Raw genomic sequence first — 47,570 nt, forward strand, 5'->3', positions numbered from 1 at the left:
CTTCGCGCAGGACGCCAAGCAGCCCGTGCCCTTTGCCGGCGTGATCCTGCACGACAGCGAAGACGTGCTGCACCCGCTGGAACTGAAGTACTACAACTACCTGCTGCCCCGCATCGACTTCATTCAGCTGCCGGTGACGTCGCTGGAGCGCCATTGGTACGAGCTGGTGGCGGGCACCTACATGGACGAGTTCGCCGAGTGGCACACCAAGGATCTGGTGGTGCGCGAGAGCCTGTCGAAGATGGTGCCGTCGGCGGGCGTGGGCACGTGCTTTTCGCGCCGCGCGCTGGTGGAGCTGGCCGCCGAGACGAACAATCAGCCGTTCAACACCGACACGCTGACCGAGGACTACGACATCGGCGCGCGCCTGGCCCAGCGCGGCATGCGCCAGATCTTCGGCAAGTTCCCCGTCGAGTACGTGACGCGGCGCCAATCGTGGTTCGGCCTGGGCAAGGAACAGGTCGCGCACCTGCGCATGCCGCTGGGCGTGCGCGAATACTTTCCCAACACCTTCCGCACCGCCTACCGGCAAAAGGCGCGCTGGACGCTGGGCATCGGCCTGCAGGGCTGGCAGCAGGTGGGCTGGACGGGATCGCTGGCGACCAAGTACCTGCTTTTTCGGGATCGCAAGGGGCTGGTGACGTCCTTCATCGCCATCCTGGCCTACGTGCTGCTGGCCAATTTCTTCGTCTTCTATCTGGCCGACCTGTTTGGCTGGTGGACGGTGTATTACCCGTCCTACTTCCGGCCCGGCGGCTGGCTGGTGACGCTGATGTGGGCCAATGCCGTCGCACTGCTGCTGCGCGTGGTGCAGCGCGCGTACTTCGTCGGCCGGATGTACGGCTGGGAGCACGCGCTGCTGTCGATTCCGCGGATGATCGTCGGCAATTTCATCAACGCCATGGCGGCGGCCCGGGCGTGGCGTCTTTTCATCGGCCACCTGATTTCGGGCAAGCGGCTGGCGTGGGACAAGACCATGCACGACTTCCCGTCCACCGATCAGTTGGCGCAGCAGCGCCAGCGCCTGGGCGAGCTGCTGCTGTCGTGGCAGGCCATTGACCAATCCACGCTGGAGCAGGCGCTGCAGATCCAGGCGCGCGAGAAAAAGCCGCTGGGCCAGATCCTGACGGAACAGGGCTGGCTGGACGAAGGCACGCTGCACGAAGCCATCCAATTCCAACAGGCCGGACAAGGCGAGCCGCCGGCCGCGCCCGACACCAAACCTTCGACCCCATGATGTCCTTTCCTCGCTCGCTCGTTCTGTCCGCGGCTCTGGCCTGCGCCTGGGCTGCGGCGCCCGTTGGCGCTCAGACACAGCCGCGGGCCGAAGCGCCGCTGGAAGGTGCTGCCTGGCAGTTCGCCGACGAGGGTTACAAGAACTACGACGCCGGCAACTATGCGCTGGCGCAGCAGCAGGCGGAGTCGGCCATCGTGCTGCGCCCGGACGTGGAGCGCCTGCGCCTGCTGCTGATCTACTCGCTGCAAAAGCAGGGCAAGCTTCAAGAGGCCGACAAGGCCGCGGCCGATGCCATCGCCAGCGGACTGGATTCGCCGGCCCTGCGCCAGGCGCGCGCCAACCTGCGCCCCGCCCCGGCAGCTCGGCCCGCCGCCTCGCCTGCCGCTCCGCGAGCCAGCAGCGCCTACCAGCGCGGGTTTCCCATCGCCACCCGCGCCTACGCCGACTACAACCGCGCGGACTATCCCGCCGCCGAGCGCGGCGCCGAACGCGCGTTCCGGACCGATCCCAAACAGGGCGCGTGGGCGATGCTGTGGCTCGATGCGCTGGAAGCGCAGGGCAAGTACGCCGAGGCGGAAGCAGCCGCGGCCAAGGCCGTGGCGCTGGGCGCGCCGAACGGCAACGACCTGGCAGCGCGGCAGCAGACGCTTAAACGCCGCATGGCGGTCAAGCCGGCCGAGGAAGGCTATCAGGCGCTGATCGCCAACCGGCCCGGCGACGCCGTGCCACTGGCCCGGCAGGCCGTCGCACTGGCGCCCGAGAGCGCCAGCCACCGCCTGCTGCTCATCACGGCGCTCATGCTGGACAACCAGCTCGCCGCCGCCGAGGAAGCCGCCACGGACGCCATGCGGCAGGACGACGAGAACACCGTTGCGCTGCTGATGCGCGGCTACCTGCGCCAGCGCCAGGGCAGGACGCAGCAGGCGGACGCGGATTTTGACGCAGCGCTCAAACAGGACTGGCTGGACGACGAACAGCGGCGCAACGTGCGCCTGATCGCGGCCGACGCCGCCCTGGCCGCGGGCGAAAACGCGCGCGCGCTGGCGCTGGTCGAACCGCTGGGCGGCAAGGACGAAGCCGCGGCGCAGCGCATCAAGCGCGCGCGTGCCCGCCCGGCCATTCCCGCCACGCTAACGCTGGCGAACTACCCCGCCCCGGTGCAGGACTGCCGCGATACGCCCTACGGCACCTCGTGCGAGCTGCTGCCGTCGGATGCCGCAGGCAGCGGCGGCCCCGCCTCGCTGGCCTACGCCGCTTACGCGCGCGAGGATTATCAGGAAGCCATCAGCCAGGCGCGCAAGGCGGCCGAGCAGGATCCCGCCAACAAGGAATACCAGCGCCTGCTGACCACCACGCTGGCGGCCGGCAACGCCGCGCAACTGGCCGAGGCCAATACGCGCATGAGCGCGGCGCTGGCCGCGCAGCCCGGCGATCCCACGCTGCTGATGCAGCGCGGTTATCTGCACCAGCGCATGCGCCAGCCCAAACTCGCGCTCGAGGACTTCCAGGCCGCGCGCGCCACCGGCAAGGCGCCGCCCACCGTGATCCTGGACGAAGGCTATGCACTGGCCGGCGTGGGGGACAAGCGCGGGGCGGTGGATCGCCTGAAGGAAGCGATCGACGAGAACGACGCGGGCAAGCTGGATCTCACGCCCCAGCAGCGGTTCGACACGCGCAACGCCATCGGCGGGCTGGCGCGCGAATGGGGCGGGTATTTCTCGGCCGGCTACCGCGGCGCGCGGCCCGCGTCCTCAGGGCTGGGCGGCGCGGCCATCACCGTGCCCGGCGACGCCGTGTTCAGCACCGCCGAAATCTTCTGGCGGCCGTCGGACTTCCTCAATTCCTCGACCCGAACCTTCGAACTGTACGGACGCCTGTCGAACACGCTGTACGACAAGGGCGGCCGGACCGCGAGCCAGACCGTGTCCGACCCGTGTGGCGGAACCGTGGACATCGACAGCGCAACCAACCAGGGCATTTCCGGCATCCCCACCACGATCGGTTCGCTGGGCATGCGCTTCACGCCTTCCACCGAAGTGGGCCTGACCTTCGGTCTGGAACGCCAGTTCAACCTGGGCAGCGCCACGCGCCGCGGCACGTTCAGCCCGGACCCGGCCGCGCTGCGCTGCGCCCTGAACCGCGACAACCAGACCGCGCACTACCAGACCGACGCCGGCAGCAGCGGCGGCTGGCTGGCGTATGTGACCTACGGCCTGTACGAAGGCACGACGCTGCGCATCGACCGCCCCGACTGGTTCACGATGGAAGGCTATGTGCAGGCCGGCTATTCCTGGCAGGACATGCCGGCCAAGTTCTGGGTGCGCGACAACGCGACGGGCGTGGACGGCGAAAAGTCGTCGGGCCGGCTCAAGCGCGACCAGGCTTTCGGCGCCGGCGAACTGCGCGTGGGCCGCAGCTATCGCGTGGACGCGATCAGCGAGCGGCTGGTGTTCTTTCCCTATGCGGTCATCGGCGCGGACTGGCTGTGGAACAAGAACCGCGTCACCGGCTTTGACATCGACGGATCGGATTCCTACAGGCTGCTGGGCGACAACGCCTCGTGGTCGATGGGCGCCGGCCCCGGCTTCAACCTGCGCTACTGGTTCCGCGAAGACCACTACACCGCGCCCATGTCCTACCTGGACCTGACGACGCAATACCGTTTCAACATCGGCGGCGGGCAGGCCGACCGGGCCAGGGGCCTGTTCATCAACCTGACCCTGTCGTACTGACGACGCGCCGATCCGCAACACAAGGAGTTCATCCATGCACACCGCAACCCGTCTTCCGAAGCGCGCCCTGCCCGGTTTTGCCCGCCCGCTGGCCCGCGTGCTGGCGTCGGCCGCCCTGGCGGCGGCATGCGCCTCCACGGCGCAGGCGCAGCAGGCCTCGTCCATCGTGATCCAGGGCAAGGACAACTGGCTCTTTCCCGGCTGGGGCAGCCTGACGCAGGTGGACATGCGCGGCATCGACGCGTCCACGCAGCTCGTGCGCGAGACGCGCGACGCGCTGGCGGCCAAAGGCATCCAGCTCGAGGTGCTGGTGCTGCCGGACAAGACGTTCTTCTATCAGGACAAACTGCCGGACGGCAAGGCGCTCAGCGCCGACGTGAAAAAGCGCTATCAGACCATTCAGGACAAGCTCAAGCAGGCGGGCATCGCCACCATCGACGACGAGGCGGTGCTGCAGCGCGTGAAGAACAGCGGCCAGGAGGTCTTCTACCGCACCGACCAGCACTGGACGCAGGCCGCCGCGGACGCGACCGCCGACGCGCTGGCGCAGCGCATCAAGCAGGACGTGAAAACGCTGGCCGGCAAGCCCGGCACCGGCATGCCGCTGGGCAGCGTCGTCAACGAACGCCGCTATGGCGACCTGGCCGAGCTGTTCCTGACGCCGGACCAGCGCAAGCAGGCCGGCCGCGAGACCTTCACGGTGCGGCGACAGTCCGACAGCCAGAGCCTCGTGGACGACACGCCGGCGCCCGTGCACGTCACCGGCCACAGCATGGTGCAGCCCTACTTCGGCTTTCCGCAGAAGCTGTCCAACGCGCTGGACCGTCCGGTTTCGGTCAACTGGAAACCCGGCAACGTGGGCCATTGGGCGATGCTGCTGGAATATCTGGAATCGCCGGCCTTCAAGCAGAACAAGCCGCAGGTGCTGGTCTGGCAGATGTTCGAGCCTACCTACGCGCAAGGGCCCGAGGCCCGCGGGCTGTGGGACAACGCCTCCATCATGAGCGCCGAGACCTGGCGTTCGCGCATGAAAGCGGCCATCGGGAAGTAGGCGCGTGAGTACGCCGGACAAGACGCGCGCTGCTGGGAGCCGGGGCACAGGAAGCTCCGGCGCCGGAGGCTCGGACGCCGGAGGCCCGTATGCCGGACGCCCGGACGCCGGACGCCCGTATGCCAACCACCAGCTGACCGCCTGGGTGGTTGCCGTGCTGCTGGCCGTCGGCCTGGGCTGGGGCGGCTGGCGGTTGGCGCAGGCGCGCGTCGGCGCCGTCGCGATGTCGCCCTCCGCGTGGCTGGACGGCTCGGCGGGCGCCGCGCTGAACAAGGCGCTGGCGTTGCCGCGCCAGGCCGACGTCGACACCTGGAATGCCGCACTGCGCTACCGATTGTTCGGCGACCTGGGCGAACAGGTCGCGATGGGCTGCCCCGGCTGGCTGTTCTACCGCGACGGATTGCGGGCGCCGCCCGGCGTGCACGTCTTCGACGAACGCCTGCGCCTGATGCGGCACTGGGTGCGCGAACTGCGCGCCAAGCAGGTGCAGGTGCTGGTGGTCGCGGTGCCCGACAAGTCGCGTATCGAGTCCGCCCAACTCTGCGGCTTGCCCGTGTCGCAACCGATGCGTCAGACGCTGGACACCTGGCAAGCGGCGCTGCGGGCGGACGGCATGCCCTTCGTGGACCTGCGCGACGCGCTGCTGGCGGCCCCCGCGCCCCGCTTTTTCCGCACGGACGTGCACATGAATGCGCAAGGCGCGCAGGCGGCCGCCGCGCGCGTGGCCGAGGCGGCCTTGCCGCTCCTGAACGGCAAGGGTACGCAGGCCTTCAAGACGGAACCGGCCTCCGCGCCGCAGCCGCGCATGGGCGACCTGATCGTGCTGGCGGGCCTTGAGCAGGCGCCGCCCGGATGGCGGCCGGATCTGGAACAGGTGTCGGAGGCAAAGATCAAACCCGTGCGCAGCGGCGGGCTCCTGGATGAGACGCCGCCGGTTCAGGTGCTGCTGGCCGGCACCTCGAACGGCCGGCGCAGCCAGTTCGGGGAGCGCCTGGGCATGGGCCTGGGCCGCGAGGTCTGGAACATGAGCCTGGACGGCGGACAGTTCTCGGGCGCGCTGACGATGGCGCTGGGACAGCGCGCGCAATGGCCCGCGAGCCTGAAACTCGTGATCTGGGAGTTTTCGGAGAACGCCCTGTCGCTGCCGCTGACCGCGGACGAACAAGCCCTGCTGGCCCGCATCCCGTAGCGAACCAAGATGCTATTCAACTCCTACCTGTTCCTGTTCATCTTCCTGCCCGTGACCCTCGCGGCGTACTACACGCTGGGACGGCTGAACGTGCGGCTGGCGGCGCTGTGGCTGTGCCTGACCTCGCTGGTGTTCTATGGCTGGTGGAATCCGCAGTTCGTCGTGCTGCTGGCCGGCTCCATCGCCTTCAACTACGTGGTCAGCCAGTTGATCCTGCACAACGCCGCACGCCCCCGGCTGCAGGGCCTGATCGTGGGACTGGGCGTGGGCGCCGACCTGGCGCTGCTGTTCCACTACAAGTATTTCGTGACGCTGCTCAACTTCCTGAACGACTTGGGCATGACGGCAACAACAGTTGACGACATCATCCTGCCGCTCGGCATTTCGTTCTTCACGTTCACCCAGATCGGCTACCTGCTGGACTGCAAGGCAGGCGTGGTGAAAGAGCGCAGCCTGCTGAGCTACGTACTCTTCGTGACGTTCTTTCCGCATCTGATCGCCGGCCCGATCCTGCACCACAAGGAAATGATGCCGCAGTTCGCGCAGCCGGAAAATTACCGGTTCAAGGCTGAAAACCTGACGGTGGGCGCGATGCTGTTCGTGATCGGCCTGGCCAAGAAGGTGCTGCTGGCCGATGGCATCGCGCCGTACGCCGACGCGGGGTTCGCGGCGCCGGGTGAGCTGCAGTTCTTCGGATCATGGGGCGCCAGCCTCTGCTATGCGCTGCAGCTCTACTTTGATTTCTCGGGCTATTCGGACATGGCGCTGGGTCTGGCCAAGATGTTCGGCATCCGCTTCCCGCTGAATTTCAACTCGCCCTACAAGGCGGGCAACATCATCGAATTCTGGGCGCGCTGGCACATGACGCTGACGCGCTACATCACCGCGTATCTGTACTACCCGGTGGCGGTGGCGGTGAACAAGTGGCGCACGAACCGCAACCTGCCGGTGGGCTCGGCCGGGCTGAAGACGCTGGGCGGCTTTGCCGGCAGCATCGCGTTGCCGACGCTGTTCACGATGACGCTGGCGGGCGTTTGGCACGGCGCGGGTTTCCAGTTCGTGGTGTTCGGGCTGCTGCACGCGATGTACCTGTCGGTGAACCATGCCTGGCGCATCTTCGTCGTGGGCCGCAAGCCCGCCGCCGCGCGCGACACGCGTGCCGCCACGCGCGCACTGTGCGTGCTGATCACCTTTGTTGCGGTGCTGGTGGCGCAAGCGTTCTTCCGCGCCCACGGCGTGGGCGACGCCCTGCTGCTGGTGCAGGGCATGACGGGCGCGCGCGGCATCGAGCCGCTGGACATGTCCGCGCATGTCGCCGGCCTTGCGTTTGGCGACGCCTGGCGCGTCATCGCCGGCCACCACATGCAGCTCATCTATGCCGTCGTGCTGCTGGGCATCGCGTGGTTCGCGCCCAATTCGCACCAGATCCTGGGCCGCTGGTCGCCGGCCCTGTTCAAGCCGAATGAGGCCCCGCAGCCCTACCTGCGCTGGCGCCCCAACCTGGCGTGGATGGCGGTCATGCTGGTGCTGCTGGCTTTCTGCCTGGTCAACCTGCACAAGGAAGCCCGGTTTCTCTATTTCCAATTCTGATCCCACGGGGTCGCGGAGCAAGACATGGACATCAACGCTATCGAAGCCAAAGTGGCGCAACTCGTCGAAGGCATCATCCTCACACAGGTGGACCCGGACACGCTGCTGATCGAATCGGGACTGGTCGACTCGCTGGCCGCCGTCGACGTGGCGCTGGCGGTCGAGCGCGAGTTCGGCTGCAAGATCCCGCCCACCGAGATCGACGTGCATCTGGAATCGGTGCATACGCTGGCGGCATTCATCGCGGAACGCCGCGGCGCCTAGCGCGCAGCCACGGGAGGGCCGGACCATGCGCTTCGACTTCAACACGTTCGATTTCGCGGACACGCAGACTGGCGCGGACGCCATCGCGGTCGTGGACGCGCGCGGAGCCACATCGTGGCGCGCGCTGCGCGCCGCCACCGAGGTCTGGGAACAGGAAGCGCGGAACGCGGGCGCGCGACCCGATACGCCGCTGGTGATTTCCGGCCACAAGGAAACGGCGTTTCTGATTGCGATACTGGGCTGCCTGCGGCTGGGCGTGCCCTTCGTGCCGGTGGATGTCATCAACCCGCCCGAGCGCATCGCACGCATCGGCGAGCTGGTGCGCGCGGGCCTGCGCTACGACGCGCAGGCGGCGCAATTCGTTGCCACGGGCGGCGAGGCCGCGCCGCTGGAAGAAAAGGGTCTGGCCTACATCATGTTCACGTCGGGCAGCACCGGCGACCCGAAAGGCGTGCAGATCGGCCGTGAAAGCGTGGGCCTCTTTGCCGGATGGATCCGCGACTGCCTCGCGCTGGGCACGGCGCCGGTCTTCATGGACCAGATGCTGTTCAGCTTCGATTTTTCGCTGTTCAACTGGGTGGGCGCGCTGACGCTGGGCGGAACCTGCGTGCTGTGTCCGCGCGAGACCATCGCGCAGCGCGATGCCTTCGTGCAGTATCTGGCTAGCAGCCGCATCAGCGTCTGGGCGTCCACGCCCTCGTTCGTGCGGCAGCAGTTGTTCAACCCCGAGTTCGACCAGGCCCACCTGCCCGACCTGCGCGTCTTCGTGTTCGGCGCGGAATCGCTGACGCCCGCATTGGCCGAGGAACTGTGGCAGCGCTTTCCGCAGGTTCGCATCGTCAATTCCTACGGCCCGACCGAGGCGACGTGCTCGACCACGTGGGTCGAGATCGACCCGGCACTGCGCGCGGCGGCGCCGAATCCATTTCCCATCGGCCGCGCCAAGCCCTATGCCGAAGTCTTTATCGAAAACGGCGAGATCAGCATCGCGGGCGATCACGTCATGCGCGGCTATCTGAACCGTCCCGACCTGAACGCCACGCGCATGTTCACGCGCGACGGCAAGCGCGGCTATCGCAGCGGCGATCTGGGCGAGATCGACGCGCAGGGCCTCGTCACCTTCCGCGGCCGCATCGACGATCAGATCAAGCTGCATGGCTACCGCATTGAACTGGCGGAGATCGACGCGGCCATCGCCGCCCTTCCCGGCGTGCGCGCCGGCGCAACGGTGGCGCTGCGCCGGCCCGACGGCGCCATCGTCAGGCTGATCGGGTTTGTCGAACCTGCCGCAAACGGCCAGGGTTCGCTCTCCACTGCCGCGGGCCTGCAACCGCTGCCCGCGGATCTGACAGACTGGAAGGCCATACTTGGCCGGCGTTTGCCGCCGTACATGATTCCCTCCGAGCTGGTGGCCTGCCCGCACTTTCCCACCACCAGCACGGACAAGGCGGACCGCAGGCAGCTCGAACGCCTGTATCTTGAAACGCGCCTCAGCAAGAAACCGGAGCCGCACGCATGACTCGCACAACCTCACGCCTCGCCCTCGTCCTGACGCTGGCGGCCTGCGCCGCCAGTGCCGCCGCCGAAGGCGTGCTGGCGCAACTGTATGCTGCCCGCCCGCCGGCGGGTTCCTCGTTCGTGCGGGTGGTCAATCCGCACGTGAACCCGTTGCAGGCGCAGGTCGCGCAAGGGCCGGTCCAGGAGATCGGGCCGGACCGGCAGGCCACCACCTACGCCATCGTGAAGGGCAATCAGCCCTTCGACGTGCGCATCGACGGCAAGCTCGCCGGCACGCTGCAAGTGGCGCCCGACACGTTCAGCACGCTGGTGCCGCGGCGCGACGGCGGCAGGCTGTCGTTCAGCGTCATCGACGACAACGCCGGCGCGCAGGACGCGCTGAAGGCGGAGCTGCGCTTCTATAACCTGGCGACGGATTGCCCCGCCGGGCAGCTGTCCGTCAGTCCGTCGGGCCCGGTCCTGTTCAAGGACGTCGAACCCGGCGCGTCCGCCGCGCGCGCGATCAATCCGGTCAGCGCGACGCTGGCCGCCGGCTGCGGTGCCGCCGCGTCACCGGCGCTGCCGCTGCCGGTGTTGCAGCCGGGCGACCACTACAGCCTGTTCCTGACCGGGACACCCGAAGCGCCCGTGCTGCGTGGCCAGACCAGCGGCACGGACGCCTACAAAAAATAGGGAGGCCATCATGCGCCGCGTTTTCCGGGACGACCACGAACTCTTCCGCGATCAGCTCAAACGCTTCATCGAGAGCGAGATCGCGCCCCGCTATGCCGAATGGGAAGACGCCGGCGTGACCCCGCGCGCGCTGTGGCGGCGGGCGGGCGAAGAGGGGCTGCTCAATTGCGCGCTGCCGGACCCGTATGGCGCGGGCGGCGACTTCGGGCATTCCGCCGTCGTGATCGAGGAACTGGCCCGCGCCAATTTCCTGGGCATCGGCTTTTCCATCCACTCCGACATGGTCGCGCCGTATGTGATGAACGTCGGGACCGACGCGCAGAAACAGCGCTGGCTGCCTGCCATGACGCGCGGCGAGACCATCGGCGCCATCGCGCTGACCGAGCCGGACGCGGGCAGCGATCTGAAGGCAGTGCGCACGCGCGCGCGGCGCGATGGCGAACACTTCATCCTCAATGGCCAGAAGACCTTCATCACCAACGGCGTGAACGCGGGCCTGGCCATCGTGCTGGCCAGCACCGATCCCGATCTGGGCGCGCGCGGGCTGTCGCTGTTCTGCGTCGAGGAAAACCTGCCGGGATACACGAAGGGCGCGCCGCTGCACAAGATCGGCCAGCACAGCCAGGACACCTGCGAGCTCTTTTTCAACGATGTGCGCCTGCCCGCCGATTGCCTGCTGGGTCCGCTGAACAATGCGTTCGAGATCATGACGCGCGAGCTGGCGCGAGAACGGCTGGCGATCGCGCTCCGTGCGGCGGCGTCGCAGGAAGGCATGCTGGAGCAGGCGGCGCAGTACACGCGCGACCGCAAGGTGTTCGGGCGTCGCGTCATCGACTACCAGAACACGCGCTTCAAGCTGGCGAATGCGCGCGCGCAGAGCGCGATGCTGCGTGTGTTTCTGGACGATTGCCTGGCGCGCATGATGGAAGGCGAGCTAGACGCGACCACGGCAGCCATCGCCAAGCTCAACGCGACCGAGATGCAGGGCCGCATTCTGGACGACCTGCTGCAGCTCTACGGCGGCTATGGCTACATGGCGGAATACGGCATCGGCCGCGCCTGGGCGGACGCGCGTGCGTTGCGCATTTTCGGCGGAACGAACGAGGTCATGCTGGAGATCATCGGCCGCAGCTTCAACTGACATGATGCGGCGCGTCTGATGCCGCGCATTTCAGAGCCGAGCGTCCATCCAGGCCTGCATCAGCGCGCGCGCCTCGGGCGTGTCGTCGATGACCCACGGGTCCAGCGCAAAGGCCACGATGCGCTTGGCGCCATAGCCGCGCGCCACCTCCCACTGCTCGCGTACCCGATCAAAATCGGCGGACCGCGCCTTGAAGGTCGAGCCGTCGGTGGCGCCCGAGGGCAGTTCCTCGAACAGTTCCAGGATCAGGTCGAATGACGCGTGGCGGGCCAGCAGCATGTCGTGCAACGGTTCCAGCGCACTCAGGTTCTCCAACCCGGCCACGCCGACGCCGTCCTGGATCATGGGATGAATGCCGACGTGGTCCAGGATATGGCTCCACAACTTCATCAACGACCCGTCGCCCGGCAGGCGGCTGTGATACGTGGAAATGCAGGGCACGCTGCTGCTGGTCTCTTGCGCCGCGCGCGACAGAGCGTCCAGCCACGGCACCAGCAGCGCCTGCCGTTCGGCAGACGCCCAGTTGTACTGTTCCAGTTCGTACGGTAGATACCATCCGCGGAAGGCGCGGCGCTGGTTCCAGCCGGACTCCCGCATGTACGCGGCGCCGCGTTCGCGCATCTGGTCCAGGAAGGCGGCCAGCGCGGGCGTGTCGGCGCGGGCCAGCACGTCCCACCAGCGCTGGTCGTATGGCAGGCCCACGTGTATGCCAATGCCCTGGTGCGCGGCCTCGTCGAACAGCGTGCCGAGCAGCGCTTGCGGGGCCATCCAGTCATCCGGCCGCCCGCCTTCCAGACCGGTCCATTGCAGGAAGATCTCGCGGCAGCCCAGCCGCCGGAAGCTGCGCAGTCGCAGGCGCCAGTCTTCAGGCGTCAGGTCCGCGTGGCTGCGCCAGAGCTGCAGGAAAGTGGCGTTAAGGGAAAGCGGCGGCGTACATGCCGCCAGCGGCGCCAGGGCGCTTAACGCCAGCGCCTGAAAGAGGCGCCGGCGCAGGGGGGAGTGGAGCTGCGGAGGTAACAGGAGACTGCCCAGCCTTTATCCGCGGTTGCCGAACAGGCCGGACAACGAGCCCAGCAGGTCGGCGGGGTTGAATTGCTGGCCGGGCTGCACCGCGCCTTCCGGCGTGGCCTTGTCGACCAGTTGCGGCAGCAGGGCCGACAGCGAATCCAGCACGGAGGTGGTGTCCTGCCCCGTCTTGGCCGCCAGTTCGTTCACGACGCCGGGATCCAGCACGGAACCGAGCTGGTCAGGGCTGACCGGCAAATTCTGGCCTGTACCCACCCACGACGCCACCACTTCGCCCAGCCCGCCCTTCTGAAAACTGGCGATCAGACCGGTCAGACCGCCCGGGTATTTGTTCAGTTGCTCGATCAACGCGGGCAGCAGCGAGGCCGACCCGCCTTGCTGACCGCCGCCGGCCATCGAGGCCAAAGTGTCCAATAGGCTCATTGCCGCGCTCCTGAAAAAGTCGGGAAATCAGTATAGGCCTATGAAAAGCGTGGTGCGCGGCAATGCTGTTGCCGCCCGCGACGACTTTGCAAAAGTTGTAAATCGCGGGGACGGGTCATGCTTTTGGATAGCGCTTTTGGCTCAGCCTTTCGGTGCGGCCGTCGACGCCCTCAGCGCCTTCAGCGCCTTCTGGCCCGCGCGCCCGTCCGGCGACAGTCCCAGTTCGCGTTGGGCGGCCTGCAAGGCCTGGCGCGTGCGGGCGCCGATCATGCCGTCAGGCTCGCCCAGATCGTAGCCACGCGCGATCAGAAGCCGTTGCAATTCGCGTCGTTCTGCGCGCGACAGGCCCGGATCGTCCGTGGGCCACGCCTGGATCAGCGGGCCGCCGCCGCGCAGACGGTCGGACAGATGCGCGATCGCCAGCGCATAGCTTTCGGCGGCGTTGTAGGAATACAGGGCATCGAAATTGCGCGTCACCAGAAACGCCGGACCATTGCGGCCCGCCGGCAGCAACAGGCCGGCCGGCGTATCGCCGCCTGGCAGCGCCTGTCCATCGGCGCGCATCACACCCTGCTTTACCCACGACGACATCGGCCGCTTGTTCTTGCGGCCCGCGCCGGACGTGTCCAGTTTCGCGGGCAGTTTCACCTCGTAACCCCACGCCAGCCCCGGATTCCAGCCCGCGCGCTTCAGGAAATTCGCCGTGGACGCCAGCGCGTCCGGCACGCTGTCGACCAGGTCGCGCCGGCCGTCGCCGTCAAAATCCACGGCCAGACGCAGATACGTTGACGGCATGAACTGGGTCTGGCCGAACGCGCCGGCCCAGGACCCCACCAGGCGCTCAGGCGCAATGTGTTCGTCCTGGATGATCTTCAGCGTAGAGAAGAACTCGCCCCGGAAATACGCCTGGCGCCGGCCATAGCACGACAGCGTGGACAGGGACGTCAGCAGCGGCCGCCCGCCCAGCGTGCGCCCGAAGTTGCTTTCCACGCCCCACACCGCGGCAATCGTGGCCGGGTCCACGCCATAGCGCTGCGACGCGCGGTCCAGTTCGGCCTGCCAACGCGCCATGCCGGCCTGCCCGTCCGCCACTCGCTCGTCGTCCACCAGGCCCGCCATGTAGTCCCAAATCGGCGTCTTGAACTCCGGCTGCGCGTCCAGCAGGTCGATCACGGCCATGTCGGGCGCGAGCTGCGCCGTGTGCGTGTCGAACGTCGCGGCCGACACGCTGGCCTTCATGGCGGGCGCGCGCAACTGCGACAGGCAGGCGGCAAAGTCGCCGGCGGCAAGCGCCGCGGGCGCCGGCAGGATCAGCGCGGCGGTCGTCACCGAAACGGCCGTCACCGCGCGGGTGACAGCGGCATTCAACTGCGCGCGGCGCAACAGGGATTTCATGCTTGGGATTCCTTGGGAGGTGCGATCGCGGCATCGCCTTGCAGGCGCCGCGTCCAGTCTTCAACTTCGCCGGCGCGGGCGCGCTTTTCAAAGAGCGTGCGCCAGTTCGGCGACAGCTCGGGCAGCGCCGCCAACGCGTGCAGCACGTCCGGATCCAGCACGCGGCGGTTCAAGATGTCCTGCACACGCGCCAGCGACCATTGCGGGTGCAGCCGCTCCTGCAACGTCAGCGTGTCGCCCGGCGCCAGCCAGCCGGTCCGCAGCACGCGGTAGTACCAGCCCGTCATGCCGCTGGCCTGCACCTGCGCGGCCATGCCCTTGTGCTGGAAGCGGTGATCCAGCTTCCAGCACGGCTGGCGCGCCTGCGACACCTGAATCAACGCGGTGCCCGCGCGGTAGACGTCGCCCACGCACACGTCGCTTTCGGTCATGCCGGTGGTGGAGAGGTTTTCGCCGAAGGCGCCCGGCGTGCGCAGCACGGCGCGTTCGCCCAGTATCTGCAGCCACGCGGGATAGTGGTCGCGCGCGTAATGGTGCAAGGCCTTTTCCGGCCCGCCATGAAAGCGCCGGTCTGCCTGGGCGTCGCCGTCTAGTCCTTCCAGACCGAGCCAGCGCCGCTCGGCGACCGGATGCTTGTCGATGCCGCTGTCGCGCCCCGAATCGCCCAGTGGCCGCACAGCGCCCGTCAGCAGCGCGTCGATTGTGATGTCCATCTTCCCGTCGTCCATTCAGCCGGCCTGCAGCGCGGCAAGCTCGTCGTCGTCGAACCCGGCGGCGCGCCGCGCCTCCAGGTTGAAGGGGCCGCGCAGGCGCGGCGCCTGATAGCGCGCCGCCAGTTCGGCATAGCAGGCCACCGGCTCCTTGCCCGCCAGCGCGCACTGCTGCTTGTACCAATGGTTGCCGATGGCGACGTGGCCGATCTCGTCGCGCAGGATGATGTCGACGATGGCAGCGCTTTCCGCGTCGCCCGCGCCCGCCAGCTTGTTGCGGATCATGGGCGACGCGTCCAGGCCGCGCGCTTCCAGCGTGCGCGGCACGAGCGCCAGACGCGCCAGCAGGTCGTCCTGCGTGCGCTCGGCCATATCCCACAAACCGTTGTGCGCGGGGAAGTCGCCGTAGGCGTAGCCCAGCGTGTCCAGGCGCTGGCGCAGCAGGTCGAAATGCAGCGCTTCTTCGCGCGCCACGCGCAGCCAGTCGCGGTAGAACGCCTCGGGCATGCCGGCAAACCGCCACATGATGTCCAGCGCAAGGTTCACCGCGTTGAATTCGATATGGGCCAGCGCGTGCAAGAGCGCTGCCCTGCCTTCCTGCGTGGCCATGGATCGATGGCGGACCTCGGCCGGCGCGACCAGTTCTGGCCGTGGCGGGCGGCCGGGCAAGCCTGCGATGGGCGCAACGACGCGTTCGCAATCCAGCCGGGCGTCGTCGGCAATGGCGCGCACGCGCGCCAGCTTGTCGGGCCAAGCCGTGGCGGCCAGCGCCGCCAGCGCCTGCGCGCGCATGCACTGCGCGTCATCCTCCTGCCCGCCAGGGGCAGTCTTGCTGCTTTCCATGTTGCCGTCTTTCCCGGGCGCCGCGCGGACGCCTCAAATCCCTGTCATTGCCATGGCTTGCACGCCATGCGCTGTCGAAGACTTTATCATTCGCGGATGGATCCCCTGCGCCTTACCTTGGAAACCGATCTGTCCCGCATCGACGCCCGGCAATGGGACGCGCTGGCCGGAGACCAACCCTTTTTGCGGCACGCCTTTCTGCTTGCCCTGCACGACACCGGCTGCGCGTCGCGCCAGACGGGCTGGGCGCCGCATTTCCTGGCGCTGTGGCGCGACGACGTGCTGGCAGGCGCCGTGCCGCTTTACCTGAAATCGCATTCGCGCGGCGAGTACGTGTTCGACTACGCGTGGGCCGACGCCTTCCAGCGGCACGGCATGCGTTACTACCCCAAGCTGTTGTCAGCCATCCCGTTCACGCCGGTCACCGGCCCGCGGCTGCTGGCCGCCAACGAAGAAGACCGCGCGACGCTGGTGCGCGGGCTGGTGGCGTTTGCCGAAGAGGTCAACGTGTCGTCGTTGCACCTGCTGTTTCCCGCCGATGCCGACATGCGCGCGCTGCGGGAGGCCGGCTTCATGATCCGCGAAAGCGTGCAGTTTCACTGGACCAACGCGGGCTACGCCGACTTCGACACGTTCCTGGCCACCATGAGCCACGACAAGCGCAAGAAAATCCGCCAGGACCGCAAGAAAGTGGCCGCGGCGGGCCTCACGTTCCGCTGGCTGCGCGGCGCCGAGATCGGGGCGGAGGAACTGGAATTCTTCTACGGCTGCTATTGCCGTACCTACTTCGACCATGGCAACCCGCCTTATCTGAGCCGCGAGTTCTTCGAGCGCGCTTATCGCGACCAGCCCGACGCCTTCGTGCTGATCCTGGCCGAACGCGACGGCGTGCCGGTCGCGTCGGCGCTCAACCTGGCGGGCGGCGACGCGTTGTATGGGCGTTACTGGGGCGCGACGGAGTACGTGCCGGGGCTGCACTTCGAGACCTGCTACATGCAGTCCATCGCGTATTGCATCGCGCATGGCATCGCGCGCTTCGAGGGCGGAGCGCAAGGCGAACACAAGATGGCGCGCGGTTTGCTGCCCACGCCGACGTGGTCAGCGCACTGGGTGGCGCATCCGGGGTTCGCCGAGGCGATCCAGAACTTCCTGGACGAGGAAACTGCGGCGGTGACGGACTATCTGGGCGAGCTGGAATCGCACACGCCGTTTAAGGGGCGGGGTGCGTGACGTCGGCAGCGGTGTCAGACACCCATGATGCGTACGGGCGAGTTGAAGGCCGTCTCCGCAGGGTGTCAGACACCTGAGAGTGTGCCAGGTGTCTGACACCCCTGAACCGCACGAGAGTGTGCCAGGTGTCTGACACCCCTGAACCACACGCGCAGGCTGAAGCCGCTTCCCGCCGGGTGTCTGACACCGACTCAAGAACGACGGCGCCGGGTGTCTGACACCGACTCAAAAAAGACCGCCTAAACCCTCAGAGAAACCGGTCCAGCAGTTTGCGGCTGTGCTTGTCCAGCGATTGGAGATCGCGCACCAGATAGAAGATGCCGTGGTTGTCTGCAATAAGCAGCGTCTGGGCGGACAGGCGGCGGATGTCTTCTTCGCCGCGTAGCGTGAACGACGTCGGGCCGCGGTCGGTGTCAACCTTCCAGACGCTGGGCGTCGCGTAGGTCGACACGCTGGATAGCTTGCGGATCTCGGGCATGAACTCGCGGCTGGCGAGTTCCTCTTCGATCAGGGCGCGCGGCTCGGCGGGGACGTCGGACAGGTGTTCGATCCACAGCAACTCGTGCCCGTCGCTGGTCACCAACGACAGTCCGCGGCCGGCCTCGCTGATCGGGAAGGCCCGCACCGGAATGACGCCTTCGTGCGATTCGCCGTCGGCGGACTGGAACTCCAGGCGTCCGAAGGCGTTGCGGCGCAATTGAAAGAACGGCAAGGTCATGGCGAGTGTTCCGATTGCGCGTCAGGCCACGGCGGCCATGTCTTCGCTGCCCGACGCCTGGGCGTCGGCTTCCGCCTGGCGCGCCTGCGCCTGATACAGGCGATAGTAGGCGCCCTCGCGGGCCATCAGTTCTTCGTGCGGCCCCTGCTCCACGATCTGGCCGCGGTCCAGGACCACCAGCCGGTCGGCCTTGCGCAGCGTGCTCAGGCGGTGCGCAATCGCGATGGTGGTGCGGCCGCGGACCAGGTTGTCCAGGGCCTTCTGAATTTCTTTCTCGGTCGTGGTGTCCACCGACGACGTCGCTTCGTCCAGGATCAGGATGCGCGGGTCGATCAACAGGGCGCGCGCGATCGAGATGCGCTGGCGCTCACCGCCGGACAAGGCCTGGCCGCGCTCGCCCACCAGCGAGTCGTAGCCGTGCGGCAGGCGCAGGATGAATTCGTGCGCATGCGCGGCGCGCGCCGCGGCCACGATCTCGTCACGCGTGGCGTCCGGCCGGCCGTAGGCGATGTTCTCGGCGATGGTGCCGAAGAACAGGAACGGCTCCTGCAGCACCAGCCCGATATTGCGGCGATAGTCGGCCACGCGGACGGAACGGATGTCGGCGCCGTCCACCAGCACCGCGCCTTCGGATACGTCATAGAAGCGGCAGATCAGGTTGATCAGCGTACTCTTGCCCGAACCGCTGTGGCCCACCAGCCCGATCATTTCGCCCGGCGCGATGGTCAGATTCAACCCGCGGATGACCTGGCGATTGCCGTAGCGAAAGCCCACGTCGCGCAGTTCGATGCGGCCGTTGATGTGCGGCAGCTTGGCGGGGTTCTGCGGTTCCGGCACGCTGGACACGTGGTCCAGAATGTCGAAGATGCGCTTGGCGCCTGCGGCGGCCTTCTGCGTGACCGACACGATACGGCTCATGGAATCCAGGCGCATGTAGAAGCGCCCGATATACGCCAGGAACGCGGCCAGCACGCCCACGGTGATCTGCTTTTGCGACACCTGCCAGATGCCGAAGATCCACACCACCAGAAGGCCAACTTCAGTCAGCAGCGTGACCGTCGGCGAGAACAACGACCAGGTCGTGTTGACGCGGTCATTCACTTCCAGATTGCGGTTGTTGGCTTCGCGGAAACGCGCGACCTCGCGCTTTTCCTGCGCGAACGCCTTGACCACGCGAATGCCGGGAATGGTGTCGGCCAGCACGTTCGTGATCTCGGACCAGATGCGGTCAACCTTTTCGAAGCCATGCCGCAGGCGGTCGCGCACGGCGTGGATCATCCAGATGATGAACGGCAGCGGCACCAGCGTGACCAGCGCAAGCCACGGATTGATGCTGATCAGGATGATCGCCGTCATGGCGATCATGAGGATGTCGGTGGCGAAGTCCAGCAGGTGCAGCGACAGGAATACGCAGATGCGGTCGGTTTCGCTGCCGATGCGCGAAATCAGATCGCCGGTGCGTTTGCCGCCGAAATACTCAAGCGACAGTTGCTGCAGGTGCGCGTAAGTGGTGGTGCGCAGATCCGCGCCGATGCGTTCGCTGACCCACGCCAGAATATAGGTGCGTGCCCAACCCAAACCCCACGCCAGAATGGCCGATCCCAAGAGGCCGCCCAGATAAAGCCGCACGAGGCCGTAATCGATGGGCGCACCGTTCTGAAACGGAATCAGCACGTCGTCCATCAGCGGCATCGTCAGGTACGGCGGCACCAGCGTGGCCGCGGTGCCGAGCAACGTCAGCAGAAACCCGGCAAACAACGGGCCGCGGTAGGGCCGCGCAAAACGCCACAACCGCAAGAGCGCCCAGGTGGTCGACGGCGCGGCCTGTTCCTGGTTGCAGGTCGGGCATTCTTCCTCGCCCGCGGGAATGACGTTATTACAGATAGTGCAGGTGCGTTCTTCAAGCGCTTCGGCCGGCTTGCCCGACAGCCGAATCGACTGCTGGGTTTCAAACTGGGCCAGGAGCCGCAGTGCCGCGGGATTGCAGGCCAGCGTGAATCGCCAGACGCCCAGACGGCCAGTGTCGTCGTGCAGCTCCAGCACGGCGGCGCCGGCGTGGTCGCTGAGAGATAGCTTCAATTGAGGGCCGTATGGCCAGGATTCCCAACCGGAATCGTCGGGGAGGCGGGCGATCAGCCGTTGATCGGTCACGGCGACCAGACCCGGCTGGAATTTCAAACGCTGATCGAGGTCTATTTCGACCCAGGCCAGTAGGGTTTCGTCATCCGCCAGTTCGGTGCGGATTTCATCCCGCCAGCGGGCAGGAAATGCGTCGGCAAGGCCGGAAAGCAGGTTTGGTTTTTTCATTGGAACGCATACCGGGCCAGGACTCTGCCCTACTAGGCGGCAACCGGTTTGACGCCGTCGGCGGCAAACGTGTCCCTTCCTTACAACACAACGAGTTCACGCCTTGAAGGCGTCGTATAGTATCAGCCGATTTTTCTAATCAGGAATATCTGGGATCCCCCACTCGTTGGCATTATTCTTAAGGCGCAACCCCAATAAATTCGCGGTCTTGCATAGGGGCGTCCGCGCGTGCCAACCTGCTTCTCGAGCAAATTAAAACATGAAAAAGAAAGACATTGAATTTATCGATGTCGTGGCTTTGCGCGGCCCGAACATTTGGACGTATCGCCCGGTCCTTGAAGCATGGGTGGATATCGGCGAACTGGAGGACTACCCCTCCAACACGATTCCCGGATTTTATGAGCGGCTGACGGAATGGCTGCCGACGCTGATCGAACATCGATGCAGCCCCGGCGTGCGCGGCGGTTTTCTGGCCCGCCTGAAAGAAGGCACGTGGCCCGGCCACATTCTTGAACACGTCACCCTCGAACTGCAGAACCTGGCCGGCCTGCGCGGCGGCTTCGGCAAGGCGCGCGAAACCTCCAAGCGCGGCGTCTACAAGGTCGTCGTGCGCGCCTGGCAGGAACAGGTCACCCGCACCGCATTGAACGAAGCGCGCGACCTCGTCATGGCCGCCATCGAGGACCGGCCGTTCGACGTGCCCGCCACCGTGACCAAGCTGCGCAGCCTGGTCGACCGCCACTGCCTCGGTCCCAGCACCGCCTGCATCGTGGACGCGGCCGATGATCGCGATATTCCCTATATCCGTCTTTTTGAGGGCAACCTCGTCCAATTCGGCTATGGCTCGGCGCAGCGCCGCATCTGGACGGCCGAGACCGATCGCACGAGCGCCATCGCCGAAGGCATTTCGCGCGACAAGGACCTGACCAAGGAATTGCTGTCGACCTGCGGCGTGCCGGTGCCCGAGGGGCGCCTGGTTGAAAGCGAGGAAGACGCCTGGGATGCCGCCGAGGACATCGGGCTGCCCGTGGTGGTCAAGCCCTACGACGGCAACCATGGCCGTGGCGTCTTCACCAACCTGACGACGCGCGAGGAAGTGGTCTCGGCGTACCGCGTCGCCGTGGACGAAGGCAGCGGCGTCATCGTCGAACGCTTCGTGCTGGGCAACGAACACCGCCTGCTGGTGGTGGGCAACCGCATGGTCGCGGCTGCCGCCGGCGAACCGGCCTGGGTGACGGGCGACGGCAAGTCGACCATCACCGACCTCATCGACAGCCAGATCAATACCGACCCGCGCCGCGGCCGCACCGAAAACCATCCCCTCAATCCCGTGCGCCTGGATTCCGCCGCCCGGCTGGAAATCGCGCGCCAGGGCCTGTCGGAAGACAGCGTGCCGCCCGAAGGCCAGCGTGTGCTTGTGCAGCGCAGCGGCAACGTCGCGTTCGACGTGACCGATCGCGTCCACCCCAGCGTTGCCGCCACCGTGACGCTGGCCGCGCGCATCGTCGGCCTGGATATCGCCGGCGTGGATCTCGTGGCCGAAGACATCACGCGCCCGCTGGATGAACAGCGCGGCGCCATCGTCGAAGTGAACGCCGGACCGGGCCTGTTGATGCACCTGAAGCCGGCCGACGGCACGCCGCGTCCCGTGGGCCGCGCCATCGTCGACCACCTCTTCCCCGAGGGCGACGCGGGCCGCATTCCCATCGTCGGCGTGACCGGCACCAACGGCAAGACCGTCGTCGCCCGCCTGGTGGCGCGCCTCTTGCATCTGTCCGGCAAGCGCACCGGCCTCGCGTGCAGCGAAGGCCTTTACCTGGACCGCCGCCTCGTGCAAAAGGGCGACCGCGCCGACTTCGCGTCGGGCACGCGTCTGCTCATGAACCGCAACGTGGACGCCGCCGTCATCGAGAATGACAGCGGCGTGATCCTTGGCCAGGGCCTGGCCTACGACCGCTGCCAGGTCGGCGTGGTCACCAACATCGACGACGGCGATCATCTCGGCGACTTCGACATCAACGAGACGGAACGCCTGTTCAACGTGTTCCGCACGCAGGTGGACGTGGTCCTGCCCGACGGCGTGGCCGTGCTGAACGCGCGCGATCCGCGCGTGGTCGAAATGGCCGAACTCTGCGACGGCGGCGTCATCTTCTTCGGCATCGACCCCGCCCTGCCCGCCATCGTGGAGCATCTGGCCCAGGACGGCCGTGCGGTGTTCGTGCGCGACGGCAGCATCGTGCTGGCGAAGGGCAGTCAGGAAGAACGCCTGGCCGACGTGGCCGCCATTCCGCTGACGCACGGCGGCCGCGTGGCCTTCCAGGTTGAAAACGTGCTGGCCGCGGTGGGTTCTGCGTGGGCGCTGGACATCCCGGTGGAACTGATCCGCGCCGGCATCGAGACCTTCGACATCGACCAGGCCGACGCGCCCTGGCAGTTCACACTGTTCGAGCGCAATGGCGCCACCGTCGTGGTGGACGACGTGCACAACGCGTCCGCGCTGCGCCCGCTGATCACGGCCATCGACCAGTTCCCCGCCACCCGCCGCGCCGCCGTCTACTCGGCCGGCGCGGACCGCCGCGACGCGGACCTGATCGAACAGGGCAAGCTGCTTGGCGACGCCTTCGACCGCGTGGTTCTGTATGACGACGCGACCGTGCGCAGCAAGCGCCCCGACGGCGAAGCGCGCGCGCTGCTGCGCCAGGGCCTGGCCCAAGGCAGCCGCGTCAAGGACATCCAGGACGAGCCCGACCACGGCAAGGCCATCGCCAGCGTGCTGGACGGCATCGGCGCCGGCGACTTCGCCCTGCTGCAGTCCGACGAGGCGTTCTCCGGCCCGACCATCGACCTGGTCCGCCGCTGGATCCAACAAAACTGACCTAATTAGGCGTGCGGCCGCCCCCGGCGGCCGCACGCCAGACGACAGGAAACCCTGCCATGGAAGTCTCCCGTATCCGAGCATTGCGCGGCCCCAATCTGTGGAGCAAGAACACCGCCATCGAGGCCATCGTGTCCTGCGGCGATGCCGAATGCTCCATCGACAACCTGCCCGAGTTCGAAGCCCGCCTGCGCGCGCGGCTGCCGCAAACCGGGCTGCTGCGCCCCGAAGGCCACCAGGGCGCGGTGTCCATCGCCCACGTGCTGCAGATCGTCGCGCTGACGATGCAGGCGCACGCCGGCTGCCCCGTCACGTTCGGCCGCACCGCCTCCACCATCGAGCCGGGCGTGTTCCAGGTCGTGGTCGAGTACAGCGAAGAAGAAGTCGGTAAGCTGGCGATGGAACTGGCGCAGGACCTCGTGCGCGCCGCGCTCGATGACACGCCGTTCGACATTGCCGACGCCCTGAAGCGTCTGCGCGAGCTGGACGAAGACGTGCGCCTGGGCCCCAGCACCGGCTCCATCGTGAACGCCGCCACGGCGCGCAACATCCCCTACCGCCGCCTGACGCAAGGCAGCATGGTGCAGTTCGGCTGGGGCAGCAAGCAGCGACGCATCCAGGCCGCCGAAACCGACCTGACCAGCGCCATCTCCGAATCCATCGCGCAGGACAAGGACCTGACCAAGATGCTGCTGGACGCCGCGGGCGTGCCGGTGCCGATGGGCCGTTCCGTGACCACCGCCGAAGAAGCTTGGGAAGCGGCGCAGGAACTGGGCGGCCCGGTCGTGGTCAAGCCGCGCGACGGCAGCCAGGGCCGTGGCGTCGCGGTCAACATCGAGACCCGCGAGCGCGTGATCCAGGCCTTTGAAGTGGCCGAGGAGATCAGTTCCGAGGTCATCGTTGAACGCTACATTCCGGGCCACGACTTCCGCCTGCTGGTGGTGGGCGGCGCGCTGGTCGCGGCCTCGCGGCGCGATCCCCCGCAGGTCACGGGCGACGGGCAGCAGACCATCCGCCAACTGGTCGATCAGGTCAACGCCGACCCCTTGCGCGGCGACGGCCACGCCACCTCGCTCACCAAGATCCGTTTCGACGACATCGCCCTGGCGACGCTGAAAAAGCAGGGTTTTGACGCCGACTCCGTGCCGCCCTCGGGCACGCTGATCTTCCTGCGCAACAATGCCAACCTGAGCACCGGCGGCTCGGCCACCGACGTGACCGACGAGGTCCACCCCGAAATGGCGGCGCGCGCGGTGTCCGCTGCCCGCATGATCGGCCTGGACATCTGCGGCGTGGACGTGGTCGCCGAGACCGTGCAGTACCCGCTTGAAGACCAGCACGGCGGCGTCGTGGAAGTCAATGCGGCGCCCGGCCTGCGCATGCACCTGAACCCCTCGTTCGGCAAGGGCCGCGCGGTGGGCGAAGCCATCATCGCCAACATGTTCGCGGACGGCGACGACGGCCGCATTCCGGTCGTGGCCGTCGCGGGCACCAACGGCAAGACCACCACGGTCCGCCTGACCGCGCACCTGTTGGGCGCGGCCGGCAACCGCGTGGGCATGACGAACTCGGACGGCGTGTACGTCGACAATCTGCGCATCGACACCGGCGACTGCAGCGGGCCGCGCAGCGCGCGCAGCGTGCTGATGCACCCGGACGTGGATGCCGCGGTGTTTGAAACCGCGCGCGGCGGCATCCTGCGCGAAGGCCTGGCGTTCGACCGCTGCAACGTCGCCATCGTCACCAACATCGGCATGGGCGACCACCTGGGGCTCGGCTACATCAGCACGGTCGAGGACCTGGCCGTCGTCAAGCGCGTCATCGTGCAGCACGTGCATCCGTCGGGCATGGCCGTGCTGAACGCGGCCGATCCCATCGTGGCCGAGATGGCCGCAAGCTGCCCGGGCTCGATCACCTACTTTGCCGAAGACCGCAACCATCCCGTGCTGGCCACGCACCGCGCGCAGGGCCTGCGCTCGGTCTACCGCGATGGCGATGCCATCGTCGCGGCCCAAGGCCCCGACGAGGTGCGTTTCCCGCTGGCGGAAATCCCGCTGACCCGCAACGGCACGATCACCTTCCAGGTCGAGAACGCGATGGCGTCGATTGCGGCGGCATGGGCGCTGGATCTGGGCTGGGATGTCGTGCGCCGCGGGCTGGCCACGTTCGTCAACGACGCGCAGACGGCTCCGGGCCGCTTCAACGTGTTCGACTACCGCGGCGCCACGGTGATCGCCGACTACGGCCACAACCCCGACGCCATCCAGGCGTTGGTGCGCGCCGTGGACGCCATGCCGGCCAAGCGCCGTTCGGTCGTCATCAGCGGCGCGGGCGACCGCCGTGACGAAGACATCCGCATGCAGACCGAGATCCTGGGCGCCGCCTTCGACGACGTGCTGCTCTACCAGGACCAGTGCCAACGCGGCCGCGAGGATGGCGAAGTGCTGGCCCTGCTGCAGCAGGGTCTGGTGGGCGCCAGCCGCACCACGCAGATCGACGAGATCCACGGCGAGTTCGTGGCAATCGACACGGCGCTGGCGCGCCTGAATTCCGGCGACCTGTGCCTGATCCTGGTCGATCAGGTGGAAGAAGCGCTGGACCACATCGCCAAGCGCATCGCCCAGCCCTGAACGGCACGGCGGAAATGCGGACGGGGCGCTCAGGCGCCCCGTTTTTTTCGTCTCGCTATGCCGTCAGCCGTGCGGGGATGAGACGGGCGCCGAGGCCTGATACCGGTCCGTCACGTGCGTGCACCCCACGGCCGCCATGGCGCCAAGCGCCAGCAAGATGGCGCTGCAAAGTCGTTTCGTCATGCGAGCTTTTCTCCCTTTGCGTGTCGAACCGCCAGCCGGTTCCGTGTGGACTATACCGGCATGCGCCCTGCCCGGCCAGCCGCGCCAGCACTGGCTTTCGAGAGCGGATCGGTTACTAGCCACGCACAAAAGGGGTCAAATCGTTGCTCAAATGTAACTCGCCCCTGTTGCGCCGGGAACGCGATTTCCCGTCTCAAACACAGGGCTTTTTCCGCAGAGGCGCAGTTACATTTCTCCACAGCGTCGTTTGACAGCCCCAGGGGCCGACTCGTAGCTTAGAACCTAGCTGATCAGTGCCTAACACACCGCGTCCCGGCAGCTTCATAGGCCATGAACCTGCCGCCGCACGTAACCAGAGAGAGGTCACCATGAACAACGACATCATCGCCGGAAAGTGGAAGCAACTGACGGGCAAGGCCAAGGCGGCTTGGGGTGAACTCACCGACGACGAACTGACCCGTACCGAAGGCAACGCCGAGCGCCTGGCAGGTCTGATCCAGGAACGCTACGGCAAGACCAAGGATGAGGCGCAAAAGGAAGTCCGCGACTTCTTCGACCGCAATCCCTGATTCCCATAACCACCAGGAGAAGCTGACATGTTGCATTACGCCGTAGTTTTCTTCGTTATCGCGATCATCGCGGCTGTCCTGGGTTTCGGCGGCATCGCCGCCGGCGCCGCGGGGATTGCCAAGATCCTGTTCTTCGTCTTTCTGGTCCTGGCTCTGCTGTCCATTCTGGGCGGCGCCTTCCGCAAGAAATAGAACCCGCATCTGAACGTTTTTAGATCGTCATAGCGTCTCGAACGCGCTGAACACCAAGAAAAAGGAGCATTACTATGGAAATTCGTAAGCTGATCGCCGCGGCCGCACTGGGTACTGGCGCTGTCTTCACTTCCATGGCTTTTGCCGCCGATGACGGCAAGCCGAAACAGTCCGTGGGTGAATACGCGTCCGACGCCACCGTGACCACCAAGGTCAAGGCCGCCTTTGTTGCCGACAAGCAACTGAGCGCACTGGAAATCGCCGTCGAAACCAACAACGGCGAAGCCACGCTGACCGGCACCGTGGGCACCGCTGCCGAAGCGGATCACGCCGCCAAGGTTGCCCGTGGCGTCGAAGGCGTCAAGCAGGTCAAGAACAACATCAAGGTTGATCCGGCCAAGAACCGCAAGTAATCAAGATGTCGATTTAATCGACGCCTGATTTGAAAACGGCGCTTGTGCAAACACAGGCGCCGTTTTCACGTCTGCCTTTCATATGCGCGCTTTGGGAGAACAGTTCCTACTACAGCGTGACGGCGCCGCGGCCGATCTCCAGCGCGCGTCCGCCCACCTGGATGCGGCCATCGGTCGAGACGTCGAGCTGCAGGCGGCACGGACGGCCGGTCTGGTCGCCCTGCTCTACAAGAATGCTCGCGGGCAACGCCGCCTTGGTGTGTAACAACCAGCCGCCCAGGTTGGCGCAGGCGGAACCGGTGCCCGGATCCTCGTTGACCCCGCCGCCGGGCTTTGCATAGAAGTAGCGAGCCACGACGACCTGCCGGCCCGCCTGGACATTGCCTTCGTCAAAGGCAAACAGATAAAGCGTCTTGCGCCCCAGGCTGCTGGCCTGCCACCGGTCGAGCTGTGAGGCATCGGGCGCGGCACGGCGAACGGCATCCGCACTGGCAAGCGGCACCAGCAACTGATCCGCGCCGGTATCCACCCAGATGGGATCTGCCGCCAGATCATTTGCCGAGAGACCCACCAGCCCTGCGATCGCGGCGCGGTCCAATGCCGGGGCGGCGGTGCGTACGCCGTCCGGACATGGCGCGGTGAACGTCCACGCGTCGCCACTGGCCGACAGCGGCACGACGCCGGCCTGGAATTCCAGGGTCAACGCGTTGCCGGCCTGCCGCACGTCCCGCACGACCTGCGCGGTGCCGATGGCCGGATGCCCGGCGAACTTCATTTCAAACCCCGGCGTGAAGACGCGCACGCGCGCGGCGGCTCGCTCGGAGGGCAGGATGAACGTGGTCTCGGACAGATTGAATTGCGCCGCGAGATTGAGCATGGTGGCGTCGTCCATGCCGCGGGCGTCTTCAAACACGCAGAGCTGATTGCCGCTGAATGTGGAAGAGGCGAAAACGTTGAGAAGGCGAAACGCGTAGGAAGCCATGACGGATAGCAGTGGGGGAAATGCCGGCGGCGCCGGAGAAGCCCCCACTGTATCGCAGCGGTCCCGTCGAACGCTTACCAGACGGCGAAGAACAGCACCCAAGCAATGCAGAACGGCGCAAGACCGCCCGCCAGCACCAGACCCGCGCCGACCTTGCGCGCCATGCCGACCGGACGCGCGTTCAGCAAACGCGCGTAAAGACGCAGCGTCCACAACACCGCCAGCGTCAGCAGCGTGAACCGGACCGGCGTCGCCCAAGCCGCCTGCACGCCTTCATGCTTGAGCAGCGTGATCGTCGTGGCCGACAGGCCCAGGAACACGCCGATGCCGGCCGACGGAATCAGCGCCTGCGCCAGCTTGTGCAGCCCGGCCCGCCCCCAGCGGGATACGGGTGCATGGGCAGCATGGGAATTGAGGGGCGCCGGCGGCAAGGGTGCGGCAGGCGCAATGCGGTCGGCGATCCACAGCGACAGGAACGTCGCACCGCCCACGCACACCGTGGCGCCGACGACAAACAGCAAAATGCCGGCGCCATCCAGCCACGAGAAGCTGTCATTCACGTCCGGGTAGTGCGTCAGGATGAACCACGGCGCGTTGTCCATCAGCGGCCACAGGATGTCGTGCTCGACCAGCCAGGTCGCGGCCCACTGCTTGGCCGTCACGAACCACGGGCTGGCGCTCCAGAGGAACGCGCCGATCGCGATGCCCATCAGGCCGAAACACAGCAATGCCGTCTGCCACGGATCGCCGTCGGTCACATGCACGATCTCTTCTTCAGGCGAGCGGGGTGTCAGTGCAATGGCGCCGCGATAGCCACTGCACCGTCCACAGACGTGGCAGTCGCCCGCGCCCTTCATGTGGCGCAGCGGCACCAGCGGCGCACAGTTGATGGGCTCGATGCGGATGACCGGATGGCGCCATTTTTCTTCGTCGACCTTGAAGTGCCAGGGCGCCAGCTTGGCCAACAGGTTGAACACGCCGTTGACGGGGCACAGGTACTTGCACCACACGCGCTTGCTGCGGCCATAGCGCCAGCCGACGATCATCGCCGCCACGGTGGACCCGCCCAGCACGGCCAGCACCGCCAACGGATATTGATAGACGCTGACGAGCTGGCCATAGATGGTCGTCAGCGCGAAGGCCACGAACGGCCAGCCGCCCCAGCGCATCCACTTCGGGATGGCATGGCCCTGGCCGCGCTCGCTGGCCCATTCGGTCAGCATGCCTTCCGGACACAGCCAGCCGCACCACGCGCGTCCCAGGATCGGCATCGAGATCAGGACGAACGGCCACCAAACGCCCCAGAACGCGAACTGCGCCACGACGGTCAGGTTGTTGAACACCGACGCCGCGTTGTCGGGCAGCGGCAAAAGCACGGGCACGATGAGGAGGAACGCGTACAACGCGACAATGCCCCACTGCAGCTTGCGCAACAGCGGGGCATGGTCACGGAGGAAGTCGGCGATGCGGGAGGTTGCCCTCCCAAGTGCAGCAGCCATGGTCAAACCTTAAGAAAATCAGTCCGGAGAAAACACCGGAATCAGGATGCTCCCCGGGCTGCGGCCACGGGCGCGGGCCGTCCACCCGCCCAGCGCAGCAGCGTCCAGACGATGATCCAGTACGCGATCCACAGCAGCAGCGAGGACAGCGCAGGCAGCGCGCGGTAACCGGCGAAATCGGCCAGCACCTTGCCAACGCCCGTGCTGTCGCTCAGCAGCCAGGAGCTGTCCCAGACCGGATCCACGATGGTCGGCAGGACATCCAGGGAAATCAGGTGATCCAGGCCGCCCACCAGCAGCGAGCCGGCCAGGAGCAGCAACAGGATCTCGGTCACGAAGAAGAAGCGGCGCCACGTGATGAGCTTGCCGCCCAGTTGCAGCAGCCAGAACGTCAGCAGCGCCACCGCGAAACCGGCCACGCCGGCGACGGCCAGCATCAGCATGTCGCTGCCGCCCTCGCCCGCCGACACCGTGCCGTACAGGAACACGACGGTCTCGCTGCCTTCGCGGGCGACAGCGATGGCGACCAGCACGAGCAGGCCCCACCAGTTGTCGCTTGCCACGGAGGCGCGCGCCCCGCTTTCGAGTTCGCCCTTGAGCGTGCGGCCGTGCTTCTTCATCCACACGACCATCTGTACGACCAGCGCGCACGCGGCCAGCGACATGATGGCCTGGAACCATTCCTGCCCTTCATCGCTGAGCCAGGAAGACACGCCCAGCAGCACCAGCGCCAGCGCCACGGCCAGGGCCAGGCCCGCCGCCACGCCGCCCCACAGGTACGGCAGCCCGCGCTTGCCTTCCGGCGTGGCGCGCAGCCACGTGTACAGAATGCCCACCACGAGCAGGGCTTCGACGCTTTCGCGCCAGACGATGAAAAGTACCTGTTCCATGCTTTGGTGCCGCGTTATTCCTTGGGCTTGACGACCAAGGTGCCTTTCACGCTCTGGTGAAAGTCGTCAAAAAAGGGATACTCGCCGGGACGCGAAATGGTGATGACCACGAAGGACTTCACGCCAGGTCCCAGGACTTTTTCCTTGCGCAGCGGAATGCTTTCGAATTCCACCGGCTCGTTGCTCTCGTTGATGAGTTCAATCTTGAAACGGCCCGCGGGGACTTCCAGCGTGGCCGGTTCAAACGTGCCGTCCGGCTTGAACCTCAAGGTGAACGTGGGCAGTTCGTCCGCCTGCGCGGGCGCCATGCCCGCCACGCCGGCCAGGCCGATCAGCATTGCGGCAAGAAGGCGAAGCAGGCGGCGCACGATCAGTACCCGCCCTTCTTGCCGGTGCCGGCGTAGACGAATTCGTATTCCAGATCGAACGGCTCGAACCATTCGCCCACGCCCGTTTCCTTGTCGACGTGGCGGCCGAAGTGGCTCATCTTGTTCGCCGTCGGCGGCAGGACCGTGTACTTGAGCTTGTATTTGCCCGGGCCTTCCAGCTTCACGTTTTCGCCGTAGTGCGGGCCGTCGTTGGCGACCATCGGCATGAACGTGCCCTTCTGCACGTTCTGGCTGCCGACCTTCTGGATCTCGTAATTCACGACCAGGTACGGCACCCACTCGCCTTCCGGGAAACCGGTCTTGTTGCCGGCGGTGGCGTGGATGTCCGCCTCAAGGTGCACGTCGGAATCCTTGGCCGGACGCATCATGCCGGGCGGGTCCATTTCGATCGGCTGCAGATACACGGCGCCGATTTCCATGCCACCCTTCTCGACAGGCTTGCCGATGGGGTATTCGGCCGCATGGGCGGCGGACACGCTCAACGCGACAATGGCCAGCGCCAAGGCTTTCTTGATCATGTGCATAATCCTTGAGACACAAAAGAAAATAGCGGCTCTTAAAACACAAACAAGAACCGTTTTCATTAATTTAGTGGATTTTGCTGACACAACCCTGAACCTTGGCAGACTAAAAGTGCCGGATCATTGCGTTGGCTCAATCGGCAAAAAGCCGCCTTGGCATGCGCCAAGACGGCTTTTTTCCTTGACGCGGACCGATCAGGCCCTGCGTCCGGCGGTGTTTACTTGCGACCCGCGCCCGGGGTGCTGCCCGGCGTGAACGGGAAGGTCGAGAACATGGCGCGCGTCTGATCCTGCATCTGGTCCTGCATCTGCACGAACAGGTTTTTGCTCTGGTCGATGTAGTTGTTCATCATGTTCTGCAGCATCGGCGTCTGCACGTTCATGAACTGCGTCCAGGCTTCCGGCCCGAACTGGCTGCCGTACAGGCCCTTGGACTGCTCGGCCATGCGCTGCTGGATCTCCATGAACGCCTGGATGTTCTTTTCAAGATACGAACCCATGATGCCTTGCATGGCATGGCCGTAGAAACGGATGATCTGCGACAGCATGTTCGAGGAGAACATGGGCATGCCGCCGCTCTCCTCTTCAAGAATGATCTGCAGGAGGATGCTGCGCGTCAGGTCTTCGCCGCTCTTGGCGTCGACGACCTGGAATTCCTCATTTGCCAGGACCAGTTGCTTGACATCTGCCAGGGTGATGTAGGTGCTGGTCCGGGTGTCGTATAAGCGACGGTTGGGGTATTTTTTAATCAGGCGCAGGCTGGCGCCGGTTTGTGCTTGCGTCATGGTTGTCCCCGGATCGGGCGATCTCTTTAGGCTTCGAATAATGTGAGTGTAATGCTGTACGGCCCTCTGCCCGAAGCCGTACAGCGCCAGTGGGCCGCCGCGGGGCGGCCCACGTCACGTCAACCCATGTGCAGGCCGCCGTTCAGCGAGAAGTCCGCGCCGGTCGAAAAGCCGGATTCATCGGACGCCAGCCACGAAGTCATGGACGCGATTTCCTCGGGCGTGCCAAGGCGGCGCACCGGAATCGTGGCGACGATCTTCTCCAGCACGTCCGGCCGGATGGCGCGGACCATGTCGGTGCCGATGTATCCCGGCGAAATCGTGTTGACGGTCACGCCCTTGCTGGCCACTTCCTGCGCCAGCGCCATCGTGAAGCCGTGGATGCCGGCCTTTGCCGTGGAGTAGTTGGTCTGGCCGAACTGACCCTTCTGGCCATTGACCGAACTGATGTTGATGATGCGCCCCCACTGGCGCTCGACCATGCCGTCGATGACCTGCTTGGTCACGTTGAACAGGCTGTTCAGGTTCGTGTCGATGACCGCGCGCCAATCGTCGGCGGTCATCTTGCGGAACAACCCGTCGCGGGTGATGCCGGCGTTGTTGACCAGCACGTCCACCGGCCCGAGGTCAGCCGTGACCCTTTCGAAGGCGGCAACGGTGGAGTCCCAATCGGACACGTTTCCAACCGACGCGTAGAACGTGAAACCCTGCGCGGCCTGCTCATCCAGCCATTGCTGGTAGTTGCGGCTGGGGCCGCAACCTGCCACGACGCGAAAGCCATCCTTGGCCAAGCGCTGGCAAATAGAGGTGCCGATCCCGCCCATCCCGCCTGTTACGTAAGCCAGTTTTCCGCTCATTGGACTTCCTCCTGTGTGCGACGGACGCCTCGTTGATTAAACATCTTCCTGCCGGGGATCGGACCGCAATGCGCGGTCTCAGGCCGCCCGGACCTTTACATATCTGCCAGGGGCCGGCTCGATCGGCCGATACTTGGCATTGCCTGCCTTTGTCCTTGCCTTGACCTGTTTGCCGGAATGATCGGCCAGCCAGCCGGTCCAGTCGGGCCACCAGCTTCCGGGTTGCTCCTCGGCCTGCGAGAACCACGTGTTGGGGTCGCCGGGCAGCGGCTGGCTTTCCTGTTCCAGCGCGTCGGCCACCCAATAGCTGCGGCGTTTCTTGGCGGGCGGATTCACCACGCCCGCGATGTGGCCGGATGCGCCCAGCACGAAACGCTGCGGTCCGCGCAGCACCTGCGTGGACGCATACGCCGAGACCCACGGCACGATGTGATCTTCGCGCGAACCGAATATGTAGACGGGCATGCGCAGCCGCGTCAGGTCGAGCGGCAGGCCGGCGGCCTGCGCGCGGCCCGGCACCTTGAGGTTGTTCTCAAGGTAGGTGTTGCGGAAATACCAGGAAAAGAAAGGTCCCGGCAGGTTCGTGCTGTCGCCGTTCCAGAACAGCAGATCGAAGGCCGGGGGCTTCTGCCCCTTCAGGTAATTGCCGACCACGTAGTTCCAGACCAGCTCATTGGGGCGCAGGAACGAGAAGGTGGTGGCGAGATCGCGGCCCGCCATCAGGCCGCCGTTGCCCAACTGATGGTCGCGCATGAGCGCGTGGGTCTCGTCGACGAAGACGTTCAGGACACCGGTGTCGTGAAAATCGAGCATCGAGGTGAGCAGCGTCAACGCGGCCACGGGATGCTCGCCGCGCGCTTCGGCCAGCGCCAGCGCCGCGCCGAGCATCGTGCCGCCCACGCAGAAGCCCAGCGCATTGACCTGAGGTTGCTTGGTGATGTCGCTGGCCACGCGCAGCGCCTGCAGCACCGCGTCGTCAAGGTAGTCTGACCAGGTGGCGCGGTCCACGCCGTCGGTATCGGCCGCCACCGGATTGCGCCAGGAAATCAGGAAGACCGTGTAGCCCTGCCCGACCGCGTGACGCACGAACGAATTCTCGGGCTGCAGATCCAGGATGTAGAACTTGTTGATGTTCGGCGGCACGATGACCAGCGGCCGTTCGTGCACGGTGTCGGTCGACGGCGTGTACTGGATGAGCTGGAACAGCTTGTTCTCGAACACCACGTCGCCGGGGGTCGTGGCCACGTTGCGGCCGATCTCGAATTGGGATTCGTCGGTCTGCGTGATGCGGCCCTTCTGGACGTCGCCCAGCAGGTTTGCCAGGCCTTCGTTCAGCGCGCGGCCCGCGCTTTCGACGATGGACTGCTGCGCGTCGGGATTCAGCGCCAGGAAGTTGCTGGGCGACAGCGCGTCGACCCACTGCATGATCGAGAATCGAAGGCGGTCCCGCATGGGCTCGCTGACCTGCGCGGCGTCGACCATGCGCTGCATGGCGCGGGCGGACAGCAGATAGGTATGCGCCAGCAACAGGTGCGACGCGTTCGCCGCCCAGGCATCGCCCGAGAACCGGCGATCGGACGGCGGCGCCAGCGTGCCGCGCTGGGCATCGTCGCAAAGGCGTTGCCATTCGCGCGCGAACTCTGCCTGGATGTCAGCCAGGACTTCCGGTGCCACGCTCACCGGAATGGGACCTGCGGAGAGATTGGCATTCACTTCGACACCTTGTTATCGAGACTTCGCGATTGATGTTGCATTCCGGGTTCAGGGCTGTCAATGCGGGTATACAAGGAGGTTGCCACCGCGGTACGCAAGGCCGGCGCCGGCCTTTGCGCAACGTCAAACCGGGTGCAACCAGGCCAGCAATGCCATGCGTCCCGTCACCTCGTCGCGGCGGTAGGAAAAGTACCGGTCCTTGCGCGTCACCGTGCATTCCCCGCTGAGGGACACCTCTTGTACCCCGGCGCGACGCAACCGGAAATCGGCCAATCCGGCGAGGTCGGCCAGCCACTTGCCGGCGACGCCGTTACGCGGCGTGAAAAAGCGCGCCGTCGCCGGGTCGTCCGCGGTGAAGGCGTCCAGCACGTCCTGCCCGACCTCGAAGTGCTCAGGACCGATGCCCGGACCGACCCAGGCGCGCCATCCGGTCGCCTGCGGCGCCTTGGCGCGCATGGCGTCCAGCGTGTGCTCCAGGACCCCGCCCGCCAGGCCGCGCCAGCCGGCATGCGCCGCGCCCAGCACCTTGCCCTCGGCGTCGGCGATGACCACCGGCAGGCAATCGGCCACCATGATGGCCAGGACGCGCCCGGGCTGCGCCGTGACGCTGGCGTCCACGGCAGGCTCGGCCGGCACGTCGGCCGCATCCGCGTCCACGACCTGGCTGCCATGCACCTGACGCAGCCACAGGGGCTGGGCGGGCACGGCCGCGCGCACGCGGCGCCGGTTCTCGGCGACGGCCTCGGGGTTGTCCTCGGCCCGAAGGCCGAGATTGAGGGAGTCATGCGGCGCCACGCCTGCCCCGCCCGCGCGGGTCGTGCAGAAGTAGCTCACGCCCTGCCATTCGGGTCCGGTGACCACGGGCAGGTCTGCAATCAGGCGTTCCATGCAATGCTCTCCTGGACCTGAGCCATGTCGGCAGGCACCGGCGCATCGAAGTGGACGTCGCCCTTGCCCGCGGGATCGTCGAAATGCAGCGCGCGGGCGTGCAGCATCTGGCGCTGCGCCCCGGCGATGTTCCTGCCGCCGTAGATCGTGTCGGCCAGCAGCGGATGCCCAAGGCTGGCCATGTGCACGCGGATCTGGTGCGTCCGCCCCGTTTCCAGGCGGCACACCACTTCGGTGACCCGGCCGCCAGGTTCCACCGCGCCGTGGCGGGCCGGCGCGTAATTGGTGATGGCCGGCTTGGGCGCGACGGGCCGCTCGACGCTCATGCGCACCGGCACGCGCGGATCGCGCCCGATGGCGCGGTCGACCTTGCCCGCGGCGGCAACCCAGCCGTGCGCCAGGGCCACGTATTCGCGGCCCATGCTTCGCGCCTGAAGCTGGCGCACGAGATGGGTCTGGGCGATGTCGTTGCGGGCCACGACCATCAGGCCGGAGGTGTCCTTGTCGAGCCGGTGCACGATGCCCGCGCGGGCAACCTGCGCCAGTTCCGGGTAGCGATGCAGCAGGCCGTTGAGCAGCGTGCCGCTCCAGTTGCCGGCGCCCGGATGGGTAACCAGGCCCGCCGGCTTGTTGACGACGATCCAGTCGGGGCTTTCGGCGACCACGCCGAATTCCACGGGTTCAGGCGTGAAGGCCTGCGCGTCGGGCGCGGGCTGGGCCCAGATGGTGAGCTCGTCGCCGGGGCCGACCGTCTGGCGAATCTTGCCCGGCGCCCCGTTGACCAGGACGTTGCCGGATTCGATCCAGCCTTGCAGGCGATTGCGGGAATGGTCGGGCAAAAGGCCCGCCAGAACCTTGTCGAGCCGGTCAGCGCGCGTGGCGGACGGCACGGTTACAAGTTGTGGCTCGGGGCGGCCGGATTCGTCGAGATTTTCGTCGGCGCTGTCGTCGGAAACAAGATCTGCGCGGGCGGCTGTATCAGACATGGAGACAAATCATATAATCAGCCTGCCATGCTAACACCAAGGATACGATTCTCGTGATTCACCACCCTGCAGCTCCCTCGAACCCCGCATCCCGCAGCGGGTCGGTTTTGCGCGTGGTCATCGCGCTTTTTGCCGTCATCGTCATCGCCGGTTGCAGCGGGACGGACGGCAAGTACGACAAGACCACCAACTGGAGCGCGGAACAACTCTACGCGGACGCCAAGGCCGAAATGGCATCGGGCGGCTGGAAAGAAGCGCGTGAGCGCCTGACCGCCATCGAAAGCCGCTACCCGTTCGGCGTCTACGCCCAGCAGGCGCTGCTTGAACTGGCCTACGTCAACTGGAAAGACGGCGAAAACGAGCAGGCGCTCGCGGCCATCGACCGCTTCCAGCAGCTCTACCCCAATCACCCCGGCACCGATTACGCGCTCTACCTGAAGGGCCTGATCAACTTCACGCCGGCCAGCGCCTTCATGAGCAACATCACCGGCCAGGATCCGGCCGAGCGCGATCCCAAGGGCCTGCGCGCGTCCTATGACGCCTTCACCGAGCTAATCAAGCGCTACCCGGAAAGCAAGTACAGCGTCGACGCCGAAAAGCGCGTGGCGTGGCTGGTCAACACCATCGCCATGAACGAAGTCCACGTTGCCCGCTATTACTACGAGCGCGGCGCCTACGTGGCCGCCGCCAACCGCGCGCAGACCGTCATCACCGACTTCGAAGGCGCCCCCGCCACCGAAGAGGCGCTCTACCTGATGGTTCAGTCGTACGACAAACTGAACATGACTGACCTGAAGAACGATGCGCAGCGCGTCTACGACAAGAACTTCCCGAACAGCGCGTTCCGGACCCAGGGCCTGAAGGCCGACAAGAGCTGGTGGAATCCCTTCAACTGATTCCGCCTGCATGGGAAAAGAAAAGCCCTTCAGATTTCTGAAGGGCTTTTTTTCGTCTGTGCGGCGGGGGGGTGCGGGGTGTTATGGGCGGTTTTATGCGCCGTCCGGTCCGCGCTTGCGCTGGTAGAACGCCAGCACCTCTTCCAGTTCGCGCGTGCGCGCAAACGGCGGCAGGCCGCGCCACAGGCGCTTGCCGTACGGCTTTTCCACCAGCCGCGCGTCGCCCACCATCAGCACGCCCCAATCGGATTCGGTGCGGATCAGCCGGCCAGCGCCCTGCTTGAGCGAAATGGCGGCTTCGGGCAACTGGTATTCCGCAAACGGATTGCCGCCCTGCGACCGGCAGGCGCGCAGGCGGGCCTCGATGACGGGATCGTCGGGCGGCGCGAACGGCAGTTTGTCGATCGCCACCAGCGTCAGCACGTCGCCCGGCAGGTCAATGCCTTCCCAGAAGCTGGCGCTGCCGACCAGCACCGGATGCTTGAGCTTGCAGAAGCGGTCCAGCAGGTCGCGACGGGTACCCTCGCCCTGCTTGAGCAGCGGCCAGTCATGTCCCGCGTCGTCGAAGGCATCGGCCAGCAGGTTGGCGACCTTGTCCACGGCGCGCAGCGTCGTACAGAGCACCAGCGTGCCGCCCGGGCTGGCCTCCAGCAGCGGCATCAGCGTCTGGACGAAGCGGTCCAGGAATTGCGGCGATTGGGGTTCGGGCATGCCGCGCGGCACGAACAGCAACGCCTGCTCGGGGTAGTCGAACGGCGACTCCCACTTGCCGGTGCGGGCGGTGTCCAGGCCGAGCTGGCTGGTGAAGTGCGTGAATTCGCCGTTGATCGACAGCGTGGCCGAAGTCATGATCCAGGCCTGGCCGGGCTTGCGGAACTTGGAGAACGCCTGCGCCACGGACAGCGGCGCCGAATGCAGCCGCACGTGGTGCAGGCCGTGCTCGACCCAGCGCACGGCCGGGCCCGTCCATTGTTCGGCCTGCGCGGCGCCTTCAAGCAAGGCCGCGGGCGTGGACGGACCGTCGCCCAGCGGGCTTTGCACGGGGGCCTGATCGTCGCGGCCCCAGCCCTCGTCGTCGTGCGCGCTGCTGCTGCGGCCGGGCGTCGCCCAGCGCTTGAGCTTGACCGAAATCTCCGCGCCCATGCGCGCGGCCGCGAGCAGATCCGGATGCTTTTCGGCGACCGCGCCCAGCGCTTTGGTGGCGCTGTCGATGGCTTCGCGCAGCGACAGCAGCGCTTCGTCGAATTCCTCGGGGTTGGGGATGGCCTCGAACGTGGCCTTGCGGCCCGGCATCTTGTCCAGCGGCGCACAGACCAGCCGCAATTCGCGCGCGGCGGTTTCAATGTGACGGCTGACGTCGCTCCATTTGGCGGCTTCGCGCGCATAGGCCAGCCCCGCGACTTCCAGCGCGCGGCCGAAGTCCATGAGCTGGTGCGTGGATACGCTGTTGCCCAGAAAGCGCGTCGCGGTGTCGGGCAACTGATGGGCTTCGTCGAAGATGACGGTGTCGGCTTCAGGCAGCAGGTCGGTGACGCCCTCTTCGCGCAGCATCAGGTCGGCCATGAAAAGCGCGTGGTTGACGACGACGACGTCGGCCTCCTGCGCCTGGCGGCGCGCCTTGACGACAAAGCAGTCGCGGATGCGCGGGCATTCCTGGCCCAGACAGTTTTCGCGGGTGGACGTGACGCGTTGCCAGATGTCCGCGTCTTCGGGCACCTGCGCGAGGTCGCTGCGGTCGCCCGTTTTGGAGATGCCCGCGAACACCTGGATCTGACGCAGCTGCTGGATTTCGGAGCGGGACTTCAGCGCGCGCTCGTCGCCCTGCAGGCGTTCGAGGTGATAGTGGCACACGTAGTTGCCGCGGCCCTTGAGCAGCGCAGCCGTGACGGGTGCGGCCAGCGCGGCGCGCACGCGCGGCAGATCGCGCGCGAAAAGCTGGTCCTGCAGGGTGCGCGTGCCGGTGGAAATGAGCACCTTGCCGCCCTGGATGAAGGCGGGTACAAGATAGGCCCAGGTCTTGCCGATGCCGGTGCCGGCTTCGGCCACGAGCGTGGCGCGGTCCTGGATGGCCTGGCCGATGGCCTGCGACAACTCCACCTGCGAGGGACGCGGCTTGTAGCCGGGCAAGGCCGTGGCCAGCGGCCCGTCCTCGTCAAAGAATTCGGATATGTCCAGGTCCAGCATTACAGCAGCCTAATGAATGGCCCCAAATGATACCCGGTGGCGGGCCGTTTTCCTGCTTGCGGCCCACCGCAACGCCGCTGACAGAGGGACGGATCGGTCCCTTGCGCCACGTTCCGTAACAACGGCTTATGGCACAATCCGCCCCTCGTTTTCCCTTTTTGCCGTCGTATAGAGATGTCTGAAACTTCCACTATCACGAACGTCGCCACCGGCGTCGACAACGCCCGCATCGTCGCACAGCTCGCCACCGAGCTGGGCGCCCGCGCCTCCCAGATCGCTGCGGCGGTGGAACTGCTGGATGACGGCGCCACCGTGCCCTTCATCGCCCGCTACCGCAAGGAAGCGACCGGCGGCCTGGACGACACCGTGCTGCGCAACCTGGAAGTCCGTCTGGGCTACCTGCGCGAGCTCGAAGAACGCCGCGGCGCCATCCTCGAATCCATTTCGCAGCAAGGCAAGCTGACGGCCGAGCTGCAGCAGGAAATCGCCACGGCCGACACCAAGCAACGCCTGGAAGACCTGTACGCGCCGTATAAGCCCAAGCGCCGCACGCGCGCCCAGATCGCCCGCGAAGCCGGCCTCGAACCGCTGGCCGACGCCATCCTGGCTGATCCCGCCTGCGATCCCGCCGCGCTGGCCGCGCAATACCTGAATCCCGAAGCCTCCATCAATGACGCCAAGGCGGCGCTCGATGGCGCGCGCGACATCCTGGCCGAACGCTACGCCGAAAACGCCGACCTGCTGGCCGACATGCGCGAGCACCTGTGGTCCACGGGCCTCGTGTACTCCAAGATGATCGAGGGCAAGGAAACCGAAGGCGCCAACTTCCGCGACTGGTTCGACTTCAACGAGCCGCTGCGCACCCTGCCCTCGCACCGCATCCTGGCGCTGTTGCGCGGCCGCCAGCAAGGCGTGCTCGAGCTGCGTCTTGGCCTGGAAGCCGACCTCGAAGCCCAGACGCCGCACCCGTGCGTGGCCCGCATCGCCAACTTCCTGAAGCTGGACAACGGCCTCTTCGCGCTGGACGCCACGCCGCGCGCGCGCTGGCTTGGCGAAGTCTGCCGCTGGACCTGGCGCGTCAAACTGCTGACCGCATTCGAAAGCGAACTGATCGGCCGCCTGCGCGAAAGCGGCGAAGCCGAAGCGATCCGCGTGTTCGCCGCCAACCTGAAAGACCTGCTGCTGGCGGCGCCTGCCGGTCCGAAGGCCGTGCTGGGTCTGGATCCCGGCATCCGCACGGGTTGCAAGGTGGCCGTCATCGACAAGACCGGCAAGGTCGTCGACACCACCACCGTGTATCCGTTCGAACCGCGCCGCGACCGCGAAGGCACGATCAACACGCTGGCCGCACTGGTGGCGCGCCACAGCGTGGACCTGATCGCCATCGGCAACGGCACGGCCTCGCGTGAAAGCGAAAAGCTCGTGGGCGACATGATGGAGCGTTTCCCCGACCTGAAGGTCACACGCGTCGTCGTCTCCGAAGCGGGCGCGTCGGTGTATTCCGCATCGGAAACCGCCGCACAGGAATTCCCGGATCTCGACGTGACGCTGCGCGGCGCCGTGTCCATTGCGCGCCGCCTGCAGGATCCGCTGGCCGAACTGGTCAAGATCGATCCCAAGGCCATCGGCGTGGGCCAATACCAGCACGACGTCAACCAGCGCGAACTGGCGCGCTCGCTGGACGCCGTGGTCGAAGACTGCGTGAACGCGGTGGGCGTGGACGTGAACACGGCGTCGGCCGCGCTGCTGGCCCGCGTGTCCGGCCTGAACTCGCTGCTGGCCAAGAACATCGTGTCCTTCCGCGACGAAAACGGCGCGTTCCCCACGCGCGAGGTCCTGCGCAAGGTGCCTCGCTTTGGCGAGAAGGCCTTTGAACAGGCTGCCGGTTTCCTGCGTATTCCCAATGGCGAGAACCCGCTGGACGCCTCGTCTGTCCACCCCGAAGCCTACCCGGTGGTCGAACGCATCGTGGCCAAGATCAAGGCGGAAGTGAAGCAGATCATCGGCCAGCGCGAAGCCCTGAAGGGCGTGTCGCCGTCGGACTTCACCGACGAGCGCTTCGGCCTACCGACGGTCAAGGACATCTTCGCCGAACTCGAAAAGCCCGGCCGCGATCCGCGCCCGGAATTCAAGACGGCGCAGTTCAAGGAAGGCGTGGAAACGCTGAATGACCTGTACCCCGGCATGGTGCTGGAAGGCGTGGTGACCAACGTGGCCAACTTCGGCGCGTTCGTCGACATCGGCGTGCACCAGGACGGCCTGGTCCACATCTCGGCGCTGGCCGAGAAGTTCGTGAAGGATCCGCGCGATGTGGTGCGCGTGGGCCAGACGGTCAGCGTCAAAGTGCTGGAAGTGGACGCGGCGCGCAAGCGCGTGGCGCTCACCATGCGCCTGAATGACACCGCCGCGCCCGCCCGCCGCAGCGCCGATGCGCCCAAGGGCGGCGACCGTCCGCGCCGTCAGGGCGATGGCGGCCGCAATGCAGGCGGCGGCGCCGCGGCGTCGATGAACAGCGCCATGGCTGACGCGTTTGCCAAGCTCAAGCGCTGATCCGCTGATCCGCTGATCCCTCGGGATCCCTGCTTTACCCCGATCCCGGCGTCCGAGGCGCCGGGATTTTTCTTTGGGCGGCCGCTTTCACGCCGCCTCGCTGCGGCCTAGGGCTTACCCCTAGATCACCCGCTTTCGTTGCGTTCCCTCAATTCGAAATCACAGAAATAAGTGAAAATATCGAATTGTGTCTAAATAATAAAAATCGGAGTGGCAACCGCCGAACACGAGAGTGGCCACCGGCGACACAAACACCCACGGTCAGGCGAGCTACTGCGCGAAGCGTCTAACGGGGAGCAGCATCAGAACAAGAGCGCGCCCCTTGATAGCCCGGAGATCCGTTCCGTCATGCTCAGCACCATTACCCTTGCCGCAAACGAAACCGCAACCATCACCGACAAGGACGCCACGGCAAGCGGCATCTACGGCGACGTCACGTTGGGTCAGTATTCGCATCTGATCGTCGACGGCGCCGAGGTCACCTTCAAGCACGTCACGCTGGAACGCCTGGGCAGCCGGGTCATCGAACTGCGCAATGGCGCGCAACTGCACGTGGGCGCGCTGGGATTTGCCAGCATGGGCGCCAGCATCGTCTACCGCATCGGCGTCGGCTGCGTGATCACCTACGACGCCAGCCAATGGGATCCCGAGGTCGTGGCCAACACCACGTTCGACTTCGCCAGCGAAGGCAGCGGCACGCTGAAGTACTTTCCGTTCATCAATCCGGAATGGCTGGACTGTCCCAACGTCACGGGCTATTCGGACGGCGACCAGCTTGAAATCGCGGGGCAAAGCCGCGTGCAGCGCTTTCAGGTGCGCGACGGGCGCATCGTCGCCAGCGCCAACCTGAACTGAATGCAAAACGGCGCGGATTGCCCGCGCCGTCTTCGTCTATCGCGTATCAACGACCAATCAGCGATTATTCCTGCGCCATCGAAAGCAGCGCTTCACGCGTGCGCGCGATGCGTGCAGCGGGTTCGCCCTGCGCGCCTTCGGGGGCGGCAGCCACCGTCACGCCATCGATCACCACCGCGTAGCCCTGGGCATTGGCCTGCAGGACGCTATCGGCGGGTTCGGACTGCAGGCGGCGCATCAGGGCGCCGGCTTCCTTGGGATCGGCAAAGCGCTGCGACAGCAGCAGTTCCTCGCCATCAGCCGCCAGCAGACGGAAGCGGAAGCCGCCGTCCTCGTCGCGGAAGCTGACGAAACGCGCGCCCTTGGATTTTTCCTTCTTGCCCTGGGCGCCCTTGCCCGCCGAGGCGGCGGCGCCCAGCGTGCGCAGGCCCACGGCCTCGCGCAGCTCCTGCATGAACGGCACGGCAAGCTTGCGCGCCTTGGCGGCGCCCGCCTGCAGGATGTCTTCGATGCGGCCCGGATTCGCCATCAGGTCGATGTACTTTTCGCGCATCGGGGCCAGCAGGTTTTCCAGATGCTCGAACAGCGCCTGCTTGGCATCGCCCCAGCCCATGCCGGCCTCGAGCTGCTGACGGAACGCCGCCGATTGCTCGGACGTGGCAAACGCGCGGTACAGCGTGTACAGGTGGGACGATTCGGCGTCCTTGGGTTCGCCGGGCTCGCGCGAATCGGTCACGATGCGCATCACCGAGGCGCGCAATGCGCTCTTGCCGCCTTCGAACAGCGGAATGGTGTTGTTGTAGCTCTTGGACATCTTGCGGCCGTCCAGCCCCGGGAGCGTCGCCACGTCTTCTTCGATGACCACTTCCGGCAGCGAGAAATATTCGCGGCCGTACAGGTGGTTGAAGCGCTGCGCGATGTCGCGCGCCATTTCCAGATGCTGGATCTGGTCGCGGCCCACCGGCACCTTGTTGGCGTTGAACATGACGATGTCCGCGGCCATCAGGATCGGGTACGAGAACAACCCCATGGTGATGCCGTCGTCCGGATCCACGTTCTTGGCCACGTTCTGGTCCACCGAGGCCTTGTAGGCGTGCGCCCGGTTCATCAGGCCCTTGGCGGTCACGCAGGTCAGCAGCCAGCTCAGTTCGGGGATCTCGGGGATGTCCGACTGGCGGTAGAACGTCACGCGCTCGGGGTCCAGGCCCACCGCCAGCCACGTGGCGGCGATCTCAAGGCGCGAGCGCGCGACGCGCGCCGGGTCGTCGCACTTGATCAGCGCGTGGTAGTCCGCCAGAAAGAAGAATGCGTCCACGCCGGGCTGCGTGCTGGCCTGAACCGCCGGACGGATCGCGCCCGCGTAGTTGCCGAGATGGGGGGTTCCAGTCGTGGTGATGCCGGTAAGGACGCGGGTGTTCATGAGGCGAGAAGGCGGTTGCTAGGGGAAGCCCTGAGTGTAACGTGCCGCAGCCTGGCCCTGCCCCGCAAAACCCGGGAACCCGCGCTTACAGCACAGCCAGCACCGGCGCCGCCAGCGCGCACAGGCCGCCCGCGGTCAGCGCGGCGCGCGGCCGGAAGGTCAGGAACCAGATCAGCAGCAGACCGGCGATGCTGAGGATGCCGATCCATTCGACCGTGCCGTAACTCCAGCCCCAGACCGCCGCCGACGCCCACAGCGACAGCGCAAGCGAGACCCAGCCGAACACCCGCAGCGGCAGCCGATGGCGGCGCGGCAAGGCACGGTCGAACAGGTCTTCGTAGTGACGGTCCATGGCCAGGCACAGGGCGGAAAACCCTGCGTAGGCCAGGCAGAAGGCGGCAAGCGTCATGGCGTATCACCTCGCGGTTCAAAAGCGGTTCGGTGCACGGCGGCCGGGACGGCGGGCTCGTGCAGAGCTGTGGCTGTAGCGGGAGCAGCGGCGGAGACAGCGTTCTTGACCGCCTCGTTGCGCGCCGCGCGCGGCTTGCCCGCCTTTTTGGCGGGCGCCTTGCGGGCCCGGGCGGCCTTCACCGCCATCCAGGCAAAGAACAGGGCGCTGGCCAGGCACGTCAGGTCAAAGCCCGCCATCACCCAGTCGCCCTGCGGCAGCGAAACGCCCAGGTGCCGGTCGGTGGTCAGGGCATTGACCACCGGCACCAGCGCCAGCGCGGCGGCGGCAATGCCCAGCAGGTCCTGCCACTTGCGCCGCTGGAACAGAAACGCGTAAACCAGCGACAGGCCCCAGGCGATGAAGAAGGCGCGCACCTCCCAGACCTGGCGGCCGGGCATGTCGGCCGGCAAGAGCCGGTTTGCCAGGAACACCGCCGCCACGCCGAACACGACGCCCGCGATGGTGCCCGCGTTCAGGCCGTCGACGAGCCGCAGCGAGAAGGCTTCCCGCGTGTCGCCCGGCCGCGCCTTCTGGCGGCGCTTGGCGATCCACAGCACGAGACCCGTGGCGACCATGGCCGTGCCGGCCAGGCTGACGATGAAATAGAACCAGCGCAGCAGCGGCTCGGCGAACAGCCCCAGGTGCAGGCCGGTGATCACGCCCGCGGTCACGACGGTGGCGCTGTGGTCGTCCTCGGACTCCTGCAATGCGCCTGTCACGCCGTCAAAGCGCATGAAGGGCGCCAGCAGGCCGTACGACACGCCGTCACCCACGTTGCGCACCAGCGTGATGGTGGCGCCGGCATCGCCGGGATTGTTGACGGTCACCCGCCCCACCCGGCCCTGCCAATGCTGCTGGGCCTGATCCACCAGCGGCGCGATGTCCACGAGCGGCGCCGGCTGGTTCTGCGGCGGCGTGATCTTGTTGGCCTTGAAGACCTCGTTCGTGAACTGGCGCGGATTGTCGTAGGCGGCCTGGATGCCCGCCGGCATCAGCATCACCATGAACAGCACCAGACCGCTGAAGGTGATCATCAGGTGAAACGGCAGGCCCAGCACCGACAGCACGTTGTGGCCGTCCATCCAGGCGCGCTGCCCGCCCTTGCCGGGCCGGAAGGTGAAGAAGTCCGCAAAGATCTTCTTGTGCGTGATGATGCCGCTGATGATCGCCACCAGCATGAACATGCCCGCGATGCTGGCCAGCCAGCGTCCCCACGGAAACGCGGTTTCCAGTTCGAAATGGAAACGGTAGAAGAAGTCGCCGCCGCGCGTCTGGCGCGCCGTCACGGGTTCGCCGGTGGCCGCGTCCAGCTTGACGCGCACGAAGCCGCGTTCACCCGGTTTGGGCTTGGGCGTCTGGTACAGCAGTTGGATAAGGGGCTCGCGGTCCGACGGCGGCGCGATGAACCAGCGCTTGGCGTCGGGCGCGTGTTCCGCCAGATAGCGCTGCGCCGTGGCGACGGCCTGGACTGCCGGCGCCGGCCGCACCTGGATTTCGGGCTGCATCCAGCGCGTGATCTCGGGCCGGAAGAAGGCCAGCGAGCCGGTCAGGAACATGGCGAACAGCACCCAGCCGAAGATCAGGCCGGACCACGTGTGCAGCCAAGACATGGACTGGCGCAGGCCCTCTTCGCCGGGATGCTTGTGCTTGGCCGCCTTCATGCCGCCACCAGCCGGTGCGCCAGGAACAATCCGCCCAGCAGCGCGGCAGGACCCAAAATGCCGGCCCAGGCGCGCCAGGCGTTGCGGGTGGCGAACACCCAGATGACGCCGCAGGCGTAGACCACGAAGGACAGCATCTGCGCCGCGGTCACGGCGTCTGCGCGCCCCATGGGCAGCCAGACAGCCAGACAGGCGGCGGCCGCCGACGCCAGGGCATAGCCGCCCAGGATGGCGGCCGTCGCACGAGAGAAAACGGCCATTCTGTAGCGCATCATGCCTGCGCCGGCTGCGGGAGCTTTCACGGGGAGTTCTAGGTGGTTGCGGGACCGTGGCGGCCCCGGGGATGGGACGGGGTTTCGGAGCTTATCCGCCTTTCCCTGTATAAGGCCTGAATTATAACTATTCTCGTTAAGACAGGGACGGCAGTTTCGGACCAAAAGAAAAGGCGGCTCGCCTTGGAGCCGCCTGTTGGCACTGGTTTACCAGCGATACCGCAAGCTGGCCTTGATGGAGCGCTGGTAGCCGAACCAGCACCAGGATTCGCCGGAGCACGACGCGATGTACTCCTTGTCGAACAGGTTCTGCACGTTCAGCGCCACCTGCATGCCCTTGAGCGCGGGCGAAGCGCGGCCCAGGTCGTAGTCCAGCATCAGGTCGACCAGCGTGACCTTCGGCACCTTCATCGTGTTGGCCTCGTTGGCATACGACGAACCGATGTAGCGCACGCCGCCGCCAATGCCCAGGCCGGCCAGCGGTCCTTCCTGAAGCTGGTAGCGCGCCCACGCCGACGCCTGTTGCGACGGCAGCGCGGCCGGGGTCTTGCCGGTCAGGTCGAAGCCCGCCGCATTCGGATAGGCCTTGGTGTACTCGTTGTTCATGAGCGAGTACGCGGCGATCAGCGACAGGCCGCGCATCGGCTCGGTCTTGGCTTCGAGTTCGATGCCCTGCGTGCGCAGCTCGCCCGCCTGGATCGAGCAGCGGCCGCCGGCCGTGCCGCACACGTGCGTCGGATCCGGATCGGTGGTCGTCATGTTCTCGCGGCGGATGTCGAACGCGGCGAACGTCAGCATCGTGGCCGAACCCGGCGGCTGGTACTTGATGCCCACTTCGTACTGCTTGCCCTCGATCGGCTTGA

The 47,570-nt window shown here is 66.4% G+C and carries 41 protein-coding genes; 18 read left to right on the plus strand and 23 right to left on the minus strand.

The window, feature by feature from the left end; translation table 11 throughout:
• The 9 genes from RT697_RS14260 to RT697_RS14300 form a co-directional block, all read left to right on the plus strand.
• On the plus strand, positions 1-1,237 hold a 1,237-nt coding region (locus RT697_RS14260), incomplete at its 5' end, for a glycosyl transferase family protein (RefSeq protein ID WP_313699705.1).
• On the plus strand, positions 1,234-3,969 hold the full coding sequence (locus RT697_RS14265; protein ID WP_313699707.1) for an NfrA family protein: 2,736 nt from the start codon (positions 1,234-1,236) through the stop codon (positions 3,967-3,969). The genes RT697_RS14260 and RT697_RS14265, both read left to right, overlap by 4 nt.
• Before the next feature lie 34 nt (positions 3,970-4,003).
• Positions 4,004-5,020, plus strand: a complete 1,017-nt coding sequence (locus RT697_RS14270; RefSeq protein WP_313699709.1) for an alginate O-acetyltransferase AlgX-related protein — start codon at positions 4,004-4,006, stop codon at positions 5,018-5,020.
• A 133-nt stretch (positions 5,021-5,153) separates the two neighbouring features.
• The gene (locus tag RT697_RS14275) at positions 5,154-6,209 is read left to right on the plus strand and encodes an alginate O-acetyltransferase AlgX-related protein (RefSeq protein ID WP_313699752.1); all 1,056 of its coding nucleotides are present in this window, start codon (positions 5,154-5,156) and stop codon (positions 6,207-6,209) included.
• A gap of 9 nt (positions 6,210-6,218) precedes the next feature.
• Positions 6,219-7,799, plus strand: coding sequence for an MBOAT family O-acyltransferase (locus RT697_RS14280; RefSeq protein ID WP_313699711.1), 1,581 nt, complete (start codon positions 6,219-6,221; stop codon positions 7,797-7,799).
• A gap of 24 nt (positions 7,800-7,823) precedes the next feature.
• The gene (locus RT697_RS14285) at positions 7,824-8,063 is read left to right on the plus strand and encodes an acyl carrier protein (protein ID WP_105237897.1); all 240 of its coding nucleotides are present in this window, start codon (positions 7,824-7,826) and stop codon (positions 8,061-8,063) included.
• Positions 8,064-8,088: 25 nt separating this feature from the next.
• Complete coding sequence (locus RT697_RS14290) at positions 8,089-9,582, plus strand: AMP-binding protein (RefSeq protein ID WP_313699713.1); 1,494 nt, start codon at positions 8,089-8,091, stop codon at positions 9,580-9,582.
• Positions 9,579-10,253 carry an alginate O-acetyltransferase AlgF gene (locus tag RT697_RS14295; RefSeq protein WP_313699715.1) on the plus strand — a complete coding sequence of 225 codons (675 nt, stop codon included), beginning with the start codon at positions 9,579-9,581 and terminating at the stop codon, positions 10,251-10,253. The genes RT697_RS14290 and RT697_RS14295 overlap by 4 nt, the downstream gene beginning before the upstream one ends.
• A 10-nt stretch (positions 10,254-10,263) precedes the next feature.
• A complete protein-coding gene (locus tag RT697_RS14300) occupies positions 10,264-11,394 on the plus strand; it encodes an acyl-CoA dehydrogenase family protein (protein ID WP_313699717.1) in 1,131 nt (376 codons plus the stop codon).
• 30 nt (positions 11,395-11,424) lie between these two features.
• On the opposite strand, the gene RT697_RS14305 is transcribed toward RT697_RS14300, so the two are convergent.
• The 5 genes from RT697_RS14305 to RT697_RS14325 form a co-directional block, all read right to left on the minus strand.
• Positions 11,425-12,426 carry a DUF4434 domain-containing protein gene (locus tag RT697_RS14305; protein WP_313699753.1) on the minus strand — a complete coding sequence of 334 codons (1,002 nt, stop codon included), beginning with the start codon at positions 12,424-12,426 and terminating at the stop codon, positions 11,425-11,427.
• Positions 12,427-12,429: 3 nt separating this feature from the next.
• Positions 12,430-12,843, minus strand: a complete 414-nt coding sequence (locus RT697_RS14310) for a YidB family protein (RefSeq protein ID WP_105237892.1) — start codon at positions 12,841-12,843, stop codon at positions 12,430-12,432.
• A 141-nt stretch (positions 12,844-12,984) separates the two neighbouring features.
• Positions 12,985-14,172, minus strand: coding sequence for a lytic murein transglycosylase (locus RT697_RS14315; RefSeq protein WP_409517439.1), 1,188 nt, complete (start codon positions 14,170-14,172; stop codon positions 12,985-12,987).
• A 62-nt stretch (positions 14,173-14,234) separates the two neighbouring features.
• Complete coding sequence (locus RT697_RS14320; RefSeq protein ID WP_313699721.1) at positions 14,235-14,951, minus strand: MOSC domain-containing protein; 717 nt, start codon at positions 14,949-14,951, stop codon at positions 14,235-14,237.
• 15 nt (positions 14,952-14,966) lie between these two features.
• Positions 14,967-15,791, minus strand: coding sequence for a ferritin-like domain-containing protein (locus RT697_RS14325; RefSeq protein ID WP_313699723.1), 825 nt, complete (start codon positions 15,789-15,791; stop codon positions 14,967-14,969).
• 96 nt (positions 15,792-15,887) lie between these two features.
• On the opposite strand from RT697_RS14325, the gene RT697_RS14330 reads away from it, so the two are divergent.
• Positions 15,888-17,021, plus strand: coding sequence for a GNAT family N-acetyltransferase (locus RT697_RS14330; protein ID WP_313699725.1), 1,134 nt, complete (start codon positions 15,888-15,890; stop codon positions 17,019-17,021).
• A gap of 247 nt (positions 17,022-17,268) precedes the next feature.
• On the opposite strand, the gene RT697_RS14335 is transcribed toward RT697_RS14330, so the two are convergent.
• Together RT697_RS14335 and RT697_RS14340 are read right to left on the minus strand one after the other, a co-directional pair.
• Positions 17,269-17,739 (minus strand): DUF1854 domain-containing protein, encoded by a 471-nt coding sequence (locus RT697_RS14335; RefSeq protein WP_313699727.1) that lies wholly within the window; start codon positions 17,737-17,739, stop codon positions 17,269-17,271.
• Positions 17,740-17,760: 21 nt separating this feature from the next.
• Positions 17,761-20,046, minus strand: coding sequence for an ABC transporter ATP-binding protein (locus RT697_RS14340; RefSeq protein WP_313699729.1), 2,286 nt, complete (start codon positions 20,044-20,046; stop codon positions 17,761-17,763).
• 259 nt (positions 20,047-20,305) lie between these two features.
• Between RT697_RS14340 and cphA (RT697_RS14345) the strand changes: the two genes are divergently transcribed.
• The 5 genes from cphA (RT697_RS14345) to RT697_RS14365 all read left to right on the plus strand — a co-directional run bounded on the left by cphA (RT697_RS14345) (position 20,306) and on the right by RT697_RS14365 (position 26,908).
• Positions 20,306-22,921: a cyanophycin synthetase gene (cphA, locus tag RT697_RS14345; protein ID WP_313699730.1), complete on the plus strand. Its 2,616-nt coding sequence runs from the start codon at positions 20,306-20,308 to the stop codon at positions 22,919-22,921.
• A gap of 59 nt (positions 22,922-22,980) precedes the next feature.
• A complete protein-coding gene (cphA, locus tag RT697_RS14350) occupies positions 22,981-25,551 on the plus strand; it encodes a cyanophycin synthetase (protein WP_313699731.1) in 2,571 nt (856 codons plus the stop codon).
• Between the two features lie 551 nt (positions 25,552-26,102).
• Positions 26,103-26,303 carry a CsbD family protein gene (locus RT697_RS14355; protein ID WP_006218180.1) on the plus strand — a complete coding sequence of 67 codons (201 nt, stop codon included), beginning with the start codon at positions 26,103-26,105 and terminating at the stop codon, positions 26,301-26,303.
• Positions 26,304-26,330: 27 nt separating this feature from the next.
• A complete protein-coding gene (locus tag RT697_RS14360; protein WP_006389411.1) occupies positions 26,331-26,495 on the plus strand; it encodes a DUF1328 domain-containing protein in 165 nt (54 codons plus the stop codon).
• Positions 26,496-26,569: 74 nt separating this feature from the next.
• Positions 26,570-26,908: a BON domain-containing protein gene (locus tag RT697_RS14365; RefSeq protein ID WP_056567736.1), complete on the plus strand. Its 339-nt coding sequence runs from the start codon at positions 26,570-26,572 to the stop codon at positions 26,906-26,908.
• Between the two features lie 109 nt (positions 26,909-27,017).
• Here the strand turns inward: RT697_RS14365 and RT697_RS14370 are convergent, their stop codons facing one another.
• The 10 genes from RT697_RS14370 to RT697_RS14415 form a co-directional block, all read right to left on the minus strand.
• On the minus strand, positions 27,018-27,890 hold the full coding sequence (locus tag RT697_RS14370) for a PhzF family phenazine biosynthesis protein (protein WP_313699732.1): 873 nt from the start codon (positions 27,888-27,890) through the stop codon (positions 27,018-27,020).
• A 74-nt stretch (positions 27,891-27,964) separates the two neighbouring features.
• Positions 27,965-29,389, minus strand: a complete 1,425-nt coding sequence (locus RT697_RS14375) for a 4Fe-4S binding protein (protein ID WP_313699733.1) — start codon at positions 29,387-29,389, stop codon at positions 27,965-27,967.
• Between the two features lie 41 nt (positions 29,390-29,430).
• Complete coding sequence (locus tag RT697_RS14380) at positions 29,431-30,279, minus strand: FTR1 family protein (RefSeq protein WP_313699734.1); 849 nt, start codon at positions 30,277-30,279, stop codon at positions 29,431-29,433.
• A 14-nt stretch (positions 30,280-30,293) separates the two neighbouring features.
• Positions 30,294-30,617 (minus strand): cupredoxin domain-containing protein, encoded by a 324-nt coding sequence (locus RT697_RS14385; RefSeq protein WP_056322182.1) that lies wholly within the window; start codon positions 30,615-30,617, stop codon positions 30,294-30,296.
• A gap of 32 nt (positions 30,618-30,649) precedes the next feature.
• Entirely contained in the window at positions 30,650-31,186 is a 537-nt protein-coding gene (locus RT697_RS14390; protein ID WP_312429407.1) for an iron transporter, read from the minus strand.
• Positions 31,187-31,407: 221 nt separating this feature from the next.
• Positions 31,408-31,974 (minus strand): polyhydroxyalkanoate synthesis repressor PhaR, encoded by a 567-nt coding sequence (gene phaR, locus RT697_RS14395; protein WP_056567750.1) that lies wholly within the window; start codon positions 31,972-31,974, stop codon positions 31,408-31,410.
• 119 nt (positions 31,975-32,093) lie between these two features.
• A complete protein-coding gene (locus RT697_RS14400; RefSeq protein WP_056567753.1) occupies positions 32,094-32,831 on the minus strand; it encodes a 3-ketoacyl-ACP reductase in 738 nt (245 codons plus the stop codon).
• Between the two features lie 78 nt (positions 32,832-32,909).
• Entirely contained in the window at positions 32,910-34,544 is a 1,635-nt protein-coding gene (locus tag RT697_RS14405) for a class I poly(R)-hydroxyalkanoic acid synthase (RefSeq protein WP_313699737.1), read from the minus strand.
• Positions 34,545-34,667: 123 nt separating this feature from the next.
• Positions 34,668-35,432 (minus strand): peptidoglycan editing factor PgeF, encoded by a 765-nt coding sequence (gene pgeF, locus RT697_RS14410; protein WP_313699739.1) that lies wholly within the window; start codon positions 35,430-35,432, stop codon positions 34,668-34,670.
• Positions 35,420-36,418: an RluA family pseudouridine synthase gene (locus RT697_RS14415; RefSeq protein WP_313699741.1), complete on the minus strand. Its 999-nt coding sequence runs from the start codon at positions 36,416-36,418 to the stop codon at positions 35,420-35,422. Before RT697_RS14415 ends, pgeF begins: the two co-directional genes overlap by 13 nt.
• Positions 36,419-36,525: 107 nt before the next feature.
• Between RT697_RS14415 and RT697_RS14420 the strand changes: the two genes are divergently transcribed.
• Positions 36,526-37,314: an outer membrane protein assembly factor BamD gene (locus tag RT697_RS14420; protein ID WP_313699755.1), complete on the plus strand. Its 789-nt coding sequence runs from the start codon at positions 36,526-36,528 to the stop codon at positions 37,312-37,314.
• 93 nt (positions 37,315-37,407) lie between these two features.
• Here RT697_RS14420 and RT697_RS14425 read toward each other — a convergent pair whose 3' ends face one another.
• Positions 37,408-39,498, minus strand: a complete 2,091-nt coding sequence (locus tag RT697_RS14425) for an ATP-dependent DNA helicase (protein WP_313699743.1) — start codon at positions 39,496-39,498, stop codon at positions 37,408-37,410.
• Positions 39,499-39,672: 174 nt separating this feature from the next.
• Here RT697_RS14425 and tex point away from each other — a divergent pair, with 174 nt between their 5' ends.
• Positions 39,673-42,048: an RNA-binding transcriptional accessory protein Tex gene (tex, locus tag RT697_RS14430; protein WP_313699744.1), complete on the plus strand. Its 2,376-nt coding sequence runs from the start codon at positions 39,673-39,675 to the stop codon at positions 42,046-42,048.
• Positions 42,049-42,396: 348 nt separating this feature from the next.
• Complete coding sequence (locus RT697_RS14435) at positions 42,397-42,903, plus strand: hypothetical protein (RefSeq protein WP_313699745.1); 507 nt, start codon at positions 42,397-42,399, stop codon at positions 42,901-42,903.
• Positions 42,904-42,967: 64 nt separating this feature from the next.
• Here RT697_RS14435 and RT697_RS14440 read toward each other — a convergent pair whose 3' ends face one another.
• The 5 genes from RT697_RS14440 to RT697_RS14460 all read right to left on the minus strand — a co-directional run.
• Positions 42,968-44,323 carry a tryptophan--tRNA ligase gene (locus RT697_RS14440; protein ID WP_313699746.1) on the minus strand — a complete coding sequence of 452 codons (1,356 nt, stop codon included), beginning with the start codon at positions 44,321-44,323 and terminating at the stop codon, positions 42,968-42,970.
• A gap of 85 nt (positions 44,324-44,408) precedes the next feature.
• Positions 44,409-44,732, minus strand: a complete 324-nt coding sequence (locus RT697_RS14445; RefSeq protein ID WP_105237873.1) for a DUF3325 domain-containing protein — start codon at positions 44,730-44,732, stop codon at positions 44,409-44,411.
• Entirely contained in the window at positions 44,729-46,435 is a 1,707-nt protein-coding gene (locus RT697_RS14450; protein ID WP_313699748.1) for a PepSY-associated TM helix domain-containing protein, read from the minus strand. Before RT697_RS14450 ends, RT697_RS14445 begins: the two co-directional genes overlap by 4 nt.
• Positions 46,432-46,737, minus strand: a complete 306-nt coding sequence (locus RT697_RS14455) for a DUF3649 domain-containing protein (RefSeq protein ID WP_105237871.1) — start codon at positions 46,735-46,737, stop codon at positions 46,432-46,434. Before RT697_RS14455 ends, RT697_RS14450 begins: the two co-directional genes overlap by 4 nt.
• A gap of 177 nt (positions 46,738-46,914) precedes the next feature.
• Positions 46,915-47,570, minus strand: a 656-nt coding sequence (locus tag RT697_RS14460) for a TonB-dependent receptor domain-containing protein (protein WP_313699751.1), incomplete at its 5' end; no start/stop codon positions are given.

It is taken from the genome of Achromobacter sp., assembly GCF_032113835.1.
Lineage (GTDB): Bacteria > Pseudomonadota > Gammaproteobacteria > Burkholderiales > Burkholderiaceae_B > Achromobacter.

What these genes read in the sequence shown, in the direction of transcription:
- RT697_RS14265 (WP_313699707.1), top strand. Translation starts at nt 1,234, where the DNA reads ATGATGTCCTTTCCTCGCTCGCTCGTTCTGTCCGCGGCTCTGGCCTGC.
- RT697_RS14270 (WP_313699709.1), top strand. Translation starts at nt 4,004, where the DNA reads ATGCACACCGCAACCCGTCTTCCGAAGCGCGCCCTGCCCGGTTTTGCC.
- RT697_RS14280 (WP_313699711.1), top strand. Translation starts at nt 6,219, where the DNA reads ATGCTATTCAACTCCTACCTGTTCCTGTTCATCTTCCTGCCCGTGACC.
- RT697_RS14285 (WP_105237897.1), top strand. Translation starts at nt 7,824, where the DNA reads ATGGACATCAACGCTATCGAAGCCAAAGTGGCGCAACTCGTCGAAGGC.
- RT697_RS14290 (WP_313699713.1), top strand. Translation starts at nt 8,089, where the DNA reads ATGCGCTTCGACTTCAACACGTTCGATTTCGCGGACACGCAGACTGGC.
- RT697_RS14295 (WP_313699715.1), top strand. Translation starts at nt 9,579, where the DNA reads ATGACTCGCACAACCTCACGCCTCGCCCTCGTCCTGACGCTGGCGGCC.
- RT697_RS14300 (WP_313699717.1), top strand. Translation starts at nt 10,264, where the DNA reads ATGCGCCGCGTTTTCCGGGACGACCACGAACTCTTCCGCGATCAGCTC.
- RT697_RS14310 (WP_105237892.1), bottom strand. Translation starts at nt 12,843, where the DNA reads ATGAGCCTATTGGACACTTTGGCCTCGATGGCCGGCGGCGGTCAGCAA.
- RT697_RS14320 (WP_313699721.1), bottom strand. Translation starts at nt 14,951, where the DNA reads ATGGACATCACAATCGACGCGCTGCTGACGGGCGCTGTGCGGCCACTG.
- RT697_RS14325 (WP_313699723.1), bottom strand. Translation starts at nt 15,791, where the DNA reads ATGGAAAGCAGCAAGACTGCCCCTGGCGGGCAGGAGGATGACGCGCAG.
- RT697_RS14330 (WP_313699725.1), top strand. Translation starts at nt 15,888, where the DNA reads ATGGATCCCCTGCGCCTTACCTTGGAAACCGATCTGTCCCGCATCGAC.
- RT697_RS14335 (WP_313699727.1), bottom strand. Translation starts at nt 17,739, where the DNA reads ATGACCTTGCCGTTCTTTCAATTGCGCCGCAACGCCTTCGGACGCCTG.
- RT697_RS14340 (WP_313699729.1), bottom strand. Translation starts at nt 20,046, where the DNA reads ATGAAAAAACCAAACCTGCTTTCCGGCCTTGCCGACGCATTTCCTGCC.
- cphA (WP_313699730.1), top strand. Translation starts at nt 20,306, where the DNA reads ATGAAAAAGAAAGACATTGAATTTATCGATGTCGTGGCTTTGCGCGGC.
- cphA (WP_313699731.1), top strand. Translation starts at nt 22,981, where the DNA reads ATGGAAGTCTCCCGTATCCGAGCATTGCGCGGCCCCAATCTGTGGAGC.
- RT697_RS14355 (WP_006218180.1), top strand. Translation starts at nt 26,103, where the DNA reads ATGAACAACGACATCATCGCCGGAAAGTGGAAGCAACTGACGGGCAAG.
- RT697_RS14360 (WP_006389411.1), top strand. Translation starts at nt 26,331, where the DNA reads ATGTTGCATTACGCCGTAGTTTTCTTCGTTATCGCGATCATCGCGGCT.
- RT697_RS14365 (WP_056567736.1), top strand. Translation starts at nt 26,570, where the DNA reads ATGGAAATTCGTAAGCTGATCGCCGCGGCCGCACTGGGTACTGGCGCT.
- RT697_RS14370 (WP_313699732.1), bottom strand. Translation starts at nt 27,890, where the DNA reads ATGGCTTCCTACGCGTTTCGCCTTCTCAACGTTTTCGCCTCTTCCACA.
- RT697_RS14375 (WP_313699733.1), bottom strand. Translation starts at nt 29,389, where the DNA reads ATGGCTGCTGCACTTGGGAGGGCAACCTCCCGCATCGCCGACTTCCTC.
- RT697_RS14380 (WP_313699734.1), bottom strand. Translation starts at nt 30,279, where the DNA reads ATGGAACAGGTACTTTTCATCGTCTGGCGCGAAAGCGTCGAAGCCCTG.
- RT697_RS14385 (WP_056322182.1), bottom strand. Translation starts at nt 30,617, where the DNA reads ATGCTGATCGGCCTGGCCGGCGTGGCGGGCATGGCGCCCGCGCAGGCG.
- RT697_RS14390 (WP_312429407.1), bottom strand. Translation starts at nt 31,186, where the DNA reads ATGATCAAGAAAGCCTTGGCGCTGGCCATTGTCGCGTTGAGCGTGTCC.
- phaR (WP_056567750.1), bottom strand. Translation starts at nt 31,974, where the DNA reads ATGACGCAAGCACAAACCGGCGCCAGCCTGCGCCTGATTAAAAAATAC.
- RT697_RS14400 (WP_056567753.1), bottom strand. Translation starts at nt 32,831, where the DNA reads ATGAGCGGAAAACTGGCTTACGTAACAGGCGGGATGGGCGGGATCGGC.
- pgeF (WP_313699739.1), bottom strand. Translation starts at nt 35,432, where the DNA reads ATGGAACGCCTGATTGCAGACCTGCCCGTGGTCACCGGACCCGAATGG.
- RT697_RS14415 (WP_313699741.1), bottom strand. Translation starts at nt 36,418, where the DNA reads ATGTCTGATACAGCCGCCCGCGCAGATCTTGTTTCCGACGACAGCGCC.
- RT697_RS14425 (WP_313699743.1), bottom strand. Translation starts at nt 39,498, where the DNA reads ATGCTGGACCTGGACATATCCGAATTCTTTGACGAGGACGGGCCGCTG.
- tex (WP_313699744.1), top strand. Translation starts at nt 39,673, where the DNA reads ATGTCTGAAACTTCCACTATCACGAACGTCGCCACCGGCGTCGACAAC.
- RT697_RS14435 (WP_313699745.1), top strand. Translation starts at nt 42,397, where the DNA reads ATGCTCAGCACCATTACCCTTGCCGCAAACGAAACCGCAACCATCACC.
- RT697_RS14440 (WP_313699746.1), bottom strand. Translation starts at nt 44,323, where the DNA reads ATGAACACCCGCGTCCTTACCGGCATCACCACGACTGGAACCCCCCAT.
- RT697_RS14445 (WP_105237873.1), bottom strand. Translation starts at nt 44,732, where the DNA reads ATGACGCTTGCCGCCTTCTGCCTGGCCTACGCAGGGTTTTCCGCCCTG.
- RT697_RS14450 (WP_313699748.1), bottom strand. Translation starts at nt 46,435, where the DNA reads ATGAAGGCGGCCAAGCACAAGCATCCCGGCGAAGAGGGCCTGCGCCAG.